We start from the raw sequence: 55,295 nt of genomic DNA on the forward strand, positions 1-55,295 counted from the left end.
GCCGAGCACTCCTTTGATTGAGGTAACCATAGAATGCGCACCGTGCATTCCGTTAAAGATCTGCGCGCCCAGGTAAAGGCCTGGCACCAGAAAGGGGAGCGGGTCGCCCTGGTCCCCACCATGGGCAACCTGCACCAGGGGCACCTGACTTTGGTCAGGGAAGCCAAGCAATTGGCCGACCGGGTGGTGGTCTCCATTTTCGTCAACCCCATGCAGTTTGGGGCCAACGAGGACCTGTCGGCCTACCCGCGAACGCCGGACGAAGACTCCAGCGCCCTGTTCGAAGAAGGGGTGGATCTGCTGTTCATGCCGAGCGTAGAGGCCCTCTACCCCAACGGTATGGAAGGCCACACCAAGGTGGAAGTGCCCGCCATTTCCGATCTGTACTGTGGCCAGACCCGCCCCGGGCATTTTCGCGGTGTGGCGACGGTGGTGTGCAAGCTCTTTAACCTGGTTCAGCCCGATATCGCCTGCTTTGGCACCAAGGACTACCAGCAGTTGGCCGTTATTCGCCGTATGGTCGAAGATTTGGCCATGCCCATCGACATCAAAGGTGTTGAGACGGTGCGCGCTGAAGACGGCCTGGCCCTTAGCTCCCGTAACGGCTACCTCACCAGCGAGGAGCGCGCCCAGGCGCCAACCCTTTACGCCACCCTCAATGCCATGAGCGATAGCCTCACCCAGGGTGAGCAGGATTTTGCCGCCCTTATCGACCAGGGCAAAGCCCAGCTCAGCCAAGCCGGATTTAAGCCCGATTACCTTTATATCCTCAACGCTGACACCCTGCTGCCGGCAGCAAAAGAGGATAAGGAATTGGTTTTATTGGCTGCGGCCTACCTGGGTAAAGCGCGGCTCATCGACAACCTGCGAGTAGATTTGCAGGCCTAACCGAATTGGTTTATATTGCGCCGACTTTCTCGGCTACGTGGTACGATAGCCGCGTTTCCCCGTAAAGGTCGCGAAGAAACATAGGATTTTTAGCCATGCAAAGAGTCATGCTGCAAGGCAAACTGCACCAGGCCCGAGTAACCCACTCTGTTCTGGAATATGAAGGTTCCTGTGCCATCGACCAGGACTTCCTGGACGCTGCCGGCATTCTGGAATACGAAGAGATCCAGATTTACAACATCGACAACGGTGAGCGCTTCACCACCTACGCCATCAGCGGCGAACGTGGTTCCAAAGTGATCTCCGTCAACGGTGCGGCAGCCCACAAGGCCAAGCAAGGTGACCGCGTGATCATCTGCGCTTTTGTCCGCCTCGATGATGCCGAAGCCAAGAAGCACAAGCCCAGCCTTGTCTACCTTGATGCCAAGAACAACATCGTGCGTACCAGTAAGGATATTCCTGTACAGGTTGCCTGATATTGATCTGGACAAAGAAAACGCCGGCTTTTGCCGGCGTTTTTCGTTATTCCATCATGGCCCACAGATAAATCCCTTCAAGGGCCAGTAGCAGCGCCGCTCCCGTGGCGATCACCAACAGTTTTACCTTCACTAAGTCTTTCATGGCGGCCCCGTTAATGGTGGTGCTCACCCTTAACTCTAGCCAGCCCCCAAATGGGCGTCCAGCTGCCAGCATTGCTGCCCGGCAGCCCGGTACTTGTGTTCAAAGGGGGTCATGGCGGCACCTTTGGCTTCGCTTTGCACCGCGTCTTTGCCGGCAAGGCTAAGCGCCCTGGCAAACTCCTCGATATAAAGCCGCCAGTTGGAGCGCAGCTGCAGCTGGCCACCCAGGGCCAGCAGCGCCTTAAAGGCCGGGCTGCCGTGCCAGCGCCGGCCCAAGTGGGCAGCTTTGGGCCAGGGGTTGGGGTAGAGCAGGTAATGGTGGCTGGGAAAATAACCGTGCTCGGCCATCAGCCGCCACAGATCGTTAAGATCGGCCCGCAGCACCAAGTAGTTATCACGGGCCAGGGCATAGTGCGCGTGTTTACCAAGGCGGTGAGCCGATTTGTCCACGCCCAGCACCAGCGCCTCGGGGTGACGCTCGGCCAGCAGCGCCGTGCTCTGCCCTACCCCGCAGCAACTATCCAGTACCAGAGGCCGGGAGCGGCCCGCCAGCCACTTTTCGAGTTCGCTAAAGGCGGCCAGGCTGTGCTCGGCATAGGGCTTTTGAAAGTCATGAGCGAGGTGGCGCAGCACCACCTCGTCCAGCTTGTCGTGCAGCCCCAGCTGATTACTGCTGACCGCCCTTGCCGTCATCAGTGGCGCAGCCCTACACCGTTCTTGATGAGGTAAAGAGCCAGGCCATACATGGCCACAATCATCACCGTCAGTACCGTAAAGGCCTGCCACAGGGCAATATCCGCCGAGCCCAAAAAGCCGTAGCGAAAGGCGTTAACCATGTAGAGGATGGGGTTGATGTGGCTCAGGCCCTGCCAGAAGCCCGGCAGCAGGCTGATGGAGTAGAACACGCCGCCAAGGTAGGTCAGCGGGGTCAATATGAAAGTGGGCACAATGGAGATATCGTCGAAGCTCTTGGCAAAGATGGCGTTCAAAAGGCCGCCGAGGCTGAACAGCAACGAGGTTAGCAAGACGGTCACCACCACCACCAGCGGATGCTGGATTTGGATATGGGCGAAGAAAAACGACACCACGGTCACAATCGCGCCCACCAACAGGCCCCTTGCCATGCCACCGGCCACAAAGCCCCAGATGATGATGCTGTTGGGGATAGGCGCCACCAGCATTTCCTCGATGAAACGCTGGAACTTGGCCGAGAAGAAGCTCGATGCCACGTTGGAATAGGAGTTGGTGATCACCGACATCATGATGAGGCCGGGCACAATGAACTCCATGTAGTCATAACCGCCCATCTTGCCCACCCGGCTGCCGATGAGGCTGCCGAAGATGATGAAATAGAGGGTCATGGTGATGGCCGGCGGCACCAGGGTTTGCACCCAGATCCGCATGAAGCGGTTGATTTCCTTGTAGACGATGGAATTCAGGGCAATACGGTTACGGCTGTTCATGCCTGTCCTCCGTTGCGGCCGTTCTCGACCAGGGTGACAAAGAGTTCTTCGAGACGATTGGCCTTGTTGCGCATGCTGAGCACTTCAATACCCTGAGCGGACAACTGGGCAAACAGTGGATTAAGGCCAGCTTCCTTGGCTACCTGCACTTCCAGGCTGTTGCCGTCCAGCAGCTTGGTCTCAAAGCCATCAAGCTTGGCCTCAGGGGCGTCAGCGGCCAGATCCAGGATGAAGGTCTCGGTATTGAGCTTACCCAGCAGCCCCTTCATGGTGGTGTTCTCGATGATGCGGCCATGGTCGATGATGGCGATGTTGCGGCACAGCATCTCGGCTTCTTCGAGGTAGTGGGTAGTCAGGATGATGGTCAGCCCCTCTTCATTGAGCTGCCGCAGATAGCGCCACATGGTGCGGCGAATTTCGATATCGACCCCAGCAGTGGGCTCGTCAAGAATAAGCAGCTTGGGCTCATGTACCAGGGCGCGGGCTATCATCAGCCGGCGCTTCATGCCGCCGGAAAGCTCGCGGGTGCGGGCGTCTTTCTTGCCCCAAAGGTCCAGCTCTTTTAGCAGCTGTTCGGCCTTTTTCAGCGCTACCGGCCGAGGTACGCCGTAATAGCCCGCTTGGTTGACCACCACCTGCTGCACGGTTTCAAACTGGTTGAAGTTAAACTCCTGGGGTACCAGGCCCAGGGCGCTTTTGGCCGATACCGGGTCGCTGTCCAGGTCGTGCCCAAAGATGCTGACCTTGCCTTCACTCTTGTTGACCAAGGAGGACAAGATGCCAATGGTGGTGGATTTGCCGGCGCCGTTGGGGCCGAGCAGGGCAAAGAAGTCGCCCTGGGTGACCTGCAGGTCGATACCCTTGAGGGCCTCGGTACCGCCCTTGTAGGTCTTTTTGAGATTGCTGATATCCAGCGCAATGGGGCTTGCTGACATGGTACCTCCCGATTGAATCCGGCCATTATACGCAAATTCATCGATAGATGCCGACCACGCCAGCATTCCGCCTTAAAAAATAGCCTTATAAATCAAATGGAAATGGTATCTGTGAAATACAGTGTCACAGCCCTAGCCCTTTTCGTTGACCCGCAGCGTTGCCCCTTGGTTGCGTAAGATCACTTCCACTTCCGAGGCCGCCATCGGCTTGCCAAGGTAATAGCCCTGGGCCACGTCCACCTCTTCGGCGGTAAGAATAGCCAGCTGCTCCGGGGTTTCTACCCCTTCGGCTACCACGTTGAGCTCAAGGTTATGGGCCATCTGCACTATGGCGCGAATAAGGGAGCGGGCCTGTTGGTTGTCTTCCCGCAGGCCGCGAATAAAGCTCTGGTCGATTTTCAGGCAATCCACGGCAAAGCGCTTTAAATAACTCAAGCTCGAGTAACCTGTACCGAAATCGTCAATGGCAAGGCTTACATCCAGCCCTTTAAGCCGCTGCACTACCTCGAGGCTGGCCTCGACGTTGTCCATCATCAGGCTTTCGGTCAGCTCCAGCTCCAGGCGGTCGGCAGGAATTGCACTTTGCGCCAGCACTGCTTCAAGCAGGTCAAAAAAATCGGCCCGCAATATTTGCCGCACTGAAATATTCACCGCCATCAAGCCGTTAAAACCCAGCAGCCGCCACTGGGCCAATTGCCGGCAGGCTTCTTCCAGGCACCAGGCACCAAGGGGCATGATAAGGCCGGTTTCCTCGGCCAGCGGGATAAAGCGCCCAGGCGACACGCTGCCAAGCTCGGGGCTGTTCCAGCGCATCAACGCCTCGACCCCTACCACTTGGCCGGTGCTGATCAGTACCTGGGGCTGGTAATACAGCTGCAACTGCTCGGTGCCAATGGCCTCTTTGAGCGCCGCTTCCATTTGCAGGCGCTCGGTAAGGTTTTTGTCCATGTCACGGGCAAAGAAACTGAAAGTGCTGCGGCCACTGTCTTTGGCATGATAAAGCGCGGTATCGGCTTTTCGCAGCAATTGGGCGGCGTTGTCGCCATCTTCAGGGAATACTGACACACCAATGGAGGTGCTGATCCACAGCCGATGGCCGCCCACGCTGAACGGCTCGCTCATCACCGCCAAGATTCGCTCCACCAGCATCTCTACCCGCCGACAGTTCTCAATATTGGGTAGCAGGATAAGAAACTCATCCCCGCCCTGGCGCGACAACAACTCGTCGGCCATGCACAGCGGCTTGATGCGTTTAACCACTTCGTTGAGCAGGGCATCACCGATATCGTGGCCCAGGCTGTCGTTGACCGATTTGAACCGGTCAAGGTCGAGATACACCAGGGCCAGCATATGCTGCTGCTGGCGGGCCTGGCTGATGGCGTTTTCGCATTTATCCACCAGCCAGGTGCGATTGGGCAGGCCAGTTAGCGGGTCGTGGTAGGCCAAAAAGGCAATGCGCGCTTCTGCCGCCTTGCGGTCGGTAATGTCGCTAAATACCGCCACATAATGCAGTATCTGACCGTCATCGTCTTTAACACTGCGGATGCTGAGCCACTGCGGGTAAATCTCGCCGCTTTTACGCTTATTCCAGATCTCCCCCTGCCACATGCCCTGTATGTGAATTTGCTGCCACATCCGCTGATAAAACTGCCGTTCCTGATAGCCAGAACTCAACACCCTGGGGGTATGGCCCACCACATCGTCGGCGCTAAAACCGGTTATGGCGGTAAAGGCGCTATTAACCGCCAGGATGGACTGGCTGGCGTCGGTGATCATCACCCCATCCAGGCTCACTTCCACCACCTGGGCCAAAAGGTGCAAGTCTCTTTCCTTGCGCAGCCGGTCGCTGATGTCCCGAAGCGATAGCAGCAGGTACCGTTTCCCTTGCTCTTCAAAAACGCAGCCTGAGGCTTCGGCCTCTATCTTGTCGCCCCAGCGGCTTTGAAACTGGATGCGCGCGGCATGAAGCAGGTTATCCCTTATCTGCCCAAGTAGCTTTTCACGGTCAGCCGGATCTAGCCACAACCCCAGCTGTGTGGCGGTTTTACCTATGGCCTCTTGCTTGGGCCAGCCAGTGGCTTTTACCCAGTTTTCATTGACGTCCACCAAGGTGCCATCATCCAGCACCGTGACCGTCACCAGATCTGGCATCACTTTGAAAATGCGCAAAAAGCGTGCCTTTTGGTCTTCACCTTCCAGGTTGCTGAGCCGCAGCGCTTCAAGAGCGGCATCTTCGCTGTCCATGGTTTGGTTCAGCCAATGCCCTAGCTGGCCAAGCTCATGGGTGCCAAGTGTCGGTACCCGCGCCTGCCGTTCTCCCTTAATACGGCGCTGCAATACCGCCACCAGAATGTTGAGAGGAGCATTTAGCAAGCGCTGGGAAACCACATAAAAGGCAATGCCAGCCACCATGGCCACTACCAGCGCCAGCCCCAGCAGGCGAATGCGATTGGCAAACTGGGTATCGGCCGAGGGCTGGGTGTCAAACCACAGCAGCAGATAGCGCCCGTCGTCAGCAAAAGGGAACACAAAGAGGCTCTGGCTATCACTGGCGTAACTGTGGGGCTTTTCATCCAGCGCCACGGCCGGTAACCAGACGTTGCTGTTAAGGTCGGCCAGAAGTTGGCCATTGAAGGGGCCACTGCTTTCCACTACCCGGCCCTGCTCGACGATGAGCAGTCTCGACAGCAGCGGCTGCTTAGCCAGGGCAGCAAACTCGGCACTCAAGTCACGGGTGTCGTCCATACCGGCATGGACCAGCGAGGCCACCAGCGCCGCTTCATCTTGCGCCTGACGTTGCAGCGCGGCCATATCGGCACGGTTTTCCAGCCAAATCCCAATGATGGCCACACCCAAAATCATCACCACCATCATTGCCAGCAAACGCACGCGCAACGACTGCCAAAAGGGAGGGTTAGCCATTAGCAATACCTTGCTTATCAACGAGTTCGAGTATTTCTGTGTAGAGGTCCAAGCCAACCCCATCCTTGCGGGCATCCATCATAGGAGCTTGATTAATAGAGGAAACTGCGGGATGAACCTGACAAAGGATAGCATCTGCGTGGGCACCTGCCCGGCAACTGCCTGCCCGCTGCGGCCCCTGGCCAGAATCACAAAAAATTCTCGGGACTTGTTGAAACAAGGCACTTTTCTTGGTTGATTTTTGAGCTATATTAGGCCGGTCAACACTCAGGTGTGCCGGCTGCCCCGACATTGGCGTGCTACGGGTAGGGTCGGTCGTAAAGCCCAGTAGCACGATTTTATGAGAATGATCGATGAATCTGTTCGTATCTAATCTGCCGTTTCGTGTTGAGTCTAACGATCTGGCAGAGCTGTTCAGTCCGTACGGTGAAGTTCAACGTGCTCACATCGTCAAAGATAAAGAAACCGGCCGCTCCAAGGGCTTCGGTTTTGTCGAAATGGCAGACAAGGCCACTGGCGAGGCCGCCATCAAGGGCCTGAACGGCCAGGAGTACCAGGGCCGCAACCTAGTGGTCAACGAGGCCCGCCCTCGCGAGCAGCAAGGCCGCCGCCCCCGCTAAATCATTCCCCAAAGGCCAGCTTTACAGCTGGCCTTTTTGCTTCCCAGACTGCTCGGCTTTGTTCACCGCGCCGCAATGGGTAAACTGTGGGCACTGTTCCGCCGAGACTTCTTGTAAATGAAAGATCCCAAAACACTGCTCGCCAACAACCGCGAGTGGTCTCATCAGATGCGCGAGAACGACCCGACCTTCTTTGAACGTCTGGCCGAACGTCAAAATCCCCACCTGCTTTGGATTGGCTGCGCCGATTCACGGGTACCGGCAGAGCAGCTTACCGGCCTGTTGCCGGGCGAGCTGTTTGTGCACCGCAACGTGGCCAACCAGGTGCTGACCACCGATGTGAACTGCCAGTCAGTTATCGACTTTGCGGTTGGCGCCCTGAAAGTGCGCCATGTCATCGTCTGCGGCCACTATGGCTGCGGCGGCGTGCAAGCGGCCTTGCAAGGCGGCGCCGAGGGTAGCCTGGGCCAATGGCTGCTGGACTTAAAAGAAGTAGCCGAGCGTTACGCGTCACTGCTGGACGGCCTGACCTTTACCGAGCAGGCCAACCGCCTGTGCGAGCTCAACGTGCTGGAAGCGGTATGCCGCGTGGCCCGCTCACCTGCCGTACAAAAGGCCTGGAACGAAGGGCAAAAGCTGTCTATTCACGGCTGGATCTACGGTGTGGCCGACGGCGAGCTGCAAGAGCTGGGCCTGACCATCAACAGCCAGGAAGACATAGTCCCGGCCAGAGACAAGGTGCTGAGCGGTTACTTCAATTCGTAACCCCCCGCCCACGAAAAAGCCCGGCATCTGCCGGGCTTTTTGTTATTCCAGCGGCACCACGATGCCGATATGGGGCAGGTTTCGGTATTTTTGCGCCCAATCGATGCCATAGCCCACCACGAACTCGTCGGGGATGGTAAAGCCGATAAAATCCACCGGCACGTCCACTTCCCGGCGCGACGGTTTGTCCAGCAGGGTGCAGAGTTTGATGCTCTTGGGGTCACGGGTTTGCAGCACCTTGACCACCTTGGAGAGGGTGTTGCCGGTATCGATGATGTCTTCGACGATCAACACATGGCGGCCCTGAATGTCTTCGTCCAGGTCTTTGATGATTTTCACGTCGCGGCTCGAATGCATGGAGCTGCCGTAGCTGGAGACGGTCATGAAATCGAACTCGGCGCTCATGTTCAGCGCCCGGGCAAGGTCTGCCAGGAACACCACGGAGCCGCGCAGCAGGCCCACCAGCAGAATTTCGTCTCCCGGCTGGTAGCTGTTTTCGATTTCTCTGGCCATGGCGTCAACCCTGGCCTTGACGTCGGCTTCGCTGATGAGGACATCAACCCGGTGTTTCATCTTTCTCTCCCGTGCACAACTTGGGCGGCAAGGATACGCCAATCTCAGGCCTTTCCATAGCCCCAGCGGGGCACCAGGCCCTGCTCCAGGCCGATATGGTCAAGCACCCTGGCCACCATGAAATCCACCAGGTCGTCGATGGACTGCGGCTCGTGATAAAACCCCGGCGCCGCCGGCATGATGGTGACCCCAAGGCGGGCCAGTTTCAGCATGTTTTCAAGGTGAATGGCCGACAGCGGGGTTTCTCTGGCGACCAGAATAAGCTGGCCGCGCTCCTTGATAACCACGTCGGCGGCCCGCTCCAGCAGGTTGTCCGAGGCGCCCTGGGCGATGGCCGACAAAGTACCGGTGGAGCAAGGGCAAACCACCATGGTCTTGGGCGCCGCCGAGCCGGAGGCCACTGGCGAGAACCAGTCGTCCTTGCCGTACACCCTGAGCTGGCCGGGCTTGGCCTTGAAGTGCTCGGTCAAAAAGGCCTCGGCCGCCTCGGGCTTGGCCGGGATCTTAAGGGGTGTCTCGGTGGCCAGCACCACCTTGGCCGCCGAGGAGATAAGCAGATGCAGCTGCCAGCCGGCCGCCAGCACGCATTCCATCAATCGCAGCGCGTAAGGCGCGCCAGAGGCGCCGGTAATGGCGAGGGTCAGAGCTTTGTCAGTCACGGCCGGTCTCCAGGGCGGCGAGCAGTTTTTGGTGGATGCCGCCAAAGCCGCCGTTGCTCATTACCAGGATATGGTCCCCGGCCCTGGCCTCACTTATCAGCATCTGCACCAAAGTGTCGACGTTGTCGCTGTAGCTGGCCGGCACCAGGGATTCGTGGCACAGGTCTTTGATGGACCACTTAAGGCCGTGGGGCTCAAACCAGAACACCCGGTCGGCGGCCTTGACCGCGTCGTTAAGCTGGTCGGCGTGCACCCCGGCCTTCATGGTGTTGGAGCGGGGTTCCAGTACCGCCAGAATGCGCTCGCCGCCCACTTTGCGGCGCAGGCCGTCGATGGTGGTGGCAATGGCGGTGGGATGATGGGCAAAGTCGTCGTAAACCGCAACGCCGCCCACTTCACCTTTGAATTCCAGGCGCCGGGCCACGTTTTTAAAGCGGCCAAGGGCTTCGGCGGCCACCTTGAGCGGCACCCCGGCATGACGGGCGGCCGCAATGGCGGCCAGGCCATTGTGGACGTTGTGCATCCCCACCAGTTCCCAGCTCACTTCTACTGCTTCGTCGCCGCTGTGCACGGTGAACTGGCTGCCATCGCCCTTGATAAGCTCGGCCTTGAGATCTTCACCCAGGCGCAATACCTCGCTCCAGCAGCCCTGCTCCAGGGTGGCGGCCACGTTTTGGTCTTTGGAGGGCACAATCACCAGGCCTTTACCCGGCACCATCCGCAGCAAATGGTTGAACTGGCGCTGGATAGCGGCCAAGTCGGTGAAGATATCGGCGTGGTCGAATTCGAGGTTATTGATGATGAGGGTGCGCGGCCGGTAGTGCACGAACTTGGAGCGCTTATCAAAAAACGCGGTGTCGTATTCGTCCGCTTCTACCACAAAAAACGGTGCGTCGCCCAGGCGCGCGGAATGGCCAAAGTTGGCCGGCACCCCGCCCACCAAAAAGCCCGGGTTGAGGCCGGCGTCTTCTAAAATCCAAGTCAGCATGGAGGTGGTGGTGGTTTTGCCGTGGGTGCCGCTAACCGCCAGCACCCAGCGGTCTTTGAGCACCGCATCAAACAGCCATTGGGGGCCTGACACATAAGGAATGCCCAAATTCAGGGCCGCTTCCACGCAGGGGTTGCCCCGGCTCATGGCGTTGCCCACCACCAGCAAATCTGGGGCGGGGTCGAGCTGCGCAGGGTCGTAGCCTTCGGTCAGCACAATGCCGGCGGCTTCCAGCTGGGTGCTCATGGGCGGGTAAACGTTCTGGTCAGAGCCGGTCACCTTGTGGCCCAGCTCCCGGGCCAGTTGGGCCAAGCCGCCCATAAAGGTCCCGCAGATCCCCAAAATGTGTATATGCATGATGCGCTTCATTAATTAGTATCCTGGCGCCTAGTGTAACAGCACAATCCGGCGCAGAAAGCTTAACAGCACGCCCTGTGAGGGCGGGGCGAAATCGTTTATCATGACGGCGCTTTTTTCAGCCGCCGGGAATACTGTCCATGCAATCTTTGGTTAACGCCCTTCGCCAAGACGGGGTCGACAACGCCCTGATAAGCCTGCTCCAGACCGTGGGTGTGGCCTGCAAAGAAATCAATTTTCGCCTGCACCAGGGCGCCCTGGCGGGTGTGCTGGGCTCAACCGAAGACGAAAACGTCCAGGGCGAAGTGCAAAAGAAGCTGGATGTTATCTCCAATGACCTGCTCAAAGATCTGCTGCTGCAAAGCGGCCTGGTCAAAGCCCTGGCCTCGGAAGAAGAAGACGACATCGTGGTGGGCGACATCGACGGCCAGTTCCTCATAGCCTTCGACCCGCTGGACGGTTCGTCCAACATCGACATCAACGCCATGGTTGGCACCATTTTCTCTATCTACCGTGCCAACGATTCGCTGGTGGTTGACGAGTCCTCGTTCTTGCAACCGGGCAGCCAGCAGGTTGCCGCCGGTTACGTGGTGTACGGCCCTGCTACCCTGCTGGTGCTGACCACAGGTAACGGCGTGAAGATGTTCACCCTGGACCAAACCCTCGGCGAGTACCTGCTCACCGTGAACAAGGTGGAGATTGCGCCCGACACCCAGGAATTTGCCATTAATATGTCCAACCAGCGCCACTGGGCCAAGCCGATGCAGGACTACATCGACGACCTGCTCAAAGGCAGCGAAGGCCCCCGCGGCAAGAATTTCAATATGCGCTGGGTGGCGGCCATGGTGGCCGATGTGCACCGCATCCTTTGCCGGGGCGGCCTGTTCAGTTATCCCTGGGATCGCCGGGCACCGGAAAAACCCGGTAAACTGCGCCTGATGTACGAAGCCAACCCCATGGCCATGCTGATTGAGCAAGCTGGCGGCCGCGCTTCTACCGGCACCGAGCGTATTCTCGATATTCAACCGGAACAAATTCACCAGCGGGTAGCCGTAGTATTGGGGGCCGCCAACGAGGTGGGCGCCGTCGAGCAATACTACAGCCACCAGCGCTGAAACGGCGGTGCGGCAAAGTCGCACCGCAGCCTAGTCAGTCACGGACAGGCCGCTATAATAGGCGCCTGAACCAAGTGAGAGTTGAAAGGACAACACCTATGAGCCTGAATCAGGTACCTGCTGGCAAGAACCTCCCCGACGAGATCAACGTCATCATCGAGATCCCGGCCAACGCCAGCCCTATCAAGTACGAAGTAGACAAGGACAGCGGCGCCGTTTTCGTTGACCGCTTCATGTCCACCCCCATGTTCTACCCCTGCAACTACGGCTACGTGAACCACACCCTGAGCCTGGACGGTGACCCGGTAGACGTACTGGTGCCCACCCCCTACCCGCTGATCCACGGCGCCGTTATCCGTTGCCGCCCGGTTGGCGTGCTGAAGATGACCGACGAGTCCGGTGAAGACGCCAAAGTGGTTGCCGTGCCGGTATCCAAGCTCACCAAGATCTATGACGACGTTAAAGACGTCACCGACTTGCCTGAGCTGCTGAAAAACCAGATAACCCACTTCTTCGAGCGCTACAAAGAGCTCGAGCCCGGCAAATGGGTAAAAGTGGAAGGCTGGGCCGATGCCGCTGCCGCCAAAGAAGAAATCATGACTTCCTTCGAGCGCGCCCAGCAAAAATAAGGCTGTGAGTGCTTGGTGAAAAAGCCCCGCTTGCGGGGCTTTTTTTATGGAAGTACGCGGTTAGCTGGCGTTGATGAAAACCGGGTTGGAGTAGAACCACAGATCGTCATAGTTGCGATCGTTAAGCTGGTTATACCAATCCTGCACCGCCTGGCCATCGGCAATGGGGGTTTGGGCGTCCAGCTCGGGGTTACCCTTGCTGGTTTGGCCGGTCACGTTGTAGCCGAGGTTGGTGCCGCGCAGGCGAAAGTACTGGTGGCCGTTGGCAACAAAGCTGAAGCTCATGTTGTAGTAGCCGTCGGCATCAAGGGTCCAGTCACTGGCGGTAAAGGTCTTCACCACCAGGGTGCTGTCGTTGGTGTCTTTGGCGTAGGCATCGGTACCGGGCTCGGCCTTGGTGGTGACGTTACCGGCGATAAGGTCGATATGGTCAAGCCCGGGGTTGGTGCCCACGTAGTTGCCGTCGCCAAGGTCTGGCTCTTTGTTGTTGGCAGTCGGGCTCTTCACGCGGATGGTCAGCGTCACGGTGTCGCCATTGGCGGCCGCGAGGGTCTGGCCCATAACGGCCTTGGCACTGGTGGTGGCCAGCTCAACATCCAGGGCGTTGATGAGATCCCCTGTCACCGCAAAACTGTTGCCCGAGCGCAGCCCGGCAAGCACTGCGGCGGCATCCGGGCTGGAGCTGTCGACCCAGGTGTAGGTCTTGGCATATTCACCGGGGTAGTAGCCGCTGGCGTAGGGCACGATGGCCTTGAAGTGGAAATCCGAGTTGGCCATGTTCCAGACGTGGCGCCCTTCACCCAATAGCGCATCCCACCAGCCCCCTACTTCGGCAACCGTCGGGTCAACCCCGCCAAACAGCCCGGCGCTGCTGTCGCCATAGTCGCCACGGCTGCCGTTGAACTGGTTGCCCACTATGCCCTCAATCATGAAGAACACGTCCGGGGCGGCGTTGTTGAGATCGCGAATGTCACTGATGGTGTAGCTGGAGCGGTAGCGGCGCGGGTGGCTCAGCATGCCATAGCTGGTGGTGGGGAAATTGGCCTGCAACCAGGCCAGGGCCGCCACGGCGTCTTGATGGGTGCTGTTTTGGCGCACCACGCCGGCGGCGTTCCAGGCGGCAACGTCACTGGCGGCAAAATCGCTGAGGCTGTTTTTGTAACTGAACTCGTACTCAAACTGCTTGATGGCCGCCAGCCGTGCCTCGGGATCCTTGGGATCGCCCAAAATACCGATGTTGTAGTGCTCGTGGGTGGGCATGTCCCACTCGAAGCTCGACCACAGCACTTTGCCCGGATACTCGGCCTGTTTGGCCTGCACCGCCGGCTGCTCGTAGTTAACCAGGGCGTCGTAGTAAAGCTGTTCGCCAAGGTCGTTGTCGTCGTTGTCTTGGCTGTTATCGCGCATGTGGTTGGACAGGCTCAAATAATCGAGCCCGAAGCTGGCAAAGGCGTGGTCGATAACATCACTGGTGGGCACCCGGGCATCACCAGAGACCGCGGTATGGGTGTGGATATCACCGGCAACCCAGCGCCCTTGCGCCACTGGCGGCTCGGGGGTGGTGTCGGCGGTGTTGTTATCGTCAGAGCAGGCGCCGAGCAGCAGCAGCGGTAACAAATAAAAGGTTGGCTTGTTATACATTTCATTTAGGCCTTGTAGGGAAAAGAGCGGCCAGTATCAAAAAGAAATACGTCTGAAAAATGTCGGGAATATGACTGTTTAATTGCTTATTAAAGCTGACGAAAACGTAAAGGTAAAAATAGAAACCCAGGCACCTTAAAATTAAAAACAAAAGCGATTAAACGCATTTAAAATCAGACAAATAGAGTACAATTTTAGTAATTAAAACAATCACACCAAAAAACTCAATTCACTAAACATAGCTGGCAAGCGCAGCATAAACGGCATCGATTGAACATACAGAGCTGGCACATCTCCCTCGGGTGCCAATGGCGTTTTATTTATTGCTGCGAGGTCCCCATGTTGAATACCGAAGTTTCTTCACCCTTAAAAAATCAGTTGTTCTTTTTAGACTGGGACAGCACATCCATTTTGAAACTCGACCCGCTAACCCGCCACCACTCCACGGTAATAAACAACCTGGGCGGCTACCCGGACGGCATATTGCTGGACGAAGAAAACGAGCTTATCTACTGGACCAACATGGGCGCCGACTGGAACGGCCCGGATGGTGCCATTGAAGTGGCCCGCCTGGACGGCAGCCAGCGGCGGATGCTGGTGGGCGGCGGCGTTATCACCACCCCCAAGCAGATTGTCTTTAACGCCGACAAATCCTGGCTGTATTTTTGTGACCGCGAAGGGGGCCGGGTGATGCGCTGCCGCCCCGACGGCACCGCGCTTACCACACTGGTGCAGCGGGCGCCGAAGATGCCCGAGCCTCGCGACTTTGTCGACCAATGTGTGGGGATTGCCGTGGACGATGCCAACGGCAAAATCTATTGGAGCCAAAAAGGCCCGTCCAAAGGCAACCAGGGCGCCATCTTTCGCGCCAATATCGAGATCCCACAAGGGCAAAATGCCATCAACCGCACCGATATCGAGACCCTGCTGAGCGCCTTGCCCGAGCCTATCGATCTGGAGATCGATTTTGCCAACGCCACCTTGTATTGGAGCGATCGCGGCGCCGAGCCTAAGGGCAACACCCTCAATAAGGCCCGTATCACCGCCCAGGGCCTGGAGGATCACCAGATAGTGGCCGGGGGTTTTAAAGAAGCCATTGGCCTGGATTTGGATCTGGCCAATCAGCTGGCCTTTGTCAGCGACCTTACCGGCCACGTCTACCAAGTTTCTCTGGCCACAGGCCAGCACCAATTGCTGTATCAACAAGGCCGACTGACCGGCATCAAACGCCACCGCTAAACCAAGTGCCCGCCTGGCGCGGGCTTTGTTAGCGGCATTTGCATCCTTGCCCTTTCCTCGGTAGCTTAAAAAACATCCAGGAAGGAAAAGGTAAGCATTTGTTATGTCTGCACAAATCGGATGGGCCGACTGGCTGGTCATCGGCCTGTATCTGGTTGGCCTTATCCTGTTGAGCCTCTATCTCTCCCGCTCCCAGCATTCGCGCGAAGATTACTACGTGGGCAACCACGGCATTGGCCCCTGGGCCATCGCCATCTCCACTATGGCCACCCAATGCTCCACCAGCTCCATTCTCGGCGCCCCGGCTTTCGTGGCCTTTGCCGCCGGGGGCGGCCTGGTTTGGTTGCAGTACGAACTGGCGGTGCCGCTGGCGATGATTGCCATCATGGTGTTTTTGTTCCCGGCCTTTTACCGGCTGCGATTGATCTCGGTGTACGAGTACCTGGAAAAGCGCTTTGACCTTAAAACTCGGCTTATCTTAAGCGGCCTTTTTCAGCTGGTGCGGGCCTTTGCCACCGCCGTCACGGTGTACGGCATCTCGCTGGTGATTGAGCTGATTACCGGGCTGTCGTTCTTCTGGTCGGTATTGCTAATAGGCGCCATCACCCTGGTGTATGACGTGCTGGGGGGCATTCGCGCAGTTATTTATTCTGACGTGCTGCAAATGCTGATTTTGGTGGTGGTGTTGGCGGGCTTGCTGGCCCTGCTGGTGGCAGAGCTTGGCGGCATCAGTACCGTTTTTGCCGCGCTGCCCGCCGAGCGCCTTCAAAGCCTGGACTTTGCCGCCTCCGGCCTGGGTGACGGCCAAACATTTGCCTTCTGGCCCATGCTGATTGGCGGCTTTTTCCTCTATGTGTCCTACTACGGCTGCGATCAAAGCCAGGTGCAGCGCGAGCTTTGCGCCCAGAGCCTTAACGATGGCCGCAAAGCACTCTTTCTAAACGGTTTGCTGCGCTTTCCCTTTGTACTGCTCTATTGCCTGCTGGGGGTAGCGGTGGCGGCCTTTGCCAGCGCCCACCCGGGCTTTGTCGAGGCGTTGCCCAAGGACGGCGCCAGCCCCAATTACAACCTGGCGGTGCCGCTGATGATGACCCAGCTGCTGCCGACCGGGCTGGTGGGGCTGGCCATGGTGGCGCTCTTTGCCGCCGCCATGTCATCGCTGGATTCGGTGATCAACTCCCTGAGCGCCACCACCATGGAAGACTTTATCCGCCGCTTTCATCGCGGCGCCTGGAGCGAGAGAACCGAGCTTAACCTGTCGCGGCTCACCACCCTGTGCTGGGGCGCGGTGACCTTGACCTTTGCCTTTTTCGTGGGCCGCATCGCCGACACCGTGCTGGAAGCCATCAATATCATCGGCTCTTTGATAAACGGCCCGGTATTGGCGGTTTTTGCCCTGGGGCTGCTGACCCGCCGCGCCAATGGTAACGGCGCCGTGGCCGGGTTGCTGGCCGGTTTTGGCCTTAACCTCTATTGCTGGATAGCGCTACCGGCGCTCTCCTGGTTGTGGTGGAACGCCTTTGGCTTTGGTTGCTGCTTTGCCGTGGGTTACTTGGTGAGCCTACTCAGCCAGCGCCCACGCCTTGAGCACGGCTTGTTCTGGCGCAGCCAGTCCCAGCAGCAAAGCGACCAGTATTGGAAAAAAGGCTACCTTCTGCTGGCGCTCTGGGCCGGGGTTATTCTGCTGGTGGCCTGGGCCCTGGAGCAGTACTCATGAGCCTTCGCCGGCAGGTAAAAACTCTGACCAAGACCGATACTTAGCCTGATAACCCGTTGTTCCTTAAGGTGCCGCTATGACCATCCCCCTTTGGACCCTGCTGGGTTTTGCCGTCTGGACCCTGGTGCTGATGCTGTTTACGGTGGGCTTTTACCGCTGGAGCCGGATCTTGGCCGGGCGCCAGGCCATCAACAGTTTTCGGGCCGATGATGTAACCGGCGACGAATGGTACCGGCGGGCGATGCGAGCCCACGCCAATTGCGTGGAAAACCTGCCGGTATTTGGCGCCATCGTGGTGGTGCAGCACTTAGCGGGGCTGAGGGGCGAGCTGATTGACGGCCTCTGTATGGCGGTGCTGGTAGCCAGGGTGGCGCAATCGCTGGTGCATGTGTATCTCATCCAAACCAACACCATGACCCTGCTGCGTTTTGGCTTTTATATGGTGCAGGTGGTGTGCTTTTTATGGCTGGTGGTACTGACCGCCGCGCATTTTCAATAAAAATACCTGCCAAACCGCTCAACCATGATTCGTCCCCCGGCTAGTGGCCGGGGGGATAAAACTGCTCGGCCACCGCTTGGCTGACAGCGGCAATGGCGGCGTTTTTCTGGGCGCTGCCGCCAAGGCCATCGCTGTAATAGACCGCCAAGAGATAAGGAGGCTGGCCGCTGGGCCAGACGATCGCCACATCGTTGCTGCCGCCGTTTTCGCAACTACCGGTTTTATCGCCAGCCTGCCAGCCGCCGGGCAAACCGGCGCGGATCTTGGCCATACCGGTTTGGGTGGCTTTTAGCCACGCAAGCAGTTGCTGGCGTGAGGCGGGCGCAAGGGCCTTACCCAGCAACAGCTTTTGCCACAGCGTCACCATGGCCGCAGGGGTGGTGCTATCGCGCGGGTCGCCAGGCAGGTTGGTATTAAGGGAAGGCTCGGTGCGGTCAAGGCGGGTGAGGTTATCACCAAGGCTGCGAATATAGGCGGTCAGCCCGGCCGGGCCGCCAATTTTGGCCAGCAGCAGGTTGGCGGCGGTGTTGTCACTCAAGGTGATTGCCGCGCCGGCCAGGGCCGAGACCGTCATCTGCCCTTCATCCACATGGGCCGCCGTTACCGGCGCGTAATCCAGTAGATCGCCCTTGCCATAAGGCACCTGGGCATTGAGGTTAAGCTGCCCCAGCTCGGCCTTTTTCAGCACCGCCGCGGCCAGCAGCGCCTTGAAGGTGCTGCACATGGCAAAGGTATCATGCTCGCGATACCCCAACTGGCGGCCATCGCGGCTATCAAAGGCGGCCACCCCGAGGCGGCCGCCGTATTGGCTTTCGATGTCACTCACCGTGCGGCTAAAATCATCCGCCAGGCTGATGCCAGGCAACAGCAGGCAGGTTAACCACAGCAATGGGTTACGGCATAGGGTGTTCGCCACGGTGCGTCCTTACTCCGGTAAGTGGAATGACAGCTGCTGTTTTAGCACGCTGAAACGAAAATGGGTGTCCTTCATGGGCTCGCCGTCCAGATTGATGTGCAGCGGCGCCTCGGCAATGAGTTCAAACTCGGCAGCCTGGCGGCGTTTGACCCAAGCCTCGTGGCCTTGCAGGCCGTCTTTGGCCAGGGCGTCCAGCATATCCAGCAGCCCGACCCGCTCGTTGTGCGGCAGCAAGGTGATATCCAGCAGGCCATCGTCCAGGCAGGCGTCGGGGCACAGGCGGATGCCGCCTCCGGCTTGCCAGCCGTTGCCCACCGCCAGCGCCATCAGCTCGCCCCGCCAGCTGGCGTCACCGTTTTTTAGCTCCACTGCAATGGGCTGAAAATCAAACAGCTTGCCGATGCCGGTCAGAAGGTAAGAGAACTTGCCCAGCACCCGCTTGAGATCCGGGTTGGTTTCCACCGTCACCTGGGAGCCAAAACCGCCGGTCACCACATTCAAAAAGGCGCGGCCGTTAACCAAGCCTACATCGATGGGCCGGGGCGCCTTGTTGAGGATAATGGCCATGGCCTTGTGCAGGTTGTCGGCACTGATCCCCACCCCATGGGCAAAGTCGTTAGCGGTGCCCATGGGCAGCAGCCCCATGGCCTCTACCGGCTTTCCCTTGGCCAGCATGCCTTGCAGCACCTCGTTGAGGGTGCCGTCGCCCCCCACCGCCACTATGCTGTCCAGGCCCTGGCCCAGGGCCTCTTTGGCAAAGCGCTCGGCGTCCCCTTCTTCAAAGGTGGCCCTGACCGAAACCTCATGGCCATGGCTGCGGCTTTGCTCGATAAGCTGGCGAAGCGTGGTGTTGGCGGCAGATTTACCGTTAATGATGAGGCGGATACGTTTGCCCATGGTCCCTCCTTAGCAGCCCCCAGCTTAACGGCACCAAGCAGACGCGGCGAGGTCGGCAAGCAAGGCGGTTCAGCAAAGAGGCCCTTTGCCGAGCCAATAAAAAAGCCCCGTGCTGGGGCTTTTTTAGGTTTCTTGTTATGTCGTGAGGGAGGAGTGGGGTGGCCGGCTTTTCACCCAAAACAGGGCCAAACCGAGCCAGGACGCCAGCAAGCAGGCCATAACCCACCAGCCGACCGAGCCCTTGACCTGGCGGTTGGACGCAATCACCAGCAGGGCCGGCAACAGCATCATCACCCCCAACACCACCACGGCCGCCGACAGCGACTCGAACAGTGTCCATTCCATGGGCTTTCCCGTGTGTTGGCCATTCCTCAAAAGCAGGCGAAATTTAACATTAACAATACAAAAGTGCCAGAACCCACACAGCTGAGTTGGCGCTGGCCCGCAAAGTGCGAAAACCATGGCGGTGCGCGCTTTACCATCAGCTAACAGCTTGATTAAATAAGGCACCACCAGCCGGTGGCCTGCTACTAACTAACGACCGGATAACCACACAAGGACAGTCGATGTACAAAAAAATTCTGCTGGGCGCCGCCGCGCTAATGCTACTGAACGCACCGGTTATGGCCCGGGACTCCATCAACGATTACTCAGTCAAGGACGCCATGGCCCAATCCGAGGCCAAGGAAATTTTGGGCGACAACATCCGTTTTTATTTCGGTGGCCAGCACCATGGCAAGGTGCTCAAAACCTTCGGTGAGTTTCGCACCAATCAAAAAACCAACGCTTTTGGGAAAAGCGACGAAAAGGCCTGCAACTGGGTGTTTTTGTCGGCCATGAAATCGCTTAAGCAGCGGGCCGAAGCTGAAGGTGGCAACGCGGTTATCAATATCCGCTCCAACTATCGCAACAACCTCACCACCAGCGACACCACCTTTAAGTGTGGTGCCGGCGCCATCATTGCCGGGGTAGCGTTGGTGGGGGATGTGGTCACCCTGAAATAAAAAAGCGGGCCAGGCCCGCTTTTTTATTCGCTGATGATGTGCGGCACGAAGCGGGCACTGTCCTTGGTGATAAGGCTGCTGTCTTCGCGTATGCCCATGCCGCAGGCCACGTCTCCCACCACCCAGCTGCCCACCAGGGTATGGTTGCCGGCAAAGGCCGGCAGCGGCGCCAGGGTTTGGCGGATAAAGCGGCCATCATCGTATGGGCCGGGTTCGGCCAGGCGCTGGCCATCGGGCAGGTACAGCTCGACGTTGGCCCCTTCCCGGGAAAATATCGGCTTTTTCACCCAGCCACGGCCAAGGGCCGAGCCGTCGTCAAAGTGCGCTTCCAACAAGTTGGGGTGGCCTTTATGGGCCTGCCACAGCAGCGGCAGGATGCCTTTGTTGGCGAGGATGATTTTCCAGGGCGGCTCCAGCCATAAGGTCTGGCTGCCGGCGATAAGGTCGCCAAACTCTTCGGCCAGCATGAATTCCCAGGGATAGAGCTTGAAGATGGCGTCGATAGCCTGATCTTCACGGTCCCAGAAGCGGCCGTCACCAAAACCTATCTGCTCCATGGGCACATAGCGGGTGGCAAGACCGGCCTGGGAGGCGATATCTTGCAGGTAGCGCACCGTGCCCAGATCTTCGTCGCTGTTTTGCACGCTGGCAAAGTGCAGCCGCTCCACCCCCAACTCGCCAAAGCGGCTTTGTAGCTGCTCTTGAAGGCTGTTGAACTGATCGCTGCCCTTGGGAACCATGTCGTGCTTGATGGCATCTTCGAGCCACAGCCACTGGAAGAACCCGGACTCGTACAACGAGGTGGGGGTGTCGTAGTTCAGCTCTAAAAGCTTGGCCGGGGCCGCGCCGTCGTAGCTAAAATCCATGCGCCCGTACAGATGCGGCTGGCGCTGGCGCCAACTGGTTGCCACCAAGTCCCAGTGGCGCTCGGGAATACAGAGCTGCTCAAGCTTTTGCTCGCTGGCCACCACCTCGTCCACTAGGGCCATGGCCAATTCATGAAGCTCCTGGGTGACATCTTCGATGTCGTTCTCAACCTGCTTGAGGCTGAACTGGTAATAGGCGGACTCGTCCCAGTACTTTTCACCGTCGATGGTGTGAAAGCGAAAGCCCAAATCACGGGCCTGCTCCTGCCACCAGGGGCGCTCTTCAATCGTGATGCGTTTCATCAGCCACCAAAGCTTGTGCGACGTGCCGCCTGGGCACCAAAGCCGCCACGGCGCACCACACCGGCCGGCGCCACTTTGACGTCAGAGGGGCGCACCTTGACCGGGCCTTCGCCACGGGAAACCGGCACGTTCTGGGCGGTACGGTAGGTGTTGGGGTCGTCTTTGGAGCGATACAAAGGCTGGGTTTGCACCGGGTTGCGGCCACCGCTCAGCATCTGGCCGGCCATAAAGCCCATCATCATCGGCATGAAAAAGCCGCCGCTTTGCTGGTATTGCTGCTGGCCGGGAACAGCGCAGTTACCGGCGCCAAAGTCCTGCTCGCAAGCTTGCAAGCTGGTGTAGCGCGGCGCGGTTTGCTCGGCGACTTGCTTGGCTTGCTGGAACTGGCTCTCGCACTGGGCGCGGTCATGAAACTGGGCGCATTGCTCGACACTTTTATAGACGCTGGCATCCACCGGCGGCTCGCTGCAACCGGCAATGTAGAGGGCGCTGATAGGCGCCATCAGGGTCAAGGCCACTTTTTTACTGCGTTTCATTTGCGCTCCTTTCAATAGGTCATGCAGGCGGCGTTAAGCAGCCCCACCGCCACCGACGCCAAGCCGGTAAAGATGCCTGCCGCCGCTTCGCCCTGGCTTATCCGCGCCGGCAAGTCCGCCAGCAACCGCTGCAATACCTTGAAGGTAAGCAGCTGCACCACCAGCGCCACCAGGCCCCAGATGGCGCCATCTACCCAGGACTGGGAGTTGGCCACGGCGCTTGCCATGGGTATGGCAAAGCCCACCAGGGCGCCGCCAAAGGCCAGGCTGGCCGCCACGTTGTTCTGGCGGATAAGGGCAAACTCGTCGTGGGGGGTCACCCAGGTGTAAATCCAGACAAACACCAGCAGCATGCCGGCCGCCAGGGCAAAGTAGCCGACAAAGGCGGCCAGTGACTGCAAGTAAACAGGGTCCAAGGCTTACTCCTTTTTCAGATAATCGGCTTCCAGCTCAACGATGCGGCTGACGGCAACACTGCAACAAGTCAGCACTTCCCCGTCGTTGATGTAGGCAATGGGGGTGTCGAGATAACGCACTTCACCGTTTTTCAGGCGCATCCGGCAGGCCCCGCAAAAGCCGCCCCGGCACTGGTATTCCACGGGAATGCCTTTAAGCAGCAGCTGATCGAGGATGGGCAGGTCCGGTGCCACGGGGATGATGTGCTCGCCGACAACGAGCGCACGCTTGGTGTTGTCCGTCATAACAGGTCAATTTTCGGCTAAGGGCCCAACTATACCGCAAAGGTGTCTTGCGATGGACTCCCCGCTTCCCTAAAATCGCCCCGTACAAAAATCGCACAAAAGATAACTAAATGAAAAATCTCGTACTTTGCTTGCTTACCACCCTGTTGCTGCTGGGCTGCCAAACCACCAAACGCCAAGCCCTGGCGCCCCAGAACAACGCCAGCCTCAACGACAGCGTTATTATCCAGGACCAAAGCGCCCAGCTGCTGGGGGCCCGCTACGGCGATGACACCTCAGAGCGCGCCGCCGTCACCACCCTGGCGCCGGTGCAGGCCCAGATGCAGCGCTTTATGTTCCAAACCAGCTTCAAGCACAAGCTGCGCAAAGCTTTTTGGGACCACGAGCAGTTAAGGGGCAACAAAATCATCGAGGTGGACGACCCGGCGAGCCTTACCGATCTGTTTGCGGTGCGCGGGGTGGACGGCAAAAACGTCCTCAAGCTCACCCCCAGCTACACCTTGAGCAGCGACCGGCGCCACCTGCAGCTGACCCTGCTGGCCGAGTATTTCGAGCCGCCGAAAAAGAGCCGTTTCAGTACCGAGAAGACCCCTCGGGTGCTGTATCGCAACACCTTTTACTTCCAGTCGCCGGCCCTGGCCTTTACCCCCAGGAAGACCCGCAACAGTGACGAGATTGCCGCCGAGCGCAAAGTCATCGACGAGAAATACTACGCCCTCAAAGACAAGGCCACCGACGGCTACCAGCGTCTGCAACTGAGTAAAGATCAGCAGCGTGAGCTGGACGCCATCGAGACCGAGCAGGACGAAGCCGGGATCAGCAAGCAATACAGCGATTTTCTCAATGCCCACCAGGATTGGCTGATTGACCAGGCCAACCAGGGCATGACCGAAGTCATTGAAATGATGCTCTACGACATCGCCACCCCGGCCCTGCCGGACATGGACGAAGCCAGCCAGTTCCCGGCCCCCGAAGGCCGCCAGTGGCAGCGCCTGAGCAAAAGAGATGGCCGCAACCTGGTGTCTACCGCCAGCGGCGAGAGCTTTAACTGGGGCGACTTGGCTCACGACTGAACAAGGCGTGCATGGCACGCCTTGGGGTGAAAAAAAAGCCGGCTGATGCCGGCTTTTTTCATAAGGGCGCGCAGGCGGCTTCGAGCCACTGGCGGCTCTCGCCTTCAAGGCGCGGGCCAATCTTGGCCAGCACCTTGGCGTGGTAGTCGTTAAACCAGCCAAGCTCGGTGTCGCTCAGCAGGCTTTTGTCCACCAGCCGTTTGTCGATGGGGATGTAGGTGAGGTTTTCAAAGCACATCACCTCACGGTCCCCCGGGGCCTCGGCCTTTTCCACCGTCACCAGGTTCTCAATGCGAATGCCAAAGGCGCCGACGCGGTAAAAACCCGGCTCGTTGGAGAACACCATACCCGGCAGTATCGGGTAGTTGTTGGCGGCCTTGCCAATGCGCTGCGGCCCTTCATGGACGCTCAGGCACTGCCCGACACCGTGGCCGGTGCCGTGGTCGTAGTCGTAGCCTTCGGCCCAAAGCGGCGCTCTGGCCAGGTAGTCGAGCTGGTGGCCACAGGTGCCTTTAACAAAGCGGGCCCGGCCAAGGCCGATATGGCCCTTAAGCACCAGGGTGTAGAGGTGTTTTTGCTCGGCGCTCACCTCACCGATGGCCACGGTACGGGTGACATCGGTGGTGCCCAGGCGGTACTGGCCGCCCGAATCCACCAAGTAGAGGCCGTCTTGTGGCAGCTTGGCCGGGGTGCCGTTACGGAAGTTGTAATGGGGCAATGCGGCGTTAGCGCTGGCCGCCGAGATGGTGTCAAAGCTCGGTTCGAGGTAATCGGCCTGAGCTTTGCGGTAGCTCTCCAGCTGCTCGGCAAGGTCGGCTTCATCGGGGCGCTCGCCATTGGCGACGATGTCATCCAGCCAGCACAAAAACTGGCTGACCGCGGCGCCATCACGCAGGTGCGTTTCGCGCATGGCGTCAATTTCCACGGCGTTTTTGGCCGCCTTGGGAATAAGCGCCGGATCGGTGCCCAGCACCACGGTGGCGCCGGCCATGCTGAGCTCTTCGACCAAGAAAGCCGAGGTCAGGCCCTCGTCCACCAGCACTTTTTGCCCTTTAAGAGCGGCAAGCTCGGCGCCCAGCATCTCGGGGGCAAAGACTTCCACATCCGAGCCCAGCTCGGCGTCGGCCGGCAGGCGGGCGATATCCACAAACAACTTGAGATGGCCACTGGCCGACAGCAGGCCGCGCATCAGCATCACCGGCATGCAGGGAATGTCGGCGCCGCGCAGGTTGGTCAGCCAGGCCAGGCTATCGGGCTGGGCGATAAGGGCTACATCGGCTTTCTTGGCGATGGTTTTGGCCAGCTCTTGGCGTTTTTGCTGGCAGCTTTTGCCGGTCAGCTTGTCGCTCAGGGCAAAGCCCTTGGCCGATGGCAGCGCCGGGCGCTCGGGCCAGCAGGCGTCAACCAGGTTGTGGCCATGGACAAACACAACCCCGGGCGCCCCTTCGCGCCACTGGCGCAGCTGGCGGGCGCTGACGCAAAAGCTGTCAAAGCCGACGCGGCTGCCTTGGGGCAATTCGGCAAAAAAATCACCGATGGGGGTTTCATGCAAGTGATGCACTTGGGTGCCAGCTGGCACCTGGCTTTGCACCTGCACCGTGTAACGGCCGTCTACCCAGATATGCAGGCGCTCTTTGGTGACCAAGGCGATACCGGCCGAACCGGTAAAACCGGTGACAAAAGCCAGCCGCTCGTTGGCGGCCGGCAGGTATTCACCCAAAAAGGCGTCTTCGTGGGGAATAAGCCAGGCGTCGAGGTCGCCCAGCTTGCTTTGGATATGTTCAATCACCGACATCTTGGCTCCTTAAATGGGTGAACCCGGTGGAATGGTGCTCTGCAATGGCAAGGGCGTTTTAGGGTCGGCCAAAAAGGCCGCCAGCCATACTCCTGCCTCGCGCTGCTGGCGGCGCCAGGCTTCGTCGCCGCGCCGGCCTTGCAGCCAGCTGGCGCTTTGGCGCAATTCGCTGCGGATAAGGGCCGCCGCCGGGGCTGAGAGCTTGGGCAGGCTCTTGGCGAGCTCTGCCAGCCCCTGCCAGGCTACCGCACTTTGCACGGCGCTGGCATCACTCATACGCCAGCGATTGAGCACCAGAGTGTTAACGACGCTCAGCATATCAGGGCCCTTGGCCTGCTGATAGACCCGCTCCAGGCGTGCTGGCGCCAGGGCCGGGGCCAGCACCAGCTGCGCGGCGGCCTCAACGGCAGCTTGCGGATCAAAATCCTTACCCAGGCGGCTTGGCAGCCATTCGGCCTGGTTTTCAAGGTCTTGGCCGGAAGGCGGCATGGCGCGAGCCAGGCCCGGCGGCAGCGTCAGCACCTCGTCAGACAACAGGTTATCCAGCGCCTTGAGGGCTTGCTGCTGCATCTGGGGGCTGACTTCGGTGGTGCCCAGGAAGGCTTCGCCCTGGCGCCCGTATTGATAGCTGACACCGCCTAGCAGCCGCGCCACCGCTTCGGCCTGGTAGCGCTGCAATAAATAGAGCGGGGTGAGCTTGCGTTGCCAGTCGTCGCCGCGCTCGCCGGGGCCAACGGCATCGCTTTCAAAGTGGGCCAGGGCGACTTTGCGCACCGCCAGCAACTGCTCAAGGGCTTTGAGCGGATCGGCGCCAAAGTCCCACAGGTTGCCGCTTTGCTCGCTGCTGGCAAAGCCTCTGGCGCCCTCGTCGGAAACATAGGCGCGCTGCTGGTTGTCTTTGATAAGCGCGGCCCGCTGCTGGGCATTTTTGGCGTAGGCATAATGCACCAGGTAGTGGTCCCAGCCGCCGAGGCCAACGCCGTAAGCGTTATCCAGGCTCACTTCATCGCCTTTGAGGTGCACCTGGGGATGGGGGTAATCCATTACCGAAGCGTCTTGCTGGGTACTGGCGGCAAAGTTGTGGGCAAAGCCCAGGGTGTGGCCCACCTCGTGCGCCGCCAGTTGGCGAAGCCGCGCCAGGGCCATGTTGAGGGCCTCTTGATGATGAGCCTTACCCACCAGGGCTTCGGCGATGCGAAGGTCCTGGCGCACCCGCAATGAGCCAAGGCTCACCTGGCCTTTTAAAATTTCCCCAGTGCGCGGGTCCACCACCGCCGCCCCATAGGACCAGCCACGAGTAGCGCGGTGTACCCAGTTGATGACGTTGTAGCGGATATCCATGGGGTCGGCCCCTTCGGGCAGCACCTTGACCTCAAAATCGATGCCCACTTCCTTGAAAGCCTGGCTCCACCAGCGGGCGCCGTCCAAGAGCGCCGAGCGCACCGGCTCGGGGGTGCCGTTATCGAGGTAATAGATGATGGGGTGCTTGGCATCGGCGCGGTGACGAATTTGGTAGCCCTGCTCTATGGGTTGGTCCAAGGCGGTGGCGTAGTCTTGAAAATCCACGTGGAAGGAGCCGCTGCGAGGGTGATAGGCCAGGGGCTGGTAGCCGTCGTCCGGCAGGCGGATAAGGGAGATGCGCTGCACCAGGGTCAGGTGGTTCGGGTCAGGCACAGTCCAGCGGATGGCGTCCCCGGCGGGCTTGCCGCTAAAGGTGAGGATGCCTTGCAGCTCGGTGTTGTCCACAAAGCTCTTGTTGCTTTGCCAATCGATGGCGGAGAGCTTGCCGTCAAACTGGTAACTGCCCTGCCCGGCTTCGGCCACCCGCTCGGCCAGGGCCTGGCGGTCGCTCAGCACCAGGCTGGAAAGGTCCACATAACCGTCTTTTAGCTCCCCTTGCCAGATAACGGAGCGGGCAAAGGCTTCTTCAACTGAACGTTTTTCATCGTTAAAGCCGCCACGGGCGCGAAAATTGAGGTTGTCGCGGATCAGCTGCACCACCTTGCCCTGGCGGGAGAAATGCACCAGTACCGCTTCGCTGACCTGGTTACGGTCCAGCCCCACTTCATTGGCCCCCATGCCCCAGGGCAGGCTGGCATGCAGCAAAAAGGGCTCGTCAAAGCGGGGTTTGACCCACAGCGCGCCGTGGTTCGGGTCGGGGTAGAGGGTATAAAAGCCCTTTTCGGCCGCCAGGCCATCGATCACGGCGGCAAAGGCGCTCCCGGTCCAGAGCACGGCAAGCAAGGCGATAACGCGCATGGTGACTCCTTGTTCAATTCTTGTTGGTGTATCCAAACCATTGCGCCCTTTTTAACCGCCCGTTGCAACTCCCTTCAGCTTGAATACCTTGCAACTCGGATTAGTTACTGCAAAATGGTTGGACCACATAATAAGGAGCAGCAGAACATGCGTTTAACCCTTACCGCCGCCTTTACCCTGGCAATGGCTTTCCCGGCGCTGGCCCACAATATCGAGCTCAATGCTCCGGTACCCAGCGTGACCGTTACCGACGACGGCGCCATTACCTATGAGAACAAGAAATTCGGCTTTGAGCCTTTCTCCACCGACAGCCTCACCGGCAAGGTGCGGGTGATCCAGGCGTTTGCCGGGCGCACCAGCGCCAAAGAGATCAACGATCCGCTGATCGACGCCATCAAGAAAGATCACCTGTCCCAAGACAAATACCAGACCGTTACCATCATCAACGTTGATGACGCCATCTGGGGCACCGGCGCCTTTGTGCGCAGCTCAGCCAAAGACGGCAAAAAAGACTTCCCCTACTCGCAGGTGGTGCTGGACGAAAAAGGCGCCGTGAAAAAAGCCTGGGATCTCGAGCCGAAAAGCTCGGCCATCATCGTGGTGGACCAAGACGGCAAGGTACGCTTTGCTAAAGACGGCAAGCTGAGCGACGACGACATCAAAAACGTGATGGCGCTGCTGCACCAGTTGCTGGGCGCGTAATCCCCCTAAATGCAAAAAGACGAGCCAAGGCTCGTCTTTTTTGTGGGCGCTTATCGCCGCCTGGTTACCAGCGCCGCACCGGGCCGGTATCGATATGGATAAAACCATCCTGGGGGTAGTAGCCCACGCCGCCAGCTTTCATGGCCAGCGCCGCCTTGTGGGCTTTGGCCAGCTTGACGCCGGGCAGGCGAATGTCGATGGCTTTCCCTAAGCAATGAAAGGATTTGGTGGCCACATGGTGGCCGGCCTTTTTCATGGCCGCGTTAGACGCCGGGCTGCGATAGCCAGAGATCACTTCGATGGTGCCGTCAAAACCGAGGTTACCGGTCAAGCGGGTGAGTTGGTCAAAGAGCGCCGGATCCATGTGGGTCACATCGCCGCTGCGGTGATCTTTGAGCACCTCATTGAAGCTTTGCAGGGTTTCGTCGAGATAAAGGCCGTTTTGCCAATAAATCCCCTGAGCAGTCTGTCCTGTGTGTAAATTCACCATGCTTAATGCACGCTTGTGGCCCACACTGGCCATGGCCTTCCCTGGTAGGACACTGGCAGCAGCCAGGGTGCTGACGCCGACAAGAAAACGACGGCGTGAGAGCATTTTGTGCTGCATTTCACCTCCTACAACTGGGTGTTTTAGAGAGTTGCGTTTAAAACAGCCCTCAAACTACCTACAGCACAAAAAATGATCAATCTTTATGCAGTGCAAATTGTGAGTTAGGCCCCAGATCAAGCCCGTAGATATCGTCCCTGAAGTGTAAGTGACCACTTGCATCCACCCAGGCTGTCCAGTAAACCAGCGCCACCGGCAGAGGTTGGCTGAGGACTATCTTCTGCCACTGGCCGCTGTCGAGGGCCTGGCGCCAACCGGGGTGGTCGAACAGCAAACGGTCGGCCAGGGTGTAGGCCGCCTCAACCCTTATGCAGCCCGAGCTGTACGCCCTTTTGGCCTGGCGAAACAGCCCCGGCTGGTTGGTGTGGTGCAGGTAAATGGCCTCGTTGTTGGGCAGCACGAATTTCAAGCGGCCCAGGGCGTTAAAATCCCCTGCCCGCTGGCGAAGCCGCCAGGTAGGTGGCCAGTGAGCGGGCACTTGCTCCGGCAGCGGCACCACCTGGGTAGCGCGGCCATACCCTTCGACAATCTCTATCTGATGGTCCACCAGCGGCTCAAAGCCCTGGCGGCGCATCTTGGGCAGGTAATCACGGCGAAATATGCTGTATGGCACGTTCCAAAAGGGGTTGAGCTCGATGGCGGTGACTTCGCTTTGCATCAGCGGCGTTGGCCGGGAGGGACGCCCCACCACGATACGCGATTGCAAACGTACCTCGTCGCCGGCAAACCAAGTGAGGGTATAAGCGGGAATATTGACGATAAGCTGCTCACCGGCCGGGCTCAGTTGACGCATCCGCGCCAGGGTGGCTTGAATTTGGGTCAGCCGCTGGGCCGGGGTGACATTAAGCGCCGCCATGGTGCCCTTGCCCACGACACCGTCTTCGTTAAGGCCAAGGCGCCCTTGAAAACGCTTTACCGCCTCGCCAAGGGCGGCATCAAACTGGTCACGGCCTGGCACGTCTTCGGTGAGATCGCCGCTCAGTACCAGCATTTCGCGCAGTTTGAGCACCGCATCGCCCTTGTCACCCAGGCGCAAGGTCGGGCCCTCAAGGTGCGGCCAGTTGCCCATCTCGGCCAGCAATTGCAGTTGTACTTCTGCCTGTTGCAGGCCCTGGCGCTGACTGTCTAACCAGTCGGCACGAGCAGGGGTCATCAGCAGCCACAGCAACACCAAACAAACGACTCTCATGATCCAGGCACCTCCATCCCTAGTATGGTGCCTGGGCTGGCGACAGCCACCGCGATTTGCGCTAGGCTGGCGTCACGCCATTTTCAACATCACCCATCATGGACAAAACACCGGCAGTGGAACGCATGGGGTACAGCCCCACCGACAGGTTGCGCCAGTTGGCCCAGCAACAAGGGCTGGAAGGGGCACTGAACAGCGAAGAAAGGGGTAACCCCCTGGACAGAGCCAGGCACAGGGCCGCCATCGGCGTGACCCGCCGCCAGAAGAACCTGGAGGCGATTATCCGCCGGGCTTTGGGCCAGTCCGATGGCAGCACCGTGGTGGATGATATTGATGGCGACTGGTTCTATCACTTCAGCCGCTTGAGCGAGAACATCGGCAGCCCCCGCATGCAGGGGCTGTGGGCCAATATCCTGCTGCGCGAGCTGGAAAACCCCGGCAGCTTTTCACGGCGCGCCCTGGAAGTGCTGGAAAAGCTCTCGGTCAAGGAAACCGGGCTCTTTGCCAAAGCCGTCAACATGGCGCTGCAGGTGGGCCAGGAATACCGGCTGGTGATTGGTATTTACCGGCGCCATACCCTCGGCGGTAGCCAAACCCGGCTGCTGCCCCTGGGCCAGTTCGGGCTGCCCTACTCGGCCCTGGCCACCTTGATGGAAATTGGCCTGCTGCAAAGTTCGGAGCTGCTGAGCGCCGACCTCAAACTCAGCCCGCTGCAATTTAACGTTGGTTCCCACAAAGGGGTGCTGAGTGGCGGCCGGCGCAAGGTGCATCTGACCTATTACCGTTTCAGTTCGGTGGGGGATGAACTGGCCCGGCTGATGTCAGCCGAGCCGGACAGCAAGTTTGAAGGGGAGTTTAAGAAGGCTCTGGCAGCAGACGTGCAGCTGCAGTGGCAATAAAGCCGCCGTTGCGCAGGTTCTCTCGGCGATACCCCAATGGCTCGCCGGCCAGGGTCAGCACCAGGCCACCGGCCGCTTCCAATACCGCCTGAGCCGCTGCCGTATCCCACATCATGGTGGGATTAAAGCGCGGATAGAGCTGGGCGCTGCCGTCGGCAATGGCACAGAACTTCAGGCTGGAACCGCGATTCAGAAGGTCATGCTCGCCCAGCTTGGCCAGCCAGCCGGCCAGCTCCGGCGCCGGGTGGGAGCGAGAGGCCACCACCACCGGCGGCGTGCCATCGGGGTTAACCGCGATAGCACGCCGCTCCCCAGCCACTTCCAGGTAGGCGCCTTTGCCCTTCTCGCCCACATAGAGATGGTCGGTAGCGGGCACATACACCAGCCCCAGCACCGGCTCGCTGCCGTCAATCAAAGCCACGTTGACGGTAAAATCGGGGCGCCCGGCCAAAAACTCCTTGGTGCCGTCCAAAGGGTCCACCAGCCAGAATTTTTGCCAGTGTTGGCGCGCCTCCCAAGGGGTATGGGCCCCCTCTTCCGACAACACCGGGTAACCGGTTTCACCCAGGGCCACCATCAGAATGTCGTGGGCGGCCTTGTCGGCCAGGGTCACCGGCGAGCCGTCGGCCTTATCCTCGGCGCCCACCTTGCCCTGGAACGACAGGGCCTTTAGCCCCGCCGCTTTAACCGCATCAATCAGTGCTTGCATCAAGCCCCACTTCCTTTTCGAGCCATTCCAGTACTTTATTGACCGCCTCGGCAGGAGACAAGGCTTGGGTGTTCACCACCAAGTCAGGGCTGGCAGGCACTTCAAAGGGGGAATCAAGACCGGTCATGTGCTTGATTTCGCCGCGCCGCGCCTTGGCATAAAGGCCTTTGGGGTCGCGGGATTCACAAGCCTCAAGGCTCGCTTCCACGTAAATCTCGAAAAAGCGCCCTTGGGGCAGGCGCTCACGAATAAGCTGGCGGTCGCTGGCAAAGGGCGACACAAAAGCGGCCAGGACAATCAGCCCTGCATCCACCATCAGCCGGGCCACTTCGCCGACCCGGCGCAGATTCTCGGTGCGATCCTTGTCGCTAAACCCCAAGTCACTGCAAAGGCCATGGCGAACGTTGTCGCCGTCCAGCAGGAACGAATGCTTACCGGCCCCGGCCAGGGCCTGCTCCACACCGTTGGCAAGCGTTGATTTACCGGCCCCAGACAGGCCGGTAAACCACAGCACCAGCGGCTTTTGGCCCAAGGCCTTGGCGCGGCTGGTCGCGTCCACCGTGTGCTGGTGCCAGGTCAGGTTGCTGCTCATGACCAGTCGCTCACGTCGATGGCTTGCCAGTGCGGGTAGTGGCGGCGAATGTAAGCGTTAAGCTCTTTCTCGGCTTGAGTTACCGCCGGGCGCTGCTCAGCGGTGTCCGCCACCGCTTCTTCGGCCATAAAGGCGGCCACGGTCTGCTGGGTGTCCGGGTCCACCAGGATCAGGCTGCCGGTGTGGCGGCTTTGCTGGTAGAGATCCAGAGCCTGGGCTTCTTCCAGTTGCAGCGTTACCTGGCCAATGGCGTTGGCCTTGAGCTCGGCATCGTCGCTGATGGTCCAGTTGTCCACGTTCAGCTGGCCGCTGACGTTGGTGACCTTACCCCAGGTCCAGCGGCTGGCCGCCTTGATGCGATAACGCTTGCCAGGTTGATGGCCTTGGTCGTCCAGCCACACCAGCCAGCCTTTCCAGGTGCGGGCGCCGGTGACCGGGCTGTTGGTCAGCCAGTCGCCGCGGCTGATGTCAATTTCCCGGTCCAGCTGCACCGCGACAGCGTCGCCCGCTTCAATCAGCTCCACTTCGGAGCCGGAGCGCCACACGCTTTGCACCAGGGCGTGGTTGCCGGACGGCCAGTGATAAAGGGTGTCGCCGGCCTGCACCGTGCCCGCAAAGAGGGTACCGGCAAAGCCGCGAAAATCCTGGTTGGGGCGGATAATGCTTTGCACCGGCAGGCGCACGCCGTCCACCGAGGGGCGGCTGACGCTGGCGTCTTCCAGGGCGCCAAGCAGGCTTGGGCCGTGGTACCAGGGCATTTTGCCTGACAGCTTGGCTAGGTTCTCGCCTTTAAGGGCTGAGACCGGCAACACCTTGATGTTGGCGCCTGGCATGCGCTCGGCCAGCTTGTAGTAGTCCGCTTCGATGGCCTTGAAGGTGGCTTCGTCGTAGTCCACCGCGTCCATCTTGTTCACCGCCACCACGAACTGGCGAATGCCCAGCAAGTGGCACAGGAAGCTGTGGCGGCGGGTCTGGCGGATGATGCCTTTGCGGGCATCCACCAGGATGATGGCTAGGTCGCAATGGGAAGCGCCGGTGACCATGTTGCGGGTGTACTGCTCGTGTCCGGGGGTGTCGGCAATGATGAGATGGCGGCTGCCCGCTTCGGCAAAACGCCAGGCCACGTCGATGGTAATACCCTGGCTGCGCTCGGCTTCCAGGCCGTCCAGCAGGTTGGCAAAGGGCAGTTCGCCGTTTTCGTCCGGGTCGCCAAGGGCTTTGAGCTGGTCGGCGTAAAGCTGGCCGGTTTCAAACAAAAAGCGGCCAATCAGGGTGGACTTGCCGTCGTCGACGGAGCCACAGGTCAACAGTTTCAGTGTTTCTTGCATCAGAAGTACCCCTGGCGTTTCTTACGTTCCATGGCGGCCGTAGAGTCTTTGTCGATCATGCGGCCAGAGCGCTCGCTGGCGCCCAGTTGGCCCAGCTCGTCAAGCACCTCGTCGAGGGTCTCGGCGTCGGACTCGATGGCGGCGGTCAGCGGGTAACAGCCCAGGGTACGGAAACGCACTTTTTTCAGTTGCGGCACTTCGCCGGGCTCAAGGCGGAAACGCTCGTCATCCACCATGAACAGCTGGCCATCACGCTCCACCACGGGGCGCTCGGCGGCAAAGTACAGCGGTACCAGTTCGATTTCTTCGGCGCGGATATAGGCCCAGATGTCCCGCTCGGTCCAGTTGGACAGGGGGAACACCCGCATGCTCTCGTCTTTGGCCAAGTCGCTGTTGACGTGGGTCCACAGCTCCGGGCGCTGGCGACGCGGCTCCCAACGCTGGAAGGCGTCGCGGTGGGAGAACACCCGCTCCTTGGCGCGGGAGGCTTCTTCGTCACGGCGAGCGCCACCGAAGGCGCAGTCGTACTTGCCACGGGCCAGCTCGGCTTTGAGGGCCTCGGTTTTCATCACGTCGGTGTAGCGGCTGCCGTGGTCGAAGGGGTTCAGCTTCTCGGGGTTTTGCACCACTTTCAGGTCCAGGCCGAATTTCTTGGCCTGGGCATCACGAAAGGCGTACATGGCCTGGAATTTCCAGCCGGTGTCGATGTGCAGCACCGGGAAGGGCACCAGGGCCGGCAGGAATGCCTTGCGGATAAGGTGCAGCAGCACGCTCGAATCCTTGCCGATGGAGTAGAGCATCAGCGGCCGCTCAAACTCGGCTGCCGCTTCACGAATAATGTGCAGGGACTCGGCCTCAAGGGCCGCGAGATGGGGGCTTAGGCTCATTTGGCCTCCTGATAAAGGGTCACGGTGTCTCCAATCATCAACAGCGCAGGGGATTTGACCTGCGCCTGTTCAACAGTGTCGGCCAGGTGGCCAAGGTCGGTGCGAAAGCGCCGCTCCTCTGGGCGAGTGCCGTTCTCCACCACCAATACCGGGGTGGAGGCGGTAAGGCCTCCTGCCATTAATTCGTCGGCGATATGGCTGCTTTGGGTCAGCCCCATGTAAATCGCCAGGGTGCTCTTTTCCTGGGCCAAGGCGCGCCAGTTGGCGTCTTCACCGCCGGGCTGGCAATGGCCGGTCACCAGGGTCATCTGGTTGGCAAGGCCCCTGTGGGTGAGCGGCACCTGGGTGCGGGCACTGCAAGCAGCGGCGGCGGTGATACCGGGCACCACTTCCACCTCGATACCGGCGGCGCGGGCGGCCAGCACTTCTTCGCCGCCGCGGCCAAATACAAAGGGGTCGCCGCCTTTAAGGCGCACGACCCTTTTGCCAGCGCTTGCTTCGCGCACCAAGATGGCTTCAATCTCGGGCTGGGGCACCGAATGCAGGCCCTTTTCCTTACCTACCGAGATAAAGTCGGCGTCGCGGCGAGCAAGGTTCATCACCGCGTCAGAGACCAGCCTGTCGTAGACGATAACGTCTGCCGCCTGGATGGCCTGCAGGGCTTTGAGGGTCAGCAAGTCCGGGTCGCCGGGGCCGGCGCCTACCAATTTGAGCCAGCCTGCGCGGCGGTTTTCACCGGCCAACAAGGCTTCCAATTCGGCTTCGGCAGCTTTTGCGTCGCCCTTGGCCAGTTGCTGGCCGGTGTCGCCGTCCAGTAGCGCTTCCCAGAAGCGGCGCCGGTCGCTAAAGGCGGCAAAGCGGCTGGCCACTTTGTCCCGAAACCGGCCCATCAGCGCCGCCAGGGCGCCGGTCCACTGCGGCACTTCGGCTTCGAGTTTTTCCCGAAGGCGCCGGGCCAGTACCGGCGCCTGGCCATCACTGGAAATAGCGATGGTGACCGGCTTTCGCTCCACCACAGCCGGCACGATGGCGCTGCAAAGCGCGCGCTGGTCCACCACGTTGACCCAAATCTGCCGGGCATTGGCCGCCTCGGCCACCGCCTCGTTGACCAGCTCGTCGTCGGTGGCGGCAATGGCCAGCCACACGCCGTCCAGCCACTTGGGCTCGAACTGCTCGGCCACGTGGTCAACGGGGCTGGCCGCTATTTCGGCGCACAGGGTCTTGGCCACTAGGCGCACCTTGGCGCCGGCTTTATGCAGCGCCTGGACCTTACGCCAGGCCACAGCGCCACCGCCCACCACCAGCACATCCTTGCCGTGTAAATCCAGGAACAACGGGAAATCGTGCATCAATGACTTACTCGTGCAGGCCGCATTCGCGGACCAGGCCGCCAAAGCGGGTCTGTTCTTCGCTCAGCTGTTCTGACAGGGGCACGGTGGAGTGCCAGTCCCCTACCGAGACGTAGCCTTGGTCCCACAAGGGGTGATAAGGCAGGCCGTGCTCGGTGAGGTAGCGGTACACATCGCGGTTGTTCCAATCGATGATGGGGTAGACCTTGGTGTGGCCGTTCTGGCTTTCCAGCACGCTGCGGCTCTCGCGGGTACTGGATTGCTCGCGGCGAAGGCCAGCAAACCAGCTTTGCACCTTGAGCTCTTCCAGGGCGCGCTGCATGGGTTCAACCTTGTTTTCCTGGTTGTAGGCCTTGATACCCTCTACCCCTTGCTCCCAGCGCTTGCCATAGCGGGCTTCTTGCCAGGCAGCGGTGGTTTTGGGGCTATAAACCTTAAGGTTAAGCCCGAGCTTGTCGGTGAGCTGGTCCACAAAACCGTAGGTTTCCGGGAAGTGGTAACCGGTGTCGATGAAGATCACCGGAATGCCGGGGGCTTCGCGGTTAACCAGGTGCAGCATCACCGCCGCCTGGATACCGAAGCTCGAACTCAGGGCAAATTCACCGGGCAGGTTGTCCAGGGCCCAGCGCACCCGCGCGGGTGCGTCCAGGCCTTCCAGCAACTGCTGGTGCTCAGGCGTGAAAATCGACTTGGGCATCTTTGACCTCCTTCACCACGCCAGCGCGTACCACGAAGTCGCCAAAGCGCTCGTCGGCGTTGCGCTCGGCGCGGTAGCGGCTCAGCACCGGTTTGAGTTCAGCGAGGATCTCGGTCTCGGTAAGGTTCTCGCGATACAGCTTGTTGACCCGCAGGCCACGGCCATCGGCGCCCAGGAACAGGTTGTAACGGCCAGGGGCCTTGCCCACCAGGCCAATCTCGGCCAGGAAAGGACGGGCACAACCGTTGGGGCAGCCGGTAATGCGGGTAACGATGTCTTGGTCGCCCAGCTCCACTTCGTCCAGCAGGCCTTGCACCTTGGCCACAAAGTCTTCGAGGTAACGCTCGGCTTCGGCCATGGCCAGGCCACAGGTAGGCAGCGCCACACAGGCCATGGCGTTTTCACGCAGGCGAGTGGTGGGCACGTTCAGGCCATGCTCGGCCACCAGGGCATCAATCTTGGCCTTCTCGGCCTTGGGCACACCGGCAATGATGAGGTTCTGGTTGGCGGTCATGCGAAAATCGCCCTGGTGCACCTGGGCGATGGCGCGAAGGCCGGTCAGCCAGGCTTGGCCGGGCTTGTCGATAAGGCGGCCCTCCGGCACAAACAGGGTCAGGTGGTCGCGGCCGTCCACACCCTCTACCCAGCCAAAGCGGTCGCCTTGTTGGGTAAAGACCACCGGCACTTCCGGCAGGAAGGTCACGCCACTGCGTTTCTCCACCTCGGCTTTGAAGGCGTCTACACCCATGCGATCGACGGTGTATTTGAGACGGGCGTTTTTACGCTGGTCACGGTTGCCGTTATCACGCTGGGTGGTGAGCACCGCTTCGGCCACCACATTCATTTGCTCGGGGCTGATAAAGCCCAGGCAGCTTGCCACCCTCGGGTAAGTAGCGGTGTCGCCATGGGTGGTGCCCATGCCGCCGCCTACCAGCACGTTGTAGCCGCGCAGCTTGCCGTTCTCGGCTATAGCCACAAAGCCCAGATCGTTGGCGTAAACGTCCACATCGTTATGGGGCGGAACGGCGACGGCTGCTTTGAATTTACGGGGCAGGTAGGTATCGCCGTAAATGGGCTCGGCGGAGTCGGCCACCTTTTCTTCGTCCAGCCAAATCTCGTGATAGGCACGGGTGTTGGGCAGCAGATGCTCGGACAGCGCCACGGTCTGGCGATACACCTCTTGGTGCAGGCTCGAATCCACCGGGTTGGTGTTGCACAAAACGTTGCGGTTCACGTCGCCACAGGCGGCGATGGAGTCCAGCAGGGCGCTGTGCAGGCCTTGAATAAGGGGCTTGAGGCTCTCTTTTAAGATGCCGTGGTACTGGAAGGTCTGGCGGGTGGTCAGGCGCACGCTGCCGCCGCTGAGCTCCCGGCCCAGTTTGTCGACAATCAGCCACTGCTCGGGGGTTACCACACCGCCTGGCACCCGGGCGCGCAGCATAAAGCTGTACAGGGGTTCGAGCTTGCGCTTAGCGCGCTCGCTGCGCTGGTCGCGGTCGTCCTGCTGGTAAAAGCCGTGGAACTTGGACAACTGGGTGTCGTCTTCACGCAGCGCGCCAGTGTAGCCGTCGTGCAGGCTCTCTTCCAGGGTGCCACGCAGGTGGCGGCTTTCGTTCTTAATGCGTTCGTTGGGAGAAGCCATCAGTAAACATCCCTCAAGTAGCGGCCTTGGGCACGCAACTCGTTCAAATAGGTTTCGCCATCGGTGTTGCCGTGGCTTGCAATGAGGTCGACCAGGGTCTGGTGTACGTCTTTGGCCATGCGTTCGCCGTCGCCACACACGTAAAGATAGGCGCCGTCATTGAGCCACTGCCATACCTCGGCACCTTCCTCTTTGAGGCGGTGCTGCACGTAGATTTTGTCCTGCTGGTCACGGCTGAAGGCGAGGCTCAGCTTGCTTAGCTGCCCTTCGCTCAGCCAGCGCTGCCACTCGGTTTGATACAAGAAGTCGTTACGCAGGTGGCGGCTGCCAAAGAACAGCCAGTTGCGGCCTTGCGCTTCAGTGGCTTCACGCTCTTGCATAAAGGCGCGGAACGGCGCCACGCCGGTGCCAGGGCCAATCATGATCACCGGTTTGTCGGCGTCAGGCAGGCGGAAACGGTTGTTGGGCTGCACGTACACCTTCAGCTCATCCCCGGCTTCCAGGCGGGAAACCAGGCCAGAGGCTACCCCAAAGCGGGCCTGGCCTTCGGCCTCAAAGGCCACCAGGGCGATGGTCAGGTGTACTTCGCCTTCGGCTTCCTTGGGGGAAGAGGCGATGGAGTAAAGGCGCGGCGCCAGGGGCTTGAGGGCATCGACCAGTTGCTGGGCGGTCAGAGACTCGCTGCGGGTACGAATGCGCTCGGGCAGCTGGCCCTCCCCTTCAGACAGTTGCAGATCGGCCACGGTCTTGGGGTGCAAGGTGGTGAGCTCTTTGCCTTTAAGGGCATCAAAGAGGCGCACTTTTTTGCCGTCAAGGGTGACCGGCTCGTCGGCATTGAGGCGGGTGGCGTCCAGCACCGCTTGAACCAGCGCGTCGCTTTGCTGCGCCACGATGCCAAGGGCATCGCCAGGCTGGTAGCTAAGGCTAGGTACGTCCAGCTCCAGGTGATACACCTCGTGGCCGGCGTCGATGGTCAGCGGGTGCACCGCCAGCACTTCGGCGCTCATGGGGTTGGCGCGGGTCGGCTGGGGCGCAGCAGAACTGCTGACCTCGGCGGCGCTTTGCACCTGGGGCGCGGCATCGGCAAGGGCGGCGAGCAGCTCGTCTTGCCAGGCTTGGGCCGTGGCCTGGAACTCCACATCGGCTTCTTTGATAGCCAGCAGGCGCTCGCTGCCGGCGGCGGCCAGGCGCTCGTCAAAGTCTTTGCCGGTCTGGCAGAACAGCGGATAGGAGCTGTCGCCAAGGGCCAGTACCGAGAAACGGGTTTGGCTAAGATCAGGCGCCCGTTTGGAGCCCAGCAGCTCATGCAGGGCAATGGCATCGTCCGGTGCTTCACCGTCACCGTGGGTGGACACCACCAGGGCAATATCCTGGGCGTCGCTAAGCTTTTTGGCTTTGAAACCGGCCATGGAGGCCAGGGTGACATTAAGGCCAGCCGCTTTGGCAGCATCAGCAAAGGTTTTGGCAACCCCCTCGGCGTTGCCGGTTTGGGAGCCGTAGAGCACCAGCAACGGGCGGCTGGCAGCAGCAATGGCAGCAGGTGCAGCAACAACAGACCCGGTTCCGGCCTTGGCATCGGCCAGGCCAGCCAGATAACCGCTCATCCAGCGCAGATCGTCGCTGGACAGTTGCGACAGTTGTTCCCTGACCGCTTGGGTCAGCTGTGTCAGTACGTGAGACATGGGCGCCTATTCATAAATTATGATGGGCGCCATATTAGGGGCCTGGATGGCCAAACGAAAAGATTAAAAAGGGCTTTTGTATGCCATATCGGAATAAGCACTACGTTGTGAGGGCATTAACCCCTGAGTAGAATGCCAAGCCGCTTTATCATCATTTACTTAGGGAGGGCGCCATGAACGCAGCCCGTTATGCCGAACTGTCTGGCCTTGAGCTCTCAGCCAAGGGCCTGGCTATTGCCGATGCTACTGCCAACGCCCTAGACGCCCTGGCGCCCCTGGCCCCAGAAAGCCCCTTGGCCCACTACGTATTCAAGGTGCCAGAGCTGGGTGAAGGTGGCGCCTGCTCGCTGTTTGGCCAACTGGCCGACGAACCCTACGACCTTCGCCCCATCCTCGGTGGCCAAAACAGCGCCAACGACGCTCTGCTGGCGCGCCTGAACGCCGCAGTTGCCCATATCACCACCCAAAGCCAGGTGGATTGGCTGGGGCTGTATCCGGCCAAGGTGAATGCCGCTGGCGAGCGGGTATTGGTTAAAGCCGCCTACCGCGGCGCCCCTTCCCGGGCCGAATTTCCGCTCACCCCCGAGTTTGCCACCATCTCCAACAACGCCACCGTGGGCCTGAGCGGCCGCGGCCGGCTGATTCAAGACGTGGCGGCTTATCTCAAGGACGGCGGCGAGTACTACACCTGCGACCCGAAAGTGCAGGCAGAGCTTTGTATCCCGCTGTATGACGAAGCCGGCAATACCATCGGCATCCTCGACGCCGAGGCCTTTAGCCCGGGCTACTTCGACGATGAAAAGCTGGGGGTCTTTGTGGGTCTGGCGCTGTGGACAGCGAGCCAGTTCAGCTAATAAAAAAGCCTGCTTACGCAGGCTTTTTTATATTTGCCGCACTTAGAAGTGCATGGTCACCGAGGCAAAGGCGCCGTCGAGCTTGATGTCGGCGTCAAAGTCGCCAATGTCATTGAGCTTGAGGTCGAGCGCCCGGTAGCCCAGTTGCACGCCCACATCCACGGGGCCGGTGATGTCGAAGTCGTAGCCGACAAAGGCGCTGTAATCGAGCAGGCGGTTGCCGCTGTAAACCACGCCGTTACCCTGGGCACCCACATAAAGGCCGGTGAGCGGCAGGTCGACCCGGGCGTTGAGATAGAGCATCGGCACCCATTCATCGACCGGCTCTTCGGCGCTGCCCACCAGGGGGTTGGCTATTTTGAGGTGGCCGTCGAGCTTACGGCCGGTCAGGCCGATGTCGAAATCGCCGCCGGTGTCCCACAGCTCGTAATAGAGGGTGACGTCGGTCATCTTGATTTGCAGGTCGCTGTTAATTTCGCTACCGGCTGGGTAGAGGGTGTCGTCAAATTCAACGTTCTCGTTCAGCTGGCCCTGGCCGCTTTCGGAGATATCGCTGTAGGCGATACGCAGGTTGGGCAGCACCGGGATGGGGTGTTCGAAGTTGATATACCACTGGGTGAGATCGGCGCTTTTAAGGCCCATCTCGTCATCGATTTGCACGCTTTCGGACAGCAAATCGCCGGAAAAATCGTTGCTCCAACGGCCAACACCGGCGTAGATCCCCACATTGTCGGCATAGGCCGGCAGCACGGCGCCACCGGTGATCGCAAGGGTAAGCAGCAGCTTTCTCATTTGATATAACTCCATGTCAACATTGGCTTAAAGGTTAGCGTGGCCAGTAACACACCGACAGTATCAGCGGCCTAAAACCACTAACGCATTAATGTTGCGTGTAAAAAGGCCCGCTTACGCGGGCCTGACAAGGAGCGTCATGTTACTTAAAAGTGCATGGTGAGGTTAGCAAAAGGCCCAGAAAGGCGAAGGTCTGACTCAAAATCACCGATGTCGGCCAGTTTCAGCTCCAGGCGGCGATAACCAAGCTCCACCCCCACGTCCACCGGCCCCGGAATATCGAAGTCGTAACCCACAAAGGCGCTGTAATCGAGCAATCGGTTGCCGCTGTAGGCAAGGCCATTGCCCTGCACCCCGGCATAAAGGCCGGTGAGCGGCAAATCGACCCGGGCTTTGCCGTAAAGCATGGGCACCCAGTCATTAAGGCGGGCACTGCCCTGCTGGCTGGCACTTTGTAGCCGCACCTCGCCGTCCAGTTTACGGGCGGTGATGCCCAGATCCAGGTCACCGCCGGTATCCCACAGCTGGTAGTAAAAGGTGGCGTCGGTCATCTTCACCGCAAAGTCGGACGACACTTGGCCAGAGAAGGTTTTGTCATCAAAAACAATGCCGCTATCGAGGGTGCCCTGCCCTTGGGCGCTGATGTCGCTGTACGCGACTCGCAGGTTTGGTAGCAGCGGCAGCGGGTGTTCGATGTTGATGTACCACTGGCCCAAATTGGCGTTATCGAGGCCCAGTTCGTTATTGGCCGAGGTGTCGGTTGAGAGCAGATCGCCGGAGAGATGGTTGTGCCAGTAGCCGCCGCCGGCATAGACACCAATGATATCGGCGCGGGCCGGCAGCGCGGCCGCCAGAGCCAGGCAAGCAAGAGCAACGGAGGATTTCATGATGAGGACTCCACAGAAACAGGAAAAGGCCAGGGCCTTGGCATGAAAAAGCCGCCCTTTCGGCGGCTTGGGCGGCATAAATAACAGGAAAACAAAAAGGGCTGCACCCAGGCAGCCCTTGTTCCTCTTTTTATCCTTTATCCGCGGTCCAGCAGGTTTTCCAAATCCACCACAGCGCCGTTGGCACGGCTGATGTAGTTGGCCATCACCAGCGAGTGGTTGGCCAGCAGGCCAAAGCCAGAGCCGTTAAGAATGATGGGGCTCCACACCGTTTGCTGGGTGGCTTCCAGCTCGCGGATCACCTGGCGCAGGCTCACCAAGGCGTGTTTGTTCTCAAGAATGGGGCCAAAGTCCACTTCGGCAGCCTTGAGGATGTGCAGCAGGCCCCAGCTGTAGCCGCGGGCTTCGTAGAACACGTCATCGAGCTGCCACCAGGAGGTGGCGACTTTATCGGCGGCGGTTTCTTTGTCTTCCGGCACGTCCAGGCTCTCGCGGCCCACCGAGGCGGCCAGGCGCTGGCTGTAGCTGCCCAGGCGTTTATCCACCAGGCGCAGCAGCTCGCGCAGGTTGTCGGCGCGGGCGTAGAACTCGGCTTTATCCGGCCCGGTTTTGCTCAGGCGGGCACGGTAGGCTTTGAGGTGGTTGATGCCGCGCTGGTACTCGCTCTCGGCGCGAGGCATCACCCAGGAGCGGCGGTCCACGTTAAAAAGCGGCTGAGCTTCTTTGAGATCCGGGTCTTCTCGGGATTGGGACTGGGAGCGAGAAAGCTCGTTACGCATCACCAGGGTGGTGTCGCGCAGCAGTTCGAGGTTGCCAAACTCCCAGGCCGGCATGTTGTCCAAAAACACCGAGGGCGGGGTGACGTCGTTGGATAAAAAGCCGCCGGGCTTATCCAGCAGGGTTTGGGCGATGGTGATGACGGTAGTGGTGATGGTGGTGCCGGTCACGTCGGGCAAGTTATCTTCTTGCTCGGCTTTTTGGGTAACCGCTTTAACGTCAAAACGGTCTGGCTCTACCGACCAATACACTCCCAGCAGGTAGCCGGCAAAAATCACTCCGAGCAGGCTCCAGGTAACGACTTTTCCTCGCGCCATAACAACTCCTTTATCGAGAATAACGTGGCCAGGCTTCAATCTCCTGGGTCTGGCCATCGGCAAAAATCAATTCCAGCCTGAGCGGCTGGCCCTCTTTGAGGGGTTTTACAATGTCCATCAGCATCAGGTGCAGGCCGCCGGGGGCCAGCGTCAGGCGTTGGCTGGGGTTCAGGCTGAGGCTGGGCACATGATACATGCTCACCCTGCCCTGTTGGGCCAGGGTTTTATGGATGCTGATGTCTTTGACATCGCGGCTGCGCACCCCGGTTAGTACCACGGTTTGCGAGCCTTTGTTGGTCAGCTCCATATAACCGGCGCTGTTGCCCCCCGGCGGCACCAACCGTACCCAGGGGTCTTTAACGTCCAGCACCTTGGCCTGGAGCGGCCCACTCAGTAATAACAACAGCAACAGGGCGTATTTCACGCTAGCTCCTTGTTTTACTGGTTGTACCAGTCTAACGTACTCATGCCAAATCAGATATAGGAAATCACCATGACCGATTTCGTCCAAAGCGCCGTTGCCGATGGCGTCATGACGGTAACCCTGAACCGCCTCGACAAGAAAAACGCGCTGACTCAGGCCATGTACGACAGCCTCACCGCCGCCTTAAGCCAAGCCGACACCGACCCGGCTGTCAAAGTGGTGCTCTTGGTCGGCAACAACGACGTGTTCTGCGCCGGTAACGATCTCGAAGATTTTCTGACCTTAAAGGAACTGGGCCCGGACAGCCCCATTTTGCGCTTCCTCACCACCCTGGTGCGCTTTAAAAAGCCGCTGATGGCGGCGGTAGCCGGCCCGGCGGTGGGCATTGGCACCACGGTGCTGCTCCACTGCGACCTGGTACTGGCCGACAAGGCAGCCCGTTTTCAGTTGCCCTTTGTGGCACTGGGATTGTGCGCCGAAGCCGGTTCCTCGGTGCTGCTGGCCGACCGGGTTGGCCAGGCCAAGGCCAACGAATGGCTGCTGACCGGTAAACCCTTCAAGGCTGATGAAGCCCTGGCGCACGGCTTGATTAATCAAGTGGTGGATGGCCAAGTGTGCGAGACAGCCACGGCCATGGCCAAGCAGGTTGCCCAGTTGCCTTCCGGGGCGATGATGGCCACCAAGGCGCTTATCCGTCAGCCCAATCAGGCCAAGGCTGAGAAGGCCATCTTTGATGAAGCCGAGCAATTTGTTCGCCTGCTCAAGGGCGATGAATGTAAGGCCGCGATAAAAGCCTTCTTTACCCGGCGTTAACGCGCCGGCCTGGCCTTACCAACAGCCAAATCACCAGGATGGGCACCCACAGCGGGATGGAAACAAAGGCCAGGCCACAAAAAAGGCTACCTGCTACCAGCAGCAACACAGCCACCACGCCAATCAGGGTGCCGCCTATGGCCAGGAAGGCCACCAGCAGCCCAATGCCCAGCGCCAATACCGCGCCCAGGGGGTTGCTGACTTGCCAGTCACTGCCGGAAAAGGCAATCAGGCTGTGGTGCCAGTGGCCGCCAAAGGTGAAGTAAAGCCAGGCGGCCACAAGCGCCAGAAGTATCAGGGTTTTCTTTCCCATTGTCCCTCCAGATGCGGTTTAGCCGGCAACAACCAGACAGCGACCCCATAAAGAATGGCGGTGGTCAGGGGCGAGAGCAGCAATGCAACAACCGCCGCCAGCCTTACCCAGGCCTTGTCCAGGCCGATAATAGGGGCAAGCCCTGCACAGACACCGAACAACAGCTTGTTTGAAGTGTCTTTGTACCAACGTTCACGCATGCTTACCTCCGATCAGGGTGACTACGGCGCCGCCCAGCAACACCACGGCGGGCGGCACCATCCAGCACAACAACAACACACCCAGACTCAGCATCACTGACCTTCCTTGGCAGGGCTTTGGGCCTTGGCGTCGCTGGCGTCCTCAGGGGCGCTTTGCGGCATCATGGCAGCCATGGCTTCATCAAATTTCTTGCTGAGCTCATCGCTCAACTGAGACTGGATTTGATCCAAGGCTTTAGTGCTTTGCTCAACCACCATATTGGTCAAGGTGGTGGTGAGATCGTCTTGGGCGAAAGCAGGTGCAGACAACATAACAACACCGGCCAATACTGCGATTTTCAGGCTTTTCATGGCCAACTCCATGTGTGGGTTATCAAGTACACAGGGGTTATTACAAGGGCCGTGCCAACCTGAGATAATTTTTTATCTGTATGATTTTTAAAGACATAAAAAATAAGGCCGCCTTTAGGGCAGCCTCATTTGGGGACAGTGGTGACCAAATACGCCAACACTATTGGCGAAATTCACCACTCATTCAGGGCGGTACTCGGTCAGAGCCAGGGCTTCTTCCATCACCTCAAGGCCGGCGCCCGGTTTATGCGCGTTCTCAGACAAATACCGGCGCCAGCGGCGGCCACCGGTCTGGCCGTTAAAGAGCCCCAGCATATGGCGGCTAATGTGGTTAAGGCGGGCACCGGCGGCGAGCTCGGCCTCAATGTAGGGGAACATGGCCTCCACCACGGCGCGGCGGCTGGGCATGGCGGTATCCATGCCATAAAGGGCAGCGTCCACTTCGGCCAGCAGATAGGGGTTTTGGTAAGCCTCGCGCCCCACCATCACCGAATCGATGTGCTCAAGATGGCCCTTCATCTCGTCCAGGGTCTTGATGCCACCGTTGATGCCGATATGCAGTTGCGGGAAGTCTTTTTTCAGCTGGTAGACCCGGGGATAGTCCAGCGGCGGGATCTCGCGGTTCTCTTTGGGGCTAAGGCCACTCAGCCAAGCCTTGCGGGCATGGACGATAAAGGTATCGCAGCCGGCTTCGCTGATGGTGGACACAAAATCCACCAGGAATGGGTAGCTGTCCATATCGTCGATACCGATACGGCTTTTTACCGTCACCGGAATGGACACGGCATCTTTCATTGCCTTCACGCAGTCGGCCACCAATTGGGGCTCGGCCATCAAACAGGCACCGAAGCGGCCGTTTTGCACCCGGTCAGACGGGCAACCGACGTTGAGGTTCACCTCGTCATAGCCCCGCTCCTCGGCCAGCTTGGCGCAGTGAGCCAAGTCCGCCGGGTTGGAGCCCCCCAGCTGCAACGCCACTGGATGTTCCGCTTCGCTAAACGCCAGGTAGTCGCCCTTGCCATGGATAATGGCGCCGGTGGTCACCATCTCGGTATACAGCAGGGCATGACGGCTCAACTGCCGGGCAAAGACCCGGTAGTGGCGATCTGTCCAATCCAGCATCGGCGCCACGGAGAATAGCCGGGACCGCTCAAGGCTTGGAAAAGCTTGTTCTTGCCGGGTTTCACCTTGTTTTTCAGTGATCTGTTCTCTAGCCATTCTTAACCGTTTTCAAGCAATTTTTGGGTATGGACTGCCCCATATCTGCCCCCTAAGATATGGGGCAGGTACTAAGGAGGTGTCATGGCAGGCTTCACTATCGAAAAGCGCAAAAACAGCAAAGGCGAGTTCCGTTACCGCTGCACTGTCAGGGCCCACCAAGGTAGCCAGGTAGTGTACCGCGAATCCCGCACCTTTGGCAGGAAGAGCGATGCGCAAGCCTGGGGCATCCAAATGCAGGCCAGCATCGAACGAGACGGTATTCCGGGCCAAAGCATGGCCATACCTTCTATTGGCGAGCTCATCACTAAGTACCTGAGCAGCCCTACTCTGATGGCGAGGACCGGTAGGACTAAGGAATACGTATTAAAGCTGCTGATGGACTGCGATATTGGCCGCATCCAAGCAGACAAGTTGGTGGAGTCTGATCTTGTTCGTCACTGCGAAGACAGGGTGGCCGCCGGAGCATCTCCTCAAACCGTTGCGCATGACGTCAGCTATTTAAGCTCTGTCATGGCCGCTGCTTGGCCCCACTTCAAAATTGACGTCTCCAACCAGGTTGTTAAGCAGGCACAAAACCACCTGCGCTATGCCGGGCTTATCGGTAAATCGGAGCGCCGCACCCGTCGTCCAGTAGGCGACGAGCTAGCACGTTTAGAAGAAGCGCTTGCAGAGCGCGAAGGTAAGCGTCAATCCAAGATCCCTTTTCGCGACATCCTCCAGTTCTCTATCTTGAGCTGTATGCGTATTGGCGAGGTATGCAGCATTTGTTGGGAAGATGTCAGCGAGCAAACCAAATCCGTACTGGTGCGCGATCGCAAAGACCCACGTAAGAAACAAGGCAATCACATGCAGGTGCCACTGCTCGGCGATGCCTGGACCATACTGCAACGCCAACCACGGACCGATGAACGGGTATTCCCCTTCGAGTCAAGGAGCGTTACTGCAGGATTCCAAAGGGTACGTAATAAGCTGGGCATTCAAGATCTACGCTACCATGACCTACGCAGAGAAGGTGCAAGTAGGCTTTTCGAGGCAGGGTTTTCACTGGATGAAGTGGCTCAAGTGACCGGGCATAGAGACCTCAACATCTTGTGGCAGATCTATACCCAGTTGTATCCGAGTCGAGTGCATGAGAAATTTGCTAAAGTTTCACAACTGCAGAGTAGTGAAAAATATTTAGGGAGTGCCGACTAAAGCTGGCAGATTAAGGAAAAGCATGGATGAATCTTCAAACTGTTAGGTTGTTCAATTTTCAAAGTTTCGGACCAGAGCCAACAGAACTAACGCCAGAAAATATTACTTATCTAATTGGTCCCAACGGCTCCGGAAAGACCGCTGCACTTCAAGCTTTATGTCGATTATTTGCATATGACCCATCATTGCGTCGTGTGAAGCGCTCAGACTTCCATGTCCCACATAATGAAGAGGTAGTCCCCGAAGAACGGCAGCTATGGATTGAGGCTGACTTTGTATTCCCAGAGTTGAAGGATGGAAAAGATAGCTCGACAGTTGCTCCCCATTTCAGCCACATGCGCCTTGACGATCCAGACGGGATTCCTAGGGTACGATACCGCCTAAGTGCCACGATGGGCATTGATGGCGATATTGATGAGACTTTTGTGTATGTGCTTGAAGCTGGTCCAGACGGCGTTCCTTTAAATCCTCAAGCTGTTCCCAGGTCTGAACGAAATCACATACAGGTCCATTATCTGCCCGCAAGGAGAGATCCGACTGACCACATTGCATACGGAACGAGCGCGCTGCTTGGCCGATTGCTACGTGCCGTGAACTGGGAAAATGAACGAGAAGAGGTCAAAGGGTTCACCGACCAGATTAGCGAGAGTTTGGCTGCTAATCCATCGGTCAATGCTTTTAGTGCCCACCTGAAGAAAACATGGAGCACCCTTCATAAAGGTAGCTATTTTACAGATCCCAAGATTACTTTTGTGGCATCTGAGATCGAGGCGTTGCTTCGTCATTTGTCCGTATCATTCTCGCCTGGACATGATGAAAATCTTGTCGATTTTTCTCGACTCAGTGACGGTCAGAAGTCGATGCTCTATCTATCGTTGGTTCTCTCATCTCAAGCTATTGGCCGTGCTGTCCTTGCCGGTGAGGACGACTCTTTTGACCCAGAAAAGTTACGTCCGCCAGTCTTTACTTTAATAGCCCTTGAGGAACCAGAGAACAGCCTCTCACCTCACTATTTGGGGAGAATTGTTAGCGCTCTTAACTCAATGACGAGGAACCAAGATGCTCAGGCCCTAATTGCTACGCATGCTCCGTCAATGTTGCGACGTGTCGATCCGGAACATATTCGATATCTTCGACTTACCAAAACCCGGCAATCAATAATTACGAAAATCCAATTACCCGCTAAAGCCGATGAAGCGCACAAGTTTGTACGCGAGGCTGTTCAGGCATTTCCTGAGATTTACTTCTCACGTTTGGTTGTATTGGGTGAAGGGGATAGCGAAGAAATTGTACTACCGCGCCTTTTCCAGGCGAAAGGTGCTCCAATCGATGAATCAGCGGTGACGATTGCTCCTCTGGGAGGAAGGCACGTTAACCATTTTTGGCGCTTACTCACGGCATTACAGATTCCCTATCTAACACTTCTTGACTTGGATTTGGCCAGGTATCAAGGTGGATGGGGACGGTTTAAGTATGTAAATGACCAAATAACAGCTTTTCGACCCGAGAATAGTCTTCCTAAAGACCACGGAATACCTCCATGGAACTCCGATGATTATAAAGTGCGTATTTATCCTGGTCATATACAGGCGTTAGAGCAGCGAGGAATATTTTTTTCCTATCCAATGGACTTGGACTTCTCAATGATCCTCAGCCATCCTCGCGCCTACAATGTTCAAGAGGAAGCTCCGGATGAAGCAACACTAAAATCGGTTTTAGGGAAAAGCCATCATGACTCATCGCAATATAGCGAAAACGAGTTGAAGCTGTTTGCTTCCTATCACAAGCTTTTTAAGCTGGGCAGCAAGCCCGCTGCGCATATAGACGCTCTGGCTCAACTGAGCGACGAGGATTTACTGGCGAATATGCCTGAATCACTTGCACGACTAGCAGATGCTGTGATTGCCAAGCTTGCGGAGCTGCCCGAGTGATTGCTGTAGATGCATGGTTGCCTTCGGATGGGCTAACACTTGAACCCAATGCTCTGCTGGCTGCGAAGGAACAAGCGCGCTGTCTTGCACTGACTGCGGGGCCGGGAGCGGGCAAGACGGAAATGCTTGCACAGCGAGCTGACTTCCTCCTCCGAACCGGAACCTGCCGTTATCCGAAGAGAATACTCGCTATTTCTTTCAAAGTTGATGCCAGCAAAAACTTGAAGGAGCGAATCCAGCGACGCTGTGGACAAGAATTGGCTTCCCGTTTTGATAGCTACACATTTCATGCGTTTGCAAAGCGTATTATTGATCGCTTCCGAGTAGTGCTTACTGGTAATGATGCTCTGGATATGGATTATTCGATTGGCGAAAGAAAAGTCACAAGAAGGCAAATTACATTTCATGATCTTGTGCCGCTAGCAATTCAAATTCTCAAGGCCTCTACTGTCGCAAGAAATGCCATACGCCAAACTTACAGCGATGTTTTCTTGGATGAATTCCAGGACTGCACGGATCAGCAATATGAACTAGTTAAGGTAGCCTTCCAAGGCACTAGTATTCGTCTTACTGCTGTCGGTGATACCAAGCAGAAAATCATGGGATGGGCAGGTGCTTTAGACGGAATATTCCAAACGTTCGCTAGGGATTTCTCAGCAGTGCCATTAAACATGTACCGAAACTTTCGTTCAAAACCACGCTTGCTTCGAATGCAAAATGAGATAATTCGCGCACTTGATCCGGCATCTGTTATGCCAGAACACCAACTTGCTGGTGAGGAGGGAGAAGTCTTCGCGTGGCAATTCGAGAGTGCCCAGAAAGAAGCTGAGCACTTGGCCGATTTGATAGTCGTGTGGATAAGAAACGAACAAGTTCCGTTATCCGAAATCGCCATATTAGTGTCCAAGCAACTAGATCTTTATGCCAATCACTTGATGGCGGCATTGGAAGCTAGGGGAATACCGTACCGGAACGAGCAGGACATGCAGGATATTACTGTCGAACCTGCAGCAAGGCTCATTGTTGACTATTTGTCCTGCCTCTATGGACAACGGGAGCCCAAGGCCTGGATTCGGCTAATGAACCAACTGACTCCGTTTGACGATGAAGAGCTGCAGTCTACCGCCAGACAAAATCTTCAACGCTTATTCAGAGAACAGCGAAAAATCATTACCATAGCCGAGCTGTTGGACGGTCCGTTTTCAGGATGGTGGGAATCGGTACGTACTTTTCTTAAAACATTAGGAAAGGAAACTCTTGTTGCTCTATCTCCTGACTATGAGTCATTTGCCAGACTTCGTGAAGTTGTGAGAAAGACCAAAGCCCACATTGAAGAATTGCTTGAACTTACCCCCGATTTACCTCAAGCCTTGACTCGTTTTTCTGATGATCAGGCTGTACGTATTCTGACTATCCACAAGAGTAAAGGATTGGAGTTTGACTCAACGATAATTATGGCCGTTGAGAACGAAATATTCTTTGGGGATCAAGATGCTAATCGGTGTGCTTTCTTTGTTGGTGTATCCCGTGCCAAGCGTCGGCTCATTCTTACATACGCAAAAGAGCGAGATAGGCCTGCTGATTATCATAGAAGATGGGATACAGCACGAACTCCTCAAACTGAGTATTTTGGCTACGCATCGCCATTTCTAGATGGGTCCGGTTAAACATCTAAACAGCATCCAAAGGTGGCGTTTTGATGCTTTACTTCAAAAATTGAGCTGAGAGTCACTGTGTCAGCATCGGAAACCAACCAAAAAGCGACTTCTTGATATGTAGATGCTCCTATCAGAGTTTAAAAGGTACTGAAAAGCCACCAAAAAGCGACTTCTCAATGGCCTTGACGAGCTTAGATGATTGATTAATATATAGATTGTCAACGGTAGCTGGCCTAAAACAGCATTTCTCAATAACAAGGCTCTTGCCTTCACTTCGTAACCCTCAGGGGGGATGTCCCCTAGGGGCACTCCTCCGTCAAAACATGACCTTCCCGGAGGAAAATCTGATGTTCATCATCATTGTGCTTGCAGCATTCTGCTGCTGCCTGTGCTTGTGCGCTGCCCAAGCCACCAGGCTACTGTTCCGCGACACAGCTGAATGCCTTGTCACGGCCCTGGCGCTCGATACTGAGCAGCCAAACACACGAGGGCCTCCCTCACCTGCCAAACGAGTACCGAACCTTTCGGTGACTCGGTGCCCTCCCCCGTCTCTGTCGCCAACGGCGAAAACAGAGACGGGGGAGGACCCCCCGACGAAAGCCTTGTGCCTCAAGGGCTCAAGGCTTTCGCCCCGCGCACGAAAATGCGCGAATAAATACCGCCTTCGGCGGTTAGCGCGCTACGCGCTTCCCTTCCAGAGAATGACACAACTGTACCAGCCGGATCTGCTGGCAGTTTGTTCCGTCGGAACAGACCAGCCAGTGGAATGAGTTGTTCGCTCCATAGCAGTACCGTTCGTAAAGATGACCGTGGGCAACGGTTTACCTGCCCTTTGCCTGGGCGAGAGTCCCAGTGTTGGCCTTAGCATGCAGAGCTAATCAAAAACTGCGTATCACTTACCACCGATGACGAACAGGCCAGCTTTCATCAACTCTGTAGAACAACCAGGGCAACACCATGCGTTCAGCAAGAGCCAACCCCAATGCCAAAAACTTTGGCCTGAAAAGCCGAGACTTGGGTAAAGCTGGCCTCAACGCTCTCAAAGAGGCGGTGAGGAGCTTCCAATCCATTGCCACTATGCACGATAGGTGGCAGGTATTCGCTACCTGGCTCAAGCTCGAACACGGTATCAAAGACATGCGTGATATCGAGAAAGCACACCTAGTCGCCTATGCCGCTCACTTAAATGATCGGTTCGAGCGAGGTGAAGTCGCCTCGTCTACAGCTCAGAACTATCTGAGTGCTGTGAACCGGGTAATGGAAATAGCACGAGGAGACAGGCAAGTACGGGTAAATCCCGTTGCCGAAGGCGGCCTCCCCAAACGCTCTGGTATTGCTTCACAAGACAGAAGTGTCTCAGAGGTGGCCCACAATGAAGCAATGGCAACAGTTTCAAGCCGTTTGAGAACCTTGCTGGCCTTACAACGCAACTTTGGGTTGCGCTTTGAAGAATCGGCCAAATTTGATGCGGCAAAAGCCCTGAAAGAAGCAACGAAAATCGGCTCCTTCACGGTGAAAGACGGCACCAAAGGCGGCCGAGCACGTACCATTCCCATGACCAGTGCGGCGCAGCTTGCGACACTTCGCCACGCAGCCTCTATCCAGGATGGCCGCAGCATGATCCCCAATGACCAATCTTACCGAGAGTTTCGTCAGGCGGCTTACCGAGAGATTGGCTGCCATCCCGTTAATTTCCACGGGGAGAGGCACCACTATGCACAGACTCGTTACCGGCAGCTACTTGGCGCTGACAGTCCCGTAAAAGCAGGGCTTAGGCATGGCCATGCTCATCACCAGTATCTTGCCAAAACACTTAAGGTCTCTGTCGCTCAAGCCAGGATGCTCGACAAGGAAATCAGAGCTGAAATTGCCAGGGAGCTTGGTCACGGGAGGATCGACGTAACTAATGCCTATTTGGGGTGAACAATGGAAAAGTGGGTTAAAGAAAGAGCGCATGTTTATGTGAGGCACGGCGGTAAGACAGCCAGACGAGCCATGGTCAAGCGTCTGATCGCCGCCCTTGAGGATATTGCTGCCCATGAAAGAGGGGTCAAATCACCAGAACAAGTAGGGCGAGCTCATATTCACCGCTACTACGCCAGGCACCAGCATCTTAGCCCGACCACACTGCGTGACCATTTCTATGCATTCCGGCTACTATGGTTACTCCTTGAACGGGCAGGCGAGCCTCCGAAATACAGCAGAGAAGATTTCGATGGCAGTTAATGCTCTTAATCAACAGGCACTAGGCTTATAGATGAGCGGACTAAGCAATTTATCACCAGCTGACTTCGAAGACTTATGCCGAGACATTGCTCAGGCTGAGTTGGGCGTAAGATTTGAAGCCTTCGGTCCAGGAGCTGATGGCGGAATTGATGGACGCTATTCTGTAGGTTCTGACAATATTATTCTTCAATGCAAGCATTATTTCAACTCGACTTTTTCTCAGCTAAAGCGTTCTGCCATTAAAGAAATGGTAAAAGTATTAAAGATTAAGCCTAGCAGATATATTTTCTTTTGCTCAAATTCTCTAACACCAATGAAACGCAAAGAGCTTCTTGAAATATTCGAATCCACAATGTCCAGCTATGGTGATATATGGGGAAAAGAGGATATTGAAGCTGCACTTCGGCGTCATCCCTCCATAGAAAAAAGCCACATTAAACTTTGGTTATCTAGCTCCGCGGTGTTGGAGAAAATATTACATTCAGGACTTGAAGAATTTACACACTCAACAAAGGATGAGATACTTCACGAAGTAAAGCTCTATGCAAAAAATAAAAGTTTCGATGATGCCATAGAAATATTAGAAAAAGAAAAAACACTTATCATTTCAGGACCTCCAGGTGTTGGTAAAACTACACTGGCAAAAATGATTTCATATCATTACTTAAATGAAGACTGGAAATTCCATGCAATAAGGTCTCTAGATGATGGGTTTGCTAAAATTAACAATGAAAACCCGACACTATTTTTCTTTGACGACTTTCTAGGCAGAATAGATCTAGACAAAGATGCGCTGCGCAAGAAGGATAATGCATTCATTACATTCGTCAATAGGATAGCAAAATCAAAGAACTCTCGATTTATCCTTACAACAAGATCTCACATTTTCGAAGAAGCAAGGCGCTTATCAGATAATCTCGACAACGGACGGGTTCAGCTAGCTAAGTATTTACTCGACGTCGGGATATACACACGAAAGATAAAAGCCATGATACTATTTAATCATCTTGCATATTCTGAACTAAATTCAGGATTTGTAGAGCATCTACTTCATGATGATTGGCTAAAGAAAAT

Annotated in this window: 57 protein-coding genes (2 of these 57 only partly in view); 22 read left to right on the top strand and 35 right to left on the bottom strand. The window is 58.0% G+C overall.

Annotated elements, in window-relative coordinates:
- The 3 genes from panB to panD form a co-directional block, all read left to right on the top strand.
- Positions 1-21 carry the 3' end of a 3-methyl-2-oxobutanoate hydroxymethyltransferase gene (panB, locus tag AC22G1_RS16065; protein ID WP_487314260.1) on the top strand. 801 nt of this gene lie to the left of the window's left edge, so the window shows 21 of its 822 coding nt (coding positions 802-822); its start codon lies off the left edge, out of view; its stop codon occupies positions 19-21.
- A gap of 12 nt (positions 22-33) precedes the next feature.
- Positions 34-888, top strand: a complete 855-nt coding sequence (panC, locus tag AC22G1_RS16070; protein ID WP_487314261.1) for a pantoate--beta-alanine ligase — start codon at positions 34-36, stop codon at positions 886-888.
- Positions 889-983: 95 nt separating this feature from the next.
- Entirely contained in the window at positions 984-1,364 is a 381-nt protein-coding gene (gene panD / locus AC22G1_RS16075; protein ID WP_050657773.1) for an aspartate 1-decarboxylase, read from the top strand.
- Between the two features lie 180 nt (positions 1,365-1,544).
- Here the strand turns inward: panD and trmB are convergent, their stop codons facing one another.
- The 4 genes from trmB to AC22G1_RS16095 form a co-directional block, all read right to left on the bottom strand.
- Positions 1,545-2,201: a tRNA (guanine(46)-N(7))-methyltransferase TrmB gene (gene trmB / locus AC22G1_RS16080; protein WP_487314262.1), complete on the bottom strand. Its 657-nt coding sequence runs from the start codon at positions 2,199-2,201 to the stop codon at positions 1,545-1,547.
- Complete coding sequence (locus AC22G1_RS16085) at positions 2,201-2,971, bottom strand: ABC transporter permease (RefSeq protein WP_487314263.1); 771 nt, start codon at positions 2,969-2,971, stop codon at positions 2,201-2,203. Before AC22G1_RS16085 ends, trmB begins: the two co-directional genes overlap by 1 nt.
- Complete coding sequence (locus AC22G1_RS16090; RefSeq protein ID WP_487314264.1) at positions 2,968-3,906, bottom strand: ABC transporter ATP-binding protein; 939 nt, start codon at positions 3,904-3,906, stop codon at positions 2,968-2,970. Before AC22G1_RS16090 ends, AC22G1_RS16085 begins: the two co-directional genes overlap by 4 nt.
- A gap of 132 nt (positions 3,907-4,038) precedes the next feature.
- A complete protein-coding gene (locus tag AC22G1_RS16095) occupies positions 4,039-6,828 on the bottom strand; it encodes an EAL domain-containing protein (protein WP_487314265.1) in 2,790 nt (929 codons plus the stop codon).
- 353 nt (positions 6,829-7,181) lie between these two features.
- Here AC22G1_RS16095 and rbp point away from each other — a divergent pair, with 353 nt between their 5' ends.
- A complete protein-coding gene (gene rbp, locus AC22G1_RS16100) occupies positions 7,182-7,448 on the top strand; it encodes an RNA-binding regulator (protein WP_487314266.1) in 267 nt (88 codons plus the stop codon).
- 117 nt (positions 7,449-7,565) lie between these two features.
- On the top strand, positions 7,566-8,213 hold the full coding sequence (gene can / locus AC22G1_RS16105) for a carbonate dehydratase (RefSeq protein ID WP_487314267.1): 648 nt from the start codon (positions 7,566-7,568) through the stop codon (positions 8,211-8,213).
- A 42-nt stretch (positions 8,214-8,255) separates the two neighbouring features.
- On the opposite strand, the gene hpt is transcribed toward can, so the two are convergent.
- The 3 genes from hpt to mpl are packed head-to-tail and all read right to left on the bottom strand — an operon-like array spanning position 8,256 to position 10,790.
- Complete coding sequence (gene hpt / locus AC22G1_RS16110; protein ID WP_487314268.1) at positions 8,256-8,786, bottom strand: hypoxanthine phosphoribosyltransferase; 531 nt, start codon at positions 8,784-8,786, stop codon at positions 8,256-8,258.
- Between the two features lie 44 nt (positions 8,787-8,830).
- A complete protein-coding gene (locus AC22G1_RS16115; protein ID WP_417362665.1) occupies positions 8,831-9,445 on the bottom strand; it encodes a flavin prenyltransferase UbiX in 615 nt (204 codons plus the stop codon).
- Positions 9,438-10,790 (bottom strand): UDP-N-acetylmuramate:L-alanyl-gamma-D-glutamyl-meso-diaminopimelate ligase, encoded by a 1,353-nt coding sequence (mpl, locus tag AC22G1_RS16120; protein ID WP_417362663.1) that lies wholly within the window; start codon positions 10,788-10,790, stop codon positions 9,438-9,440. Before mpl ends, AC22G1_RS16115 begins: the two co-directional genes overlap by 8 nt.
- A gap of 140 nt (positions 10,791-10,930) precedes the next feature.
- On the opposite strand from mpl, the gene AC22G1_RS16125 reads away from it, so the two are divergent.
- Both AC22G1_RS16125 and ppa read left to right on the top strand, forming a co-directional pair.
- Positions 10,931-11,905, top strand: a complete 975-nt coding sequence (locus AC22G1_RS16125; RefSeq protein WP_487314269.1) for a class 1 fructose-bisphosphatase — start codon at positions 10,931-10,933, stop codon at positions 11,903-11,905.
- A gap of 98 nt (positions 11,906-12,003) precedes the next feature.
- Positions 12,004-12,534 (top strand): inorganic diphosphatase, encoded by a 531-nt coding sequence (gene ppa, locus AC22G1_RS16130; RefSeq protein WP_487314270.1) that lies wholly within the window; start codon positions 12,004-12,006, stop codon positions 12,532-12,534.
- Positions 12,535-12,594: 60 nt separating this feature from the next.
- On the opposite strand, the gene AC22G1_RS16135 is transcribed toward ppa, so the two are convergent.
- The gene (locus AC22G1_RS16135; protein ID WP_487314271.1) at positions 12,595-14,175 is read right to left on the bottom strand and encodes a CehA/McbA family metallohydrolase domain-containing protein; all 1,581 of its coding nucleotides are present in this window, start codon (positions 14,173-14,175) and stop codon (positions 12,595-12,597) included.
- 378 nt (positions 14,176-14,553) lie between these two features.
- Between AC22G1_RS16135 and AC22G1_RS16140 the strand changes: the two genes are divergently transcribed.
- The 3 genes from AC22G1_RS16140 (at position 14,554) to AC22G1_RS16150 (ending at position 17,630) form a co-directional block, all read left to right on the top strand.
- A complete protein-coding gene (locus AC22G1_RS16140; protein WP_487314272.1) occupies positions 14,554-15,414 on the top strand; it encodes a YncE family protein in 861 nt (286 codons plus the stop codon).
- Between the two features lie 103 nt (positions 15,415-15,517).
- Complete coding sequence (locus AC22G1_RS16145) at positions 15,518-17,131, top strand: sodium:solute symporter family protein (RefSeq protein ID WP_487314273.1); 1,614 nt, start codon at positions 15,518-15,520, stop codon at positions 17,129-17,131.
- A 76-nt stretch (positions 17,132-17,207) separates the two neighbouring features.
- Positions 17,208-17,630 (top strand): MAPEG family protein, encoded by a 423-nt coding sequence (locus AC22G1_RS16150; protein WP_123420362.1) that lies wholly within the window; start codon positions 17,208-17,210, stop codon positions 17,628-17,630.
- A gap of 40 nt (positions 17,631-17,670) precedes the next feature.
- On the opposite strand, the gene bla is transcribed toward AC22G1_RS16150, so the two are convergent.
- From bla to AC22G1_RS16165, 3 genes are all read right to left on the bottom strand, one after another.
- Entirely contained in the window at positions 17,671-18,546 is an 876-nt protein-coding gene (gene bla, locus AC22G1_RS16155; RefSeq protein ID WP_487314274.1) for a class A beta-lactamase, read from the bottom strand.
- Positions 18,547-18,555: 9 nt separating this feature from the next.
- Entirely contained in the window at positions 18,556-19,443 is an 888-nt protein-coding gene (gene yegS, locus AC22G1_RS16160) for a lipid kinase YegS (protein ID WP_487314275.1), read from the bottom strand.
- Positions 19,444-19,578: 135 nt separating this feature from the next.
- Positions 19,579-19,788 (bottom strand): hypothetical protein, encoded by a 210-nt coding sequence (locus AC22G1_RS16165; RefSeq protein ID WP_487314276.1) that lies wholly within the window; start codon positions 19,786-19,788, stop codon positions 19,579-19,581.
- Between the two features lie 221 nt (positions 19,789-20,009).
- On the opposite strand from AC22G1_RS16165, the gene AC22G1_RS16170 reads away from it, so the two are divergent.
- On the top strand, positions 20,010-20,447 hold the full coding sequence (locus tag AC22G1_RS16170) for an excinuclease ABC subunit A (protein WP_487314277.1): 438 nt from the start codon (positions 20,010-20,012) through the stop codon (positions 20,445-20,447).
- Positions 20,448-20,470: 23 nt separating this feature from the next.
- Here AC22G1_RS16170 and AC22G1_RS16175 read toward each other — a convergent pair whose 3' ends face one another.
- The 4 genes from AC22G1_RS16175 to yfaE are packed head-to-tail and all read right to left on the bottom strand — an operon-like array spanning position 20,471 to position 22,853.
- Positions 20,471-21,616, bottom strand: a complete 1,146-nt coding sequence (locus tag AC22G1_RS16175) for a glutathionylspermidine synthase family protein (protein ID WP_487314278.1) — start codon at positions 21,614-21,616, stop codon at positions 20,471-20,473.
- On the bottom strand, positions 21,616-22,152 hold the full coding sequence (locus AC22G1_RS16180; protein WP_123420367.1) for a DUF1190 domain-containing protein: 537 nt from the start codon (positions 22,150-22,152) through the stop codon (positions 21,616-21,618). The genes AC22G1_RS16175 and AC22G1_RS16180 overlap by 1 nt, the downstream gene beginning before the upstream one ends.
- An 11-nt stretch (positions 22,153-22,163) precedes the next feature.
- Positions 22,164-22,568 (bottom strand): DUF350 domain-containing protein, encoded by a 405-nt coding sequence (locus tag AC22G1_RS16185; protein WP_050657796.1) that lies wholly within the window; start codon positions 22,566-22,568, stop codon positions 22,164-22,166.
- A gap of 3 nt (positions 22,569-22,571) precedes the next feature.
- Positions 22,572-22,853 carry a class I ribonucleotide reductase maintenance protein YfaE gene (gene yfaE, locus AC22G1_RS16190; RefSeq protein WP_487314279.1) on the bottom strand — a complete coding sequence of 94 codons (282 nt, stop codon included), beginning with the start codon at positions 22,851-22,853 and terminating at the stop codon, positions 22,572-22,574.
- Between the two features lie 110 nt (positions 22,854-22,963).
- Here yfaE and AC22G1_RS16195 point away from each other — a divergent pair, with 110 nt between their 5' ends.
- Positions 22,964-23,926 carry a hypothetical protein gene (locus AC22G1_RS16195; RefSeq protein ID WP_487314280.1) on the top strand — a complete coding sequence of 321 codons (963 nt, stop codon included), beginning with the start codon at positions 22,964-22,966 and terminating at the stop codon, positions 23,924-23,926.
- A gap of 58 nt (positions 23,927-23,984) precedes the next feature.
- Here the strand turns inward: AC22G1_RS16195 and AC22G1_RS16200 are convergent, their stop codons facing one another.
- Positions 23,985-25,721: an aminopeptidase P family protein gene (locus AC22G1_RS16200; RefSeq protein WP_487314281.1), complete on the bottom strand. Its 1,737-nt coding sequence runs from the start codon at positions 25,719-25,721 to the stop codon at positions 23,985-23,987.
- A gap of 9 nt (positions 25,722-25,730) precedes the next feature.
- Entirely contained in the window at positions 25,731-27,980 is a 2,250-nt protein-coding gene (locus AC22G1_RS16205) for a zinc-dependent metalloprotease (protein WP_487314282.1), read from the bottom strand.
- 147 nt (positions 27,981-28,127) lie between these two features.
- On the opposite strand from AC22G1_RS16205, the gene AC22G1_RS16210 reads away from it, so the two are divergent.
- Positions 28,128-28,682, top strand: a complete 555-nt coding sequence (locus AC22G1_RS16210; RefSeq protein ID WP_487314283.1) for a YtfJ family protein — start codon at positions 28,128-28,130, stop codon at positions 28,680-28,682.
- Between the two features lie 64 nt (positions 28,683-28,746).
- Here the strand turns inward: AC22G1_RS16210 and mepK are convergent, their stop codons facing one another.
- Together mepK and AC22G1_RS16220 are read right to left on the bottom strand one after the other, a co-directional pair.
- Positions 28,747-29,289: a peptidoglycan L,D-endopeptidase MepK gene (gene mepK / locus AC22G1_RS16215; RefSeq protein ID WP_487314284.1), complete on the bottom strand. Its 543-nt coding sequence runs from the start codon at positions 29,287-29,289 to the stop codon at positions 28,747-28,749.
- A 76-nt stretch (positions 29,290-29,365) separates the two neighbouring features.
- Complete coding sequence (locus AC22G1_RS16220; protein WP_487314285.1) at positions 29,366-30,478, bottom strand: L,D-transpeptidase family protein; 1,113 nt, start codon at positions 30,476-30,478, stop codon at positions 29,366-29,368.
- Between the two features lie 98 nt (positions 30,479-30,576).
- On the opposite strand from AC22G1_RS16220, the gene AC22G1_RS16225 reads away from it, so the two are divergent.
- A complete protein-coding gene (locus tag AC22G1_RS16225) occupies positions 30,577-31,377 on the top strand; it encodes a TIGR03899 family protein (protein ID WP_487314286.1) in 801 nt (266 codons plus the stop codon).
- Here AC22G1_RS16225 and cysQ read toward each other — a convergent pair.
- The 8 genes from cysQ to AC22G1_RS16265 are packed head-to-tail and all read right to left on the bottom strand — an operon-like array spanning position 31,334 to position 40,263.
- Complete coding sequence (gene cysQ / locus AC22G1_RS16230) at positions 31,334-32,089, bottom strand: 3'(2'),5'-bisphosphate nucleotidase CysQ (protein WP_487314287.1); 756 nt, start codon at positions 32,087-32,089, stop codon at positions 31,334-31,336. The two genes, AC22G1_RS16225 and cysQ, sit on opposite strands and share 44 nt — an antisense overlap.
- Positions 32,070-32,678 carry an adenylyl-sulfate kinase gene (gene cysC, locus AC22G1_RS16235; RefSeq protein ID WP_487314288.1) on the bottom strand — a complete coding sequence of 203 codons (609 nt, stop codon included), beginning with the start codon at positions 32,676-32,678 and terminating at the stop codon, positions 32,070-32,072. Before cysC ends, cysQ begins: the two co-directional genes overlap by 20 nt.
- Positions 32,675-34,006, bottom strand: coding sequence for a sulfate adenylyltransferase subunit CysN (gene cysN / locus AC22G1_RS16240; RefSeq protein WP_487314289.1), 1,332 nt, complete (start codon positions 34,004-34,006; stop codon positions 32,675-32,677). Before cysN ends, cysC begins: the two co-directional genes overlap by 4 nt.
- Complete coding sequence (gene cysD / locus AC22G1_RS16245) at positions 34,006-34,893, bottom strand: sulfate adenylyltransferase subunit CysD (RefSeq protein ID WP_487314290.1); 888 nt, start codon at positions 34,891-34,893, stop codon at positions 34,006-34,008. The genes cysN and cysD overlap by 1 nt, the downstream gene beginning before the upstream one ends.
- The gene (gene cysG, locus AC22G1_RS16250; protein WP_487314291.1) at positions 34,890-36,242 is read right to left on the bottom strand and encodes a siroheme synthase CysG; all 1,353 of its coding nucleotides are present in this window, start codon (positions 36,240-36,242) and stop codon (positions 34,890-34,892) included. The genes cysD and cysG overlap by 4 nt, the downstream gene beginning before the upstream one ends.
- Positions 36,243-36,249: 7 nt before the next feature.
- Positions 36,250-36,939, bottom strand: coding sequence for a phosphoadenylyl-sulfate reductase (locus AC22G1_RS16255; protein WP_487314292.1), 690 nt, complete (start codon positions 36,937-36,939; stop codon positions 36,250-36,252).
- Positions 36,914-38,581, bottom strand: a complete 1,668-nt coding sequence (cysI, locus tag AC22G1_RS16260) for an assimilatory sulfite reductase (NADPH) hemoprotein subunit (RefSeq protein WP_487314293.1) — start codon at positions 38,579-38,581, stop codon at positions 36,914-36,916. Before cysI ends, AC22G1_RS16255 begins: the two co-directional genes overlap by 26 nt.
- On the bottom strand, positions 38,581-40,263 hold the full coding sequence (locus AC22G1_RS16265) for a diflavin oxidoreductase (protein WP_487314294.1): 1,683 nt from the start codon (positions 40,261-40,263) through the stop codon (positions 38,581-38,583). The genes cysI and AC22G1_RS16265 overlap by 1 nt, the downstream gene beginning before the upstream one ends.
- A gap of 173 nt (positions 40,264-40,436) precedes the next feature.
- Here AC22G1_RS16265 and AC22G1_RS16270 point away from each other — a divergent pair, with 173 nt between their 5' ends.
- Positions 40,437-41,117 (top strand): GAF domain-containing protein, encoded by a 681-nt coding sequence (locus AC22G1_RS16270; RefSeq protein ID WP_487314295.1) that lies wholly within the window; start codon positions 40,437-40,439, stop codon positions 41,115-41,117.
- A gap of 42 nt (positions 41,118-41,159) precedes the next feature.
- Here the strand turns inward: AC22G1_RS16270 and AC22G1_RS16275 are convergent, their stop codons facing one another.
- The 4 genes from AC22G1_RS16275 to AC22G1_RS16290 form a co-directional block, all read right to left on the bottom strand.
- The gene (locus AC22G1_RS16275; protein ID WP_487314296.1) at positions 41,160-41,909 is read right to left on the bottom strand and encodes a TIGR04219 family outer membrane beta-barrel protein; all 750 of its coding nucleotides are present in this window, start codon (positions 41,907-41,909) and stop codon (positions 41,160-41,162) included.
- A 146-nt stretch (positions 41,910-42,055) separates the two neighbouring features.
- A complete protein-coding gene (locus tag AC22G1_RS16280) occupies positions 42,056-42,796 on the bottom strand; it encodes a TIGR04219 family outer membrane beta-barrel protein (RefSeq protein WP_487314297.1) in 741 nt (246 codons plus the stop codon).
- A gap of 137 nt (positions 42,797-42,933) precedes the next feature.
- Positions 42,934-43,890, bottom strand: coding sequence for a DUF2333 family protein (locus AC22G1_RS16285; RefSeq protein ID WP_417354595.1), 957 nt, complete (start codon positions 43,888-43,890; stop codon positions 42,934-42,936).
- Between the two features lie 10 nt (positions 43,891-43,900).
- Positions 43,901-44,314, bottom strand: coding sequence for a copper chaperone PCu(A)C (locus AC22G1_RS16290; RefSeq protein WP_487314298.1), 414 nt, complete (start codon positions 44,312-44,314; stop codon positions 43,901-43,903).
- 69 nt (positions 44,315-44,383) lie between these two features.
- On the opposite strand from AC22G1_RS16290, the gene AC22G1_RS16295 reads away from it, so the two are divergent.
- Positions 44,384-45,127, top strand: a complete 744-nt coding sequence (locus AC22G1_RS16295) for an enoyl-CoA hydratase-related protein (RefSeq protein ID WP_487314299.1) — start codon at positions 44,384-44,386, stop codon at positions 45,125-45,127.
- Here the strand turns inward: AC22G1_RS16295 and AC22G1_RS16300 are convergent.
- The 4 genes from AC22G1_RS16300 to dusA form a co-directional block, all read right to left on the bottom strand.
- Entirely contained in the window at positions 45,114-45,440 is a 327-nt protein-coding gene (locus tag AC22G1_RS16300; RefSeq protein WP_487314300.1) for a hypothetical protein, read from the bottom strand. The genes AC22G1_RS16295 and AC22G1_RS16300 overlap by 14 nt on opposite strands.
- Complete coding sequence (locus AC22G1_RS16305) at positions 45,422-45,640, bottom strand: PspC domain-containing protein (RefSeq protein WP_050657820.1); 219 nt, start codon at positions 45,638-45,640, stop codon at positions 45,422-45,424. The genes AC22G1_RS16300 and AC22G1_RS16305 overlap by 19 nt, the downstream gene beginning before the upstream one ends.
- Positions 45,641-45,733: 93 nt before the next feature.
- Entirely contained in the window at positions 45,734-45,991 is a 258-nt protein-coding gene (locus AC22G1_RS16310) for a hypothetical protein (RefSeq protein ID WP_487314301.1), read from the bottom strand.
- A gap of 180 nt (positions 45,992-46,171) precedes the next feature.
- Positions 46,172-47,113 carry a tRNA dihydrouridine(20/20a) synthase DusA gene (gene dusA / locus AC22G1_RS16315; RefSeq protein ID WP_487316742.1) on the bottom strand — a complete coding sequence of 314 codons (942 nt, stop codon included), beginning with the start codon at positions 47,111-47,113 and terminating at the stop codon, positions 46,172-46,174.
- Positions 47,114-47,293: 180 nt separating this feature from the next.
- Here dusA and AC22G1_RS16320 point away from each other — a divergent pair, with 180 nt between their 5' ends.
- The 6 genes from AC22G1_RS16320 to AC22G1_RS16345 form a co-directional block, all read left to right on the top strand.
- Positions 47,294-48,406, top strand: coding sequence for a site-specific integrase (locus AC22G1_RS16320; protein WP_487314302.1), 1,113 nt, complete (start codon positions 47,294-47,296; stop codon positions 48,404-48,406).
- Positions 48,407-48,432: 26 nt separating this feature from the next.
- The gene (locus AC22G1_RS16325; RefSeq protein ID WP_487314303.1) at positions 48,433-50,337 is read left to right on the top strand and encodes an ATP-dependent nuclease; all 1,905 of its coding nucleotides are present in this window, start codon (positions 48,433-48,435) and stop codon (positions 50,335-50,337) included.
- Complete coding sequence (locus AC22G1_RS16330) at positions 50,334-52,004, top strand: UvrD-helicase domain-containing protein (protein WP_487314304.1); 1,671 nt, start codon at positions 50,334-50,336, stop codon at positions 52,002-52,004. The genes AC22G1_RS16325 and AC22G1_RS16330 overlap by 4 nt, the downstream gene beginning before the upstream one ends.
- Positions 52,005-52,952: 948 nt before the next feature.
- The gene (locus AC22G1_RS16335; protein ID WP_487314305.1) at positions 52,953-53,918 is read left to right on the top strand and encodes an integrase domain-containing protein; all 966 of its coding nucleotides are present in this window, start codon (positions 52,953-52,955) and stop codon (positions 53,916-53,918) included.
- A 3-nt stretch (positions 53,919-53,921) separates the two neighbouring features.
- Entirely contained in the window at positions 53,922-54,221 is a 300-nt protein-coding gene (locus AC22G1_RS16340) for a hypothetical protein (RefSeq protein ID WP_487314306.1), read from the top strand.
- 31 nt (positions 54,222-54,252) lie between these two features.
- Positions 54,253-55,295, top strand: the start of a protein-coding gene (locus AC22G1_RS16345; protein WP_487314307.1) for an nSTAND3 domain-containing NTPase. The gene runs 1,234 nt beyond the window's last position; 1,043 of the gene's 2,277 nt are visible here — the first part of the coding sequence; the start codon lies at positions 54,253-54,255; the stop codon falls past the right edge of the window.

The sequence above is a fragment of the Gallaecimonas zhanjiangensis genome (assembly GCF_057624825.1).

Excerpts from the sequence above, each read along its gene's own strand:
- panC (WP_487314261.1), top strand. The coding sequence starts at position 34 with ATGCGCACCGTGCATTCCGTTAAAGATCTGCGCGCCCAGGTAAAGGCC.
- panD (WP_050657773.1), top strand. The coding sequence starts at position 984 with ATGCAAAGAGTCATGCTGCAAGGCAAACTGCACCAGGCCCGAGTAACC.
- trmB (WP_487314262.1), bottom strand. The coding sequence starts at position 2,201 with ATGACGGCAAGGGCGGTCAGCAGTAATCAGCTGGGGCTGCACGACAAG.
- AC22G1_RS16085 (WP_487314263.1), bottom strand. The coding sequence starts at position 2,971 with ATGAACAGCCGTAACCGTATTGCCCTGAATTCCATCGTCTACAAGGAA.
- AC22G1_RS16090 (WP_487314264.1), bottom strand. The coding sequence starts at position 3,906 with ATGTCAGCAAGCCCCATTGCGCTGGATATCAGCAATCTCAAAAAGACC.
- AC22G1_RS16095 (WP_487314265.1), bottom strand. The coding sequence starts at position 6,828 with ATGGCTAACCCTCCCTTTTGGCAGTCGTTGCGCGTGCGTTTGCTGGCA.
- rbp (WP_487314266.1), top strand. The coding sequence starts at position 7,182 with ATGAATCTGTTCGTATCTAATCTGCCGTTTCGTGTTGAGTCTAACGAT.
- can (WP_487314267.1), top strand. The coding sequence starts at position 7,566 with ATGAAAGATCCCAAAACACTGCTCGCCAACAACCGCGAGTGGTCTCAT.
- hpt (WP_487314268.1), bottom strand. The coding sequence starts at position 8,786 with ATGAAACACCGGGTTGATGTCCTCATCAGCGAAGCCGACGTCAAGGCC.
- mpl (WP_417362663.1), bottom strand. The coding sequence starts at position 10,790 with ATGCATATACACATTTTGGGGATCTGCGGGACCTTTATGGGCGGCTTG.
- AC22G1_RS16125 (WP_487314269.1), top strand. The coding sequence starts at position 10,931 with ATGCAATCTTTGGTTAACGCCCTTCGCCAAGACGGGGTCGACAACGCC.
- ppa (WP_487314270.1), top strand. The coding sequence starts at position 12,004 with ATGAGCCTGAATCAGGTACCTGCTGGCAAGAACCTCCCCGACGAGATC.
- AC22G1_RS16135 (WP_487314271.1), bottom strand. The coding sequence starts at position 14,175 with ATGTATAACAAGCCAACCTTTTATTTGTTACCGCTGCTGCTGCTCGGC.
- AC22G1_RS16145 (WP_487314273.1), top strand. The coding sequence starts at position 15,518 with ATGTCTGCACAAATCGGATGGGCCGACTGGCTGGTCATCGGCCTGTAT.
- AC22G1_RS16150 (WP_123420362.1), top strand. The coding sequence starts at position 17,208 with ATGACCATCCCCCTTTGGACCCTGCTGGGTTTTGCCGTCTGGACCCTG.
- yegS (WP_487314275.1), bottom strand. The coding sequence starts at position 19,443 with ATGGGCAAACGTATCCGCCTCATCATTAACGGTAAATCTGCCGCCAAC.
- AC22G1_RS16165 (WP_487314276.1), bottom strand. The coding sequence starts at position 19,788 with ATGGAATGGACACTGTTCGAGTCGCTGTCGGCGGCCGTGGTGGTGTTG.
- AC22G1_RS16170 (WP_487314277.1), top strand. The coding sequence starts at position 20,010 with ATGTACAAAAAAATTCTGCTGGGCGCCGCCGCGCTAATGCTACTGAAC.
- AC22G1_RS16175 (WP_487314278.1), bottom strand. The coding sequence starts at position 21,616 with ATGAAACGCATCACGATTGAAGAGCGCCCCTGGTGGCAGGAGCAGGCC.
- AC22G1_RS16180 (WP_123420367.1), bottom strand. The coding sequence starts at position 22,152 with ATGAAACGCAGTAAAAAAGTGGCCTTGACCCTGATGGCGCCTATCAGC.
- yfaE (WP_487314279.1), bottom strand. The coding sequence starts at position 22,853 with ATGACGGACAACACCAAGCGTGCGCTCGTTGTCGGCGAGCACATCATC.
- AC22G1_RS16195 (WP_487314280.1), top strand. The coding sequence starts at position 22,964 with ATGAAAAATCTCGTACTTTGCTTGCTTACCACCCTGTTGCTGCTGGGC.
- AC22G1_RS16200 (WP_487314281.1), bottom strand. The coding sequence starts at position 25,721 with ATGTCGGTGATTGAACATATCCAAAGCAAGCTGGGCGACCTCGACGCC.
- AC22G1_RS16205 (WP_487314282.1), bottom strand. The coding sequence starts at position 27,980 with ATGCGCGTTATCGCCTTGCTTGCCGTGCTCTGGACCGGGAGCGCCTTT.
- AC22G1_RS16210 (WP_487314283.1), top strand. The coding sequence starts at position 28,128 with ATGCGTTTAACCCTTACCGCCGCCTTTACCCTGGCAATGGCTTTCCCG.
- mepK (WP_487314284.1), bottom strand. The coding sequence starts at position 29,289 with ATGCAGCACAAAATGCTCTCACGCCGTCGTTTTCTTGTCGGCGTCAGC.
- AC22G1_RS16220 (WP_487314285.1), bottom strand. The coding sequence starts at position 30,478 with ATGAGAGTCGTTTGTTTGGTGTTGCTGTGGCTGCTGATGACCCCTGCT.
- AC22G1_RS16225 (WP_487314286.1), top strand. The coding sequence starts at position 30,577 with ATGGACAAAACACCGGCAGTGGAACGCATGGGGTACAGCCCCACCGAC.
- cysC (WP_487314288.1), bottom strand. The coding sequence starts at position 32,678 with ATGAGCAGCAACCTGACCTGGCACCAGCACACGGTGGACGCGACCAGC.
- cysN (WP_487314289.1), bottom strand. The coding sequence starts at position 34,006 with ATGCAAGAAACACTGAAACTGTTGACCTGTGGCTCCGTCGACGACGGC.
- cysD (WP_487314290.1), bottom strand. The coding sequence starts at position 34,893 with ATGAGCCTAAGCCCCCATCTCGCGGCCCTTGAGGCCGAGTCCCTGCAC.
- cysG (WP_487314291.1), bottom strand. The coding sequence starts at position 36,242 with ATGCACGATTTCCCGTTGTTCCTGGATTTACACGGCAAGGATGTGCTG.
- AC22G1_RS16255 (WP_487314292.1), bottom strand. The coding sequence starts at position 36,939 with ATGCCCAAGTCGATTTTCACGCCTGAGCACCAGCAGTTGCTGGAAGGC.
- cysI (WP_487314293.1), bottom strand. The coding sequence starts at position 38,581 with ATGGCTTCTCCCAACGAACGCATTAAGAACGAAAGCCGCCACCTGCGT.
- AC22G1_RS16265 (WP_487314294.1), bottom strand. The coding sequence starts at position 40,263 with ATGTCTCACGTACTGACACAGCTGACCCAAGCGGTCAGGGAACAACTG.
- AC22G1_RS16270 (WP_487314295.1), top strand. The coding sequence starts at position 40,437 with ATGAACGCAGCCCGTTATGCCGAACTGTCTGGCCTTGAGCTCTCAGCC.
- AC22G1_RS16275 (WP_487314296.1), bottom strand. The coding sequence starts at position 41,909 with ATGAGAAAGCTGCTGCTTACCCTTGCGATCACCGGTGGCGCCGTGCTG.
- AC22G1_RS16280 (WP_487314297.1), bottom strand. The coding sequence starts at position 42,796 with ATGAAATCCTCCGTTGCTCTTGCTTGCCTGGCTCTGGCGGCCGCGCTG.
- AC22G1_RS16285 (WP_417354595.1), bottom strand. The coding sequence starts at position 43,890 with ATGGCGCGAGGAAAAGTCGTTACCTGGAGCCTGCTCGGAGTGATTTTT.
- AC22G1_RS16295 (WP_487314299.1), top strand. The coding sequence starts at position 44,384 with ATGACCGATTTCGTCCAAAGCGCCGTTGCCGATGGCGTCATGACGGTA.
- AC22G1_RS16300 (WP_487314300.1), bottom strand. The coding sequence starts at position 45,440 with ATGGGAAAGAAAACCCTGATACTTCTGGCGCTTGTGGCCGCCTGGCTT.
- AC22G1_RS16305 (WP_050657820.1), bottom strand. The coding sequence starts at position 45,640 with ATGCGTGAACGTTGGTACAAAGACACTTCAAACAAGCTGTTGTTCGGT.
- AC22G1_RS16310 (WP_487314301.1), bottom strand. The coding sequence starts at position 45,991 with ATGAAAAGCCTGAAAATCGCAGTATTGGCCGGTGTTGTTATGTTGTCT.
- dusA (WP_487316742.1), bottom strand. The coding sequence starts at position 47,113 with ATGCTGGATTGGACAGATCGCCACTACCGGGTCTTTGCCCGGCAGTTG.
- AC22G1_RS16320 (WP_487314302.1), top strand. The coding sequence starts at position 47,294 with ATGGCAGGCTTCACTATCGAAAAGCGCAAAAACAGCAAAGGCGAGTTC.
- AC22G1_RS16325 (WP_487314303.1), top strand. The coding sequence starts at position 48,433 with ATGAATCTTCAAACTGTTAGGTTGTTCAATTTTCAAAGTTTCGGACCA.
- AC22G1_RS16335 (WP_487314305.1), top strand. The coding sequence starts at position 52,953 with ATGCGTTCAGCAAGAGCCAACCCCAATGCCAAAAACTTTGGCCTGAAA.
- AC22G1_RS16340 (WP_487314306.1), top strand. The coding sequence starts at position 53,922 with ATGGAAAAGTGGGTTAAAGAAAGAGCGCATGTTTATGTGAGGCACGGC.